This is a genomic window from Rathayibacter sp. AY1C9 (assembly GCF_002932315.1).
GTDB lineage: Bacteria > Actinomycetota > Actinomycetes > Actinomycetales > Microbacteriaceae > Rathayibacter.
The window spans coordinates 1-54,558 of record NZ_PSVZ01000019.1 but is presented as its reverse complement, the minus strand read 5'-3'; the positions used below and the strand labels follow the sequence as shown (position 1 = coordinate 54,558).

The window sequence follows — 54,558 nt, the reverse complement described above, 5'->3', positions numbered from 1 at the left end:
AACGGGCTGATCGCCGCGGTGGCCTACATCGTCGCCGCGCGGGCCGGAGTCGTGCCGGCCGTCGCGGGCGATCGCGGGCCGCTGCTCCCGGCGGTCGTGCTCTGCGCCTGCTTCGGGACGACGGCGGGCGTCCTGTGGGAGTGGGGCGAGTGGGCGGGGCACCGCTTCATCGACTCCTCGATCTTCGTCGGCTACGAGGACACGCTCGGCGACCTCGCCGCCGGCGCGCTGGGCTCGATCCTCGCCGGCGCGCTGATGCGCTTCTGGTCCGCGAAGTCCCGGGTGGTCGGACCGGGCGCCTCGCGCGGCGTCGGAGGTGCGGCGTAGCCTGTCCCGCATGTGCGGCCGCTTCGCGATGGACTCCGAGACCGATGAGCTGATCCGCGAGTTCGTCGCCGCGGGCGGGCGCGCCGAGGACTGGGCGCCCGACTACAGCGTCGCTCCCACCGACGTCGCGCCGATCGTGCGCGAGCGGCTCCACGACGGCGAGCGGGAGCGCGAGCTGGAGCTCGCGTCCTGGGGCTTCACCCCGTCCTGGTCGAAGGGCAGGGGGCCCTCGCCGATCAACGCGCGCCTCGAGTCGGTCGCGACGAACGGCCTGTTCCGCGGGGCGTTCGCCAAGCAGCGCGCGATCGTGCCGATGCGCGGGTACTACGAGTGGGAGGCCCGCGCCGACGGCAAGCAGCCCTGGTTCCTGCAGGGCGAGGAGCCGATCCTCGCCGCGGCCGGCCTCTACACGGCCCGGAAGGAGGGCGACGACTGGCGCGTCTCCTTCACGATCATCACCCGCGAGGCGCGCGACGCCTCCGGCGAGGTGCATGACCGGATGCCCGTGTTCCTCACGCCCGACGTGCGCGACGCCTGGCTCGACCCGGCTCCGCTCGCCTCCGCCGAGGAGATGCTCGCCACCCTCGACCGGGCGTCCGTCGCGATGGCGTCGACCGTCACGGCCTACCCGGTCGACCGCCGCGTGAACAACTCCCGCACGGTCGACCGCCGCGACCCGGGCCTGCTGACGCCGGTCGCCTGACACCGCTCGCCCGACACGCGCGGGACGATCCGCGCGGTCCGCGGAACCTCCGGGCGAGGGCGGACGACGGGTGGTGGGTGGACCGGAGAGCACGAGAGGAGCGGAGCCGCTGCCCCGCCCCTCCCGGGCGTCCTACTTCGTGCCGGCGTGACCCGGGAACGGCTTGCCGTTCAGCGAGACCTCGTCGGGGTCGACCTCGACGTCGCCCACGTCGTCCGGGCCGCCCGTGCCGGGCACGGCCTTCACCTCGGCCGAGCCGGAGACCTCGGTGCGGCTCTCCGCCGGGTCCGAGTCCTGCTTGGCCTCGGTCTCGCGCTCGCTGCCGGGCGACTCCGAGATGTCCTTCTCGATGGTCTCGCTCTCGGAGGAGGTGGCGGGAGCCGCCCCGTCCGGCTTGCCGATGGTCGAGCCCTGGTCGTCCTGCTCCGTGCGGTCCTGGTCCATGTCGTCGCCTTTCGTCGGGACCTCCGACGCTACGTCGGGGCGCGCGCGGGGGCACCCGCTTGACAGCCCGGCCGGGGGAGGGCGGCGTGCAGGGTCGACGTACTACCCTGGGTCGACAGTCGCACCGGGGGGCGCGGCACACCCGCCGCCGACCGCGAGGAGGACTTGTGGCATCCCACCGGACAGGCGACACCCGCATCGTCGGGACGACGGTCGACGGCCGGTACACGATCGAGGAGCTCATCGGCCGCGGCGGCATGGCCACGGTCTACCGGGCGCGAGACGGCGTCCTCGGCCGCTCCGTCGCGCTGAAGATGTTCGCCCCCGGCATCGACGACGCACAGGACCTGCAGCGCAAGGCGTCCGAGATCCGGCTGCTCGCGGCCCTCAACCACCCCGCTCTCGTCACCCTCTACGACGCGCACGACGGCGGCGACGACACCAACGGCCAGGCCTACATGGTGATGGAGCTCGCCGAGGGCCCGAGCCTGTCCGAGCGGCTCGCCGAGGGCCCGGTCGCGCCGAACGACGTCGCCTCGATGGCGGGCGACCTCGGCGAGGCCCTGCACACGGTCCACGCGGCCGGAGTCGTGCACCGCGACGTGAAGCCGTCGAACGTGCTGCTCGTCCCGAGCCCGCTGACCAGCCGCGAGTTCCGCCCGAAGCTGGCCGACTTCGGCATCGCCTCCCTCATCGACGCGACGCGGATCACCGCGCCCGGCACCCTCATCGGCACCGCCGCCTACCTCAGCCCCGAGCAGGCGCACGGCGACCCGGTCACCTCGGCGAGCGACATCTACTCCCTCGGCCTGGTGCTCCTGGAGTCGCTGACCGGCCGCCGCCCGTTCACGGGCTCGGCGATCGAGGTCACGCTCGCCCGCCTGCTCCGCGACCCCGAGGTCTCGGAGTCGCTCGGCAGCGGCTGGACCTCGCTCCTGACCTCGATGACGCGGCGCGAGCCCGGCGAGCGTCCCGCCGCGCTCCAGGTGGCGGAGTCGGCACGCCGCCTGATCGATCCGCGGCGCGACTCCCCGCCGGCGGCCATCGTCGTCCCCGACGTCCCCGCCACCCGGGTGATGTCGACGGAGCCGCTCGCCGAGACCGAGCCGATCACGCGGACGGAGGCGCTCGACCCGACCCGCCGGCTCGCGGCCGACGCCTACCCGGCCACGGAGGCGATCGCTCCGACGCAGCGCTTCACCGCGACCGAGCGGATCGCTCCGGCACCGCGGATCGCTCCGGCACCGCAGACCGCTCCGGCGCCGCGCACGGCTCCGCTCCGCCCCGCGGCCGCCCCTCCGCAGCGCCGCGGCCCGAGCCCGTGGCTGATCGTGCTGGTGCTCGCGCTGGTCGCGGTCGCCGTCGGGCTCGCGATCATCCTGATCGACGGTCCCCAGTCGCCTTTGCCGCAGGTGGACGGCGAGCTGGGCGACCACCTCCGTCAGCTGCGCGAGAGCATCCGCTCGTGAGGGGCCTCAGACTGCGCGCCGCCGGCGCCGTGCTCGCCTCGGTCCTGCTGCTGAGCGGATGCTCCTCCGCGCCGCAGGGCATCGACGAGGGCACCGCCCAGACCCTCGACGACGCGGTGGTGGCCGTCGCCGAGAAGGCATCGGCCGACGACTACCAGGGCGCTCTCACCGAGCTCGCCGCTCTGCAGTCGGCGCTCGACGCCGCGCTCGCCGAGGGCTCGGTCAGCTCCGACCGCGCAGCGACGGTGCAGGCGCAGGCCGACGTCGTCCGCGCCGACCTCGAGGCCCTGATCGCGGGAGCCCCGGAGCCGGCGCCGGCCGAGACGACCGCCCCGGCTCCCGAGGAGACGACCCCGGTCGAGGAGGAGCCGGAGGACACGCCGGCCCCCGTCCAGACCGAGGACGACCCCGCCCCCTCGCCCGAGGAGTCGGAGCCGGAGGAGACGCCGACCGAGCCGGAGGAGCCCGCGGAGGAGACCCCGGCCGCTCCCGGCGAGGACGCTCCGGGGAACAGCGGCGACGCACCCGGGAACAGCGGCGACGCACCCGGGAACAGCGGGAACGCTCCCGGGAACAGCGGGAACGCTCCCGGCAACGGCAACGGCAACGGCAACGGCAACGGCAACGGCAACGGCAACGGCAACGCGGGCGGCAACGGCAACGGCCCCGGCGCTCGCGGTGCGGCGACCGGCGTCGGCGCCCCCGCGGGCAGCGGTGCCGCACCCGGGGCCGCGAAGGGCCCCGGCGGCCGCTAGAGCGCTATTCCTGCGTCGAGAGCACGGCGAACGCGGCGTCGAGCTCGACGTCCACGTCCCTGCCGTCCTCGCGGGTGACCTCCACCTCGAAGGCGTGGTCGGCGTCGTCGCTGCGCTCGGCCTCGGTGACGGTCCCGGAGCCGACGGCGCCCAGCGCCGCCTCACTCGCGCGGGCCAGGTCGTCGCCGGTGAGGTCGTCCGGGTCCACGGCGGCCGCGGTCGGGTCGCCGGCAGGCACGCCGTCGTCGCCCGAGCCGGCCTGGAGGGCGCGGTCGTCGGGGTCCACGGACACGACGGCGAAGGAGTCGTCGAGGCGCACCTCGTACTCGAGGCCGTCGCGGTCGGTCAGGTCCAGCTCGTAGCCGGTGGCGCCGTCGTCGTCGCGCTCGGCCGAGGTGACGGTCCCGCCGCCGATCTCGGCGAGCGCGGCCTCGCTCGCGCGGTCCAGGTCGCTGCCGGTGAGGGAGTCGGATCCCTCGAAGCCGTCGGTCGCGGCGTAGGCGATGCCCGTCCCGGCTCCGATCAGCACGACCGCTCCGGCGATCCCGGCGATGATCTTCGTCTTCTTCTGCACGATGGCTCCGTCCCGGCGCCGCTCGTCGACGCCTCCAGCACTCTCGCGGTCGGGCGCTGAAGCAGGCCTGAAGCGCCCGCTCAGCGGACGAGCGGCACCCGCACCTCGACCCGGGCGCCGCCCAGCGCCGAGTCGCCGACGACGACCCGTCCGCCGTGGGCCCGCGCGATCCCGGCGACGATCGCCAGGCCGAGGCCCGACCCTCCGGCGTCGCGCGTCCGGCCCTCGTCGAGGCGGACGAAGCGCTCGAGCACCCGCTCGCGCTCCGCCGCCGGGATCCCCGGCCCGTCGTCGTCCACCGCGAGCACCGCCTCCGCTCCGTCGATCCGGGTCGAGAGCGCCAGCTGCGAGGAGCGGTGCCGCACCGCGTTGTCGACCAGGTTCCGCAGCGCCCGCGAGAGCAGGGCCTCGTCGGCCACCGCCTGCACGGGCGAGATCCCGCTCGCGTCGACCCGGGCTCCGGAGTCGCGCAGGCGCCGCACCTCGCCGAGGGCGAGATCGTCGAGGTCCACGGGAGCCGCCGCCACGGCCAGGCGCGCCTCGTCCGCCCGGGCGAGCAGCAGCAGGCCCTCGATCAGCCCGCCGAGCCGCACCGACTCCTCCGCGACCGTCCTCGCCAGCCGGGCGGAGTCGAGCCGGTCCGGGTGCGCGAGCGCCACCTCCGCGGTCTGACGCAGCGCCGCGACGGGGGAGCGCAGCTCGTGCGAGGCGTCCGAGACGAAGCGCCGCTGCCGCTCCTGCCCGCTCTGCAGCCGATCGAGCATCCGGTTGAGGGTGTGCGCCAGCCGGTCGACCTCGTCGCCGGAGCCGGGAGCGGCGATCCGGCGGTCCAGGGCGGAGGAGGTGACCGCCTCGGCCTCCGCGCGCATCCGCTCCACGGGGCGCAGCGCCCGGCCGACGACGACGGCGCACACCACCGCCACCAGCGCGATCAGCAGCGGGACGGCGACCGCGAGCAGCCCGATCGTCGTGGACACCGCCTCCTCGCGGCCCTCGTCGGGCACGCCGACCACGACGAGGGAGTCGTCGTCGAGCTCGCGGGCGGCGACCACCACCGCCCCCTCGTCGTCCACGTCGACCGTGACCGGGTCGTCGCTCTCGGCCAGCGCGAGCGGAGGGAGGTCCTCCGCGTCCTCGCCCGCGGCGGTCACCCGCCCGTCGACCACGAGCTGGACCAGTCCCTCCGAGCCGCGGACGGCCTCCGGGCCGCCCTGCTCGACCAGCGCCGCGACCCGCTCCGCCTCGGCGTCGGCGGCGGAGGCGGCGCTCGAGGCGAGCACGGAGGAGAGGACCAGGACGAAGAGCACGCTCCCGAGGAGCGCGGCGGCGGCCACCACGGCGGTCGCGGCCGCGGTGATGCGGGTCCGCAGGCTCCGGCGGCTCACCCGGCCACCAGCGTGTAGCCCGCCCCGCGCCGGGTGCGGAGGGTGTCGCGGCCGAAGGGCCGGTCGATCTTGTTGCGCAGGGTGCGGACGTAGACCTCGACGATGTTCGGGTCGCCGTCGTAGTCGAAGTCCCAGACGGCTCCGAGGACGTCGCGTTTGGAGACGACCTCGCCCGCCCGCGAGACGAAGTACTCGAGGACGCTGAACTCGCGCGCGGTCAGCGGCACGGCGACTCCGCCCCGCTCGACGCTCCGGGACGCCGGATCCAGCACGAGATCGCCGACGACGCGCACCGTGGGCCGCTCGGCGGCTCCGCGGCGGATGAGGGCGCGCAGCCGCGCGACGAGCACCGGGAACGAGAACGGCTTGGTGAGGTAGTCGTCGGCGCCGGTGTCGAGGGCCTCGACCTGGTCGAGGTCGCCGTCCTTCGCGGTGAGCATCAGGATCGGGGTCCAGTCCTCGGCGGCGCGCAGCCGCTCGCAGACGCGGAAGCCACTGACGTCCGGGAGCATCAGGTCGAGGACGATGGCGGCGTAGTCGGCCTCCTGCGCGTACCAGAGGGCGTCGGTGCCGGTGGTGGCGGTGTCCACGGCGAAGCCCTCGGCCTCCAGGCCCGTCTCGAGGGCGCGGAGCAGGTTGATCTCGTCGTCGACGACCAGGATGCGGATGGCGGCCTCCCCGGGCTCGGCGCGCGGGGCCCCGCGCGAGCCCAGGCTAGCCGCGGCTCCGCTGAAGCCCGCCTGAAGGGCCGGCGGACCACCGCGTCCCGCCGAGGCGCCGGCTCCCCGCCGGGACACCGGCCGGAGCGCGGTGTCCCGGCGGGACGCGCGGCGCCCGGGCGCGGGTCACTCGTCGCGGTCGGTGTACTCGCCCTCGCCCTCGGCGGAGGTGCCCGCGGCGCTGGTGTCGACGTAGCTGCCCTTGTCGGCGGTGCTCTGCTCGTTGACCGAGGTGTCGACGTAGCTGCCCTCGGCCTCGCCGGCGGTGTGCGAGACGCCCTCCGTCGAGGTGTACTCGCCGCCCTCGGTGTCCTCGGTGCTCGTGCCCTCGGCGACGTGACGGCCGTGGCCGGCGGTGTGCTCGTCGTGACCCTCGTGGTGGTCGTGGTGCTCGTGACCCTCGTGGTGCTCGTTGTCGTGGTCGTGGTGGGCCATGGCGGCCTCCTCGCTTCGTCGCGTCGGTGCGCGGTCGGATCGGCCGCGCTCGCTCCGAGACTTCTGCATCGGGGGCGGGGGTGCAAGACGTGGCGGCTGCACATCCGTGCCGCGCAACTCCTACCGGTGCCGGATCCGCCCGCCTAGCCTCCGAGGATGAGCAGACCCCCTCGCACCCGCTGGAGCGTCATCGGCCAGCTCGGACCGGCCTTCGACGACGGCGGTCCGATGCTGCTGGTCGAGGCCCGATCGGCGTTCGGGCGCCGCCCGATGCACCGCGCCAAGGCGCAGCTGCTGCTGTCGGCGCTCCGCCACCGCGCCCGCGAGCTCGGGGACCGCGCCGAGTACGTCCGCTCCGAGACCTTCGGCGAGGCCCTCGCCGGGCGCGACGACCTCGAGGTGATCGACCCGCCGACCCGCGGCGGCCGCCGCCTCGCCCGCAGGCTCGGCATGAGCGTCCTGCCCAGCCGCGGCTTCGTCACGGCCGAGGAGGACTTCCGCGAGTGGGCGCTCTCCCGCTCGGGCAAGCGCCTGCTGCTGGAGGACTTCTACCGGTGGAGCCGCGAGCGCACCGGCGTGCTGATGCGCGGCGACCAGCCCGAGGGCGGCCGCTGGAACTACGACCACGACAACCGCCAGCCTCCGCCCAAGGGCGCCTCCCGGCTCGGCCTGCCGGACCCGTGGTGGCCGGAGGAGGACGACATCGACGAGGAGGTGCGCGCCGACCTCGCGCGCTGGGAGGCCGAGGGGACGGTCCGCCTGGTCGGTTCCGACGGTCCGCGCCGCTTCGCCGCGACGCCCGCCGAGGCCGAGGCGGCGCTCGCCGACTTCGTGTCGTCGCGCCTGGGCGACTTCGGGACCCACGAGGACGCGATGCTCTCGGGCGACTGGACGATGGCGCACTCGCTGCTCAGCGCCCCGATGAACCTCGGCGTGCTCGATCCGCGGACGGTCGTCGAGGCGGCCGAGGCGGAGTACGCCGCCGGGGGCGCGCCGATCGCGGCGACGGAGGGGTTCATCCGCCAGATCCTCGGCTGGCGCGACTACGTCTGGAACCTGTTCTGGCACCTCGGGCCGGACTACCGGAACCGCAGCCGTGCGCTCGGCGCCTCCACACCGCTGCCCGCGGAGCTGCTGAACCTCGACCCGAGCGGCATCGAGGCGAACTGCCTGCACGAGACGCTCGACGACGTGCACCGGCACGGCTGGGCGCACCACATCCAGCGCCTGATGGTGCTCGGCAACTGGGGACTGCAGCGGGGGTGGGATCCGGCGGAGCTCAACGACTGGTTCGTGGACGTCTTCGTCGACGGCACGGAGTGGGTGATGCCGGCGAACGTGATCGGGATGTCCCAGCACGCCGACGGCGGCGTCGTCGCGACGAAGCCGTACGCCTCGGGCGGCGCCTACATCAACCGGATGTCCGACTACTGCGGCGGCTGCCGCTTCGACCCGAAGGTGCGCCTGGGCGAGAACGCCTGCCCGGTGACCGCCGGGTACTGGGCCTTCCTCGACCGGGCCGAGCCGGTCCTCCGCGGCAACCACCGGATGGCCCAGCCCCTCGCGGGCCTGCGCCGCCTCGCGGACCGCGAAGCGGTGGTCGACCAGGAGCGCCTGCGCGAGACGTACTGACGCGGGGCCGGCGGCACGCCCGCCGCTACTCCGCGCGCACGAAGCGCGACACGGTGACCGCGACCGTCACCGCGGTCGTCCCCTCCACCGCCGCGAGCCGCGCGTCCAGCGCCTCGGGATCCACGTGGTGGGCACTCGGCCCCATCAGCACCTCGGCGCGCAGCTCGTCGACGCTCATCAGCACCGTCGTGTCCAGCTCGGTGCGCTCCTCGAGCGCGAACCCCGCCAGCTGCTCGTCGAGCCGCTCCGCCTTGCCGGCGTCGATGCCGAGCATCCCGAACCGCTCGCGGATCTCGTGCAGGTGCCTCTCGCGCGGAGTGACGACGACGGCGACGCCGCCCGGACGGAGCACCCGCCGCATCTCCGGGGCGTTCCGCGGCGCGAAGACGGTGAGCAGAGCGTCGGCGGAGGCGTCGGCCAGCGGGAGGGGCTGCCAGAGGTCGGCGGTCGCGATCGCCGCCCGGGGGTGCGCGCGGGCGGCGCGGCGGGCGGCCGGGGCCGAGAGGTCCAGGCCCAGCCCGTCCGCCGCCGGATGCGCCTCGAGCACGGCCGCGAGGTACGCCCCGGTGCCGCAGCCGAGGTCGACCACGAGCCGCGCGCCGGCGGGGACGGCCGCGGCGACCGCGTCCTGGATCACCCGGTAGTGGCCGGAGCCGAGCAGGTCGGCGCGGGCCTGCACCATCGCCGCGGTGTCGCCCGAGGTCGCATGCCTCCCGCGCAGCAGCGAGGCGTAGCCCTGACGCGCGAGGTCGGCGCTGTGCCCGAGGGGGCAGCGGAGCGAGGAGGGGCGGGGGAGCGCGTCGGGGGCGAGCGCGCCGCCGCAGACCGGGCAGGCGAGGGCGGGCAGCACCGTCGATCCGGGTCGGGCGGCCGGATCGAACGCGCTCACTCCGCGCCGGGCGCGCGCGCCCGCATGGCGGTGACCGCCGCGTTCAGCGTCGCGATGGTCGGCACCGCGAACAGCGCTCCGGCGAGCCCGGCCACCTCGAGCCCGGTCGCGACTCCGAGCACCACGGCGAGCGGATGCACCTTCACGGCGGTCCCGAGGATGAGCGGCTGCAGCACGTGCCCCTCGAGCAGGTGCACCAGGATCACGACGCCGACCATCACCAGCGCGGCGACGGGCCCGCTGAACAGCAGCGCGACCAGCGCGGCGAGCGCACCGGTCACGATCGCGCCGAGGATCGGGACGAACGAGCCGAGGAACACCACGATCGCGATCGGCACGACGAGCGGCAGCTGCAGCGCGAGCGCGCCGATGCCGATGCCGACGGCGTTGATCCCGGCGACGCCGAGCTGCGCGATCACGAACTGGCTGAGGGTCCGCCAGCCGGCGGCGCCGCCGCGCTCCATCGCCGGCCGGGCGCGGCGGGGGAGGAGGCGGAGGAACCAGTGCCAGATCCGGCGGCCGTCGAGGAGCAGGAAGATCAGCGAGAACAGGGTGAGGAGGGTTCCGGCGAAGACCTCGGCCAGCTGGGAGCCGACGGCGAGGGCCCCGGATGCGATCGTCGACGCCTGCGCGTCGGCCCAGTCGACCGCGCGCTGCGCCCAGTCCGAGAGCTGGACGTCCGAGAACGACAGCGGCGGGCTCCGCAGCCACGCCTCGACGCCGTCGACCGCGTCGAGAGCGCGCTGCCCCACTCCGCTGAAGCCGGAGCGCGACTGCACGATCACCAGCCCGACGAGGCCGGTCAGCAGGAGGAGCATCAGGACGATCGAGACCAGGACCGCGAGCGGGCGGGGGAGCCGCAGGCGCTCGAGCCGGTTCCGCAGCGGGGTGAGGAGCGCGGTGAGCAGCAGCGCGATCAGCACCGGCACGACGATCACGGGCAGCAGCGAGACGAGGCGCACGAGGAGGTAGAGGAGCCCGGCGACGGCGAGGAAGCGCCACGACCAGGCGGCGGCGATCCGCATCCCGGTCGAGACGTCGCCCGAGGCGTCGTCCGGCGAGTCCGAGGGGGCCGGAGCCGTGACCGCAGCCGGGGGAGCGGCGGCCGCAGGCGGACTCGCCGCCGTGCCGTGCCGCTCGTCGCGCGCTCGCCGTCCCCGCATGACCCCTCCGATCCTCTCGCAGTGTACGGCGGAGCGGCCGTCCGGGACCGGGAGGGAGCCCGGGGGCGCCCCGCCTGGAGGGATCCGGGCGCCGGATGCGCCGGCAGCGGCTCGTCCGGAGGGCGGAACGCGCCGGATCGCGCCGTCTCCGCCCCGTTCCCCGCCTCGGCCGCGGGAGGCCGGTCCGCGCGGTAGCGTCGTGCGGGTCGATGCCGAGCGAGGAGGGCGACGGATGCTGGAGGCGGTTCTCGCGATCGCCGCGTGGTGCGCGGGCGCGGTGCTCGTCGTCAGCGGCGCCCTGAAGCTCGGCCGCACGGAGCGGTTCCGGGCGAGCCTCGAGGCGCTCGGGGTTCCCCTCCTCCTCCGGCGCCGCGGCTGGTTCGCGGCCGCCTTCCCCGTCGTCGAGATCGCGCTGGGCGCCGCGGTGGTGCTGGCGCCCGCTCCGGCGCACCGTGCCGCCCTCGTGCCGGTGGCGCTCCTCGACGCCGTGTTCCTCGTCGTCGCCGTCCGCGCGGTCCGCGCGACGGAGGACGTCGACTGCGAGTGCTTCGGCGGGCTGGGCTCGGCACGGATGACCGGACGCACCGTCGCGAGGAACGCGGTGCTGCTCGCGCTCGCGGTCGCCGGGGCCCTCGGCGGGCTCGCTCCGGCCGCGCTGCTCGGCGGCGGCGGTGCCTCGGCGGCGGCGTCCGGGCTCGCCGCCGCTCTCGCCGCGGTCTCGCTCGTGCTGGTGCGCGACCGCCTTGCGGCGTCGACGGCCGCTCGCGTCCGGGCGGCCGCCCGCCTGTCCGCAGCCGACAGGGAGTCCGCGCCGGGGCGCGCGCCCGAGGGTGACCTCTCGGCCGCCGACCTCGCGTTCGTCACAGTGGCCGGCGAGCTCCTGACGCTCGAGGAGCTGTCCCGCCCGGCGACGCACCTCGTCTTCTTCTCGCCCTCGTGCGCCGCCTGCCACGCGCTCGTCGAGCGCTTCCGCTGGTGGCCCCACGGCCTGCGCCCGGGCGAGGAGCTGCTGCCCGTCCTCCTCGGCAGCCGCGAGGACTTCGCGGTGCACGCCGTCTACGGGCCGCTCGTCGACCACGCCCTCTACGATCCGGAGGGCCGCGTCGCCGCCGCCCTCGGCCGAGCGGGGACGCCGGGCCACGTGCTGCTCACGCCCGAGCGTCCGCTCGGCGACGGCTGGACCTCGGGAGCCGCGTCGATCGAGGCACGCGTGCTCCGGCCCGGATTCCTCGCCGAGCTGCAGGCGGCCGGCCCGGACCCGGCTCCGGCGGCCGGCGGCGCGGTACCGGCGGGGTGACGACGGCCGGCGGGCGGAGCGGTGCCGCCGGGCTGTCGACGACCGACCGACGGCGGCCGGGCTCAGCGGCGCTCGAACTCGCCGGACATCGAGCCGTGCACGGGGTGGGCGGGATCGTCACCCACGGCGCGGGCGGGATCGTCGATCTCCACGGCGCGGGACGGGGGCTCCTCGTCGCTCGCGTCGAGGCCGAAGCCGTCCTCGAGCAGCTCCTGGGCGATGCGGCTCGACAGGCCGCTCCTCTCGCCCGGTCCGGGGTCGCTCTCCGGGTCGACGGGGGCGGCGAACGCCTGCTCGAGTCCGGACGCCGGCATCCCGGCGTCGTCGATCGAGTCGGCTCGCCCGTCGAAGGGTCCTCGTGCAGGTCTCGGCATGCGCCCGAGCGTAGAGGACGGGCCCCCGGAGGTCGACGCTCCGTCGCGCACTGCCGGGCCGCCCGCGCGCCGGGTCAGTCGTGCAGCGACCAGGAGTGGGGAGCGACCTGGACGCCGCCGACGGTCGCCGTCTCGTCGCCGATGTTCAGCGCGAGCCGCGCGGTGCGTCCCTCCGGGCCCTCCGCCACGAGCATCACGGCGGTGTTGGAGAGGTCGACCGTGCGGGTGCTCGCGCCGACCAGCCACGGGTTCCGTCGGCGGAACGCGACGACCTCCTGGTGGGCCCGGTAGGCCTCCCCGCCCGGCCACTCGGCGGGCTCGGCCGGGAACTCCGGGCGGATCGCGTCGTCGCCGCCGATCCGCTCCTCCTTGACGCCGCGCAGGCCCCGCTCGTCGCCGGAGTAGATGCTCGGCACGCCGGCGACGAAGCCGAGGATCGCCGTGGCGTGGCCGTGGTGGCGCTCGTCGCTGACGGCGCTGGCGATCCGGGTCACGTCGTGGTTGCCGACGAAGGTCAGGGGCAGGAACTCGCGGACGAAGTCGTCGTGGCGCTTCAGGGACCAGGCCAGCTCGAAGAGGTTCGCCTCCTCGAGGGAGTTGCGGACGGCCTTCCAGAGCTCGTACTGCGTGACCGAGTCGAGCCCCGACTCCCGCACGTAGCCGGTGTAGTCGCCGTGGATGACCTCGCCGACGAACCACGCGTCGGGGAAGCGCTGCCGCACCGGGTCGATCGCCGCGCGCCAGGCCGCCGGCGCGACCGCGTACGCCGCGTCGAGCCGCCAGCCGTCGATGCCCCGCTCGAGCCAGTGCGCGAGCACGGAGGACACGTGCTCCGCGACCTCGGGGTTCCCGTTGTCGAGCTCGACCAGAGCGTCGTGCCCCTCGAACACGTCGACGCGGAGGCCGTCGACCTCCTGCGACCGCTCGCTGCGGGAGAAGCGCGCCGCCTCGGGGGAGCCCTCGCCGGCCGCGACGGCGGCACGCCACCAGGGGTGCTCCCGTCCCACGTGGTTGAAGACCCCGTCGAGCAGCACCCGGATCCCGCGCTCGCGGCACGCGGCGATCAGCGCGTCGAGGTCTGCCTCGTCGCCGAGGCGGGGATCGATCCGGAAGTGGTCGACCGTGTCGTAGCCGTGGGTGGAGGAGGCGAAGACCGGCCCGAGCAGCAGCCCGTTGCAGCCCAGCGCCAGCAGGTCGTCGAGCCAGGGGAGCAGGGCGCGGAGGCGGTGCTGCGGCTCGTCGTCCGGACCCGGACCCTCCGAGGCGCTCGCCTCGGCGCCCGTGAAGCCGAGCGGGTAGACGTGCCACCAGATCGCCGTCGAGATCCAACCGTCCGTCTGAGCCATCGTGGCCGTCCTCCCGGCCCGCTCGGGCGCGGGCCGCCGTCACTGTAGCGAGGCGGGCTGGACCGGAGCCGCGCCCGCTCACGGGCCGGGCCGCAGGGCGGTGATCCAAGCCAGCACGGCCAGGCCCGCCCGCACGGAGGCGGGTGCCGTGACGGTGCAGACGAGCAGCGCGAGAGCCGCGCAGGCGAGCCCGGCCACCGCGCTCCTCCGCTCGCCCGCCCACCGCAGCGCCCGCACGGACGCGATCACCGCGGCGACCGCCACGGCGACGGCGGGGAGGGCCCAGAGCGGATGCACGGAGGACGCGAGCGCGAGCAGGCCCAGCGCGAGCGCGGCGAGGCCGGGCTCGTACGGCCGGCGAGCGGGAGGGTGCCGCCGGGGCGGCCGGGGGAGGGCCGCGTCGGCCGGAGCGGATGGAGGGAGGAGTGCCGTCGTCGTCATGAGCCGATCCTCGTCAGGCGGCGGACTCTGCGGAGTGGCGATCGGCGGATCGGTGGACGAGAGGCGCCGAGCGCCTCCTGTGGAGGGACCGACCGGCGCGATCGGCGTCGTTCCGGGCGTCTCGAGGCCGGAATCGCCGGAGATCCGGGGCGGGGCTGGTAGGTTACCGACGGTCCGACCGGTTGAGGACGTCCGTCCCCGGCCGAGGACGATCCATCGAAACCAGCTGTTCCGACAGCGAGAACGTCCTGGGAGGACACTCCATGGCTGACAAGTCGCTCAACCGCACCGAGCTCGTCGCGAAGATCGCCGCCGACTCCGGCCAGAGCCAGGCCGCCGTCAACGGCGTCCTCGACTCGCTCTTCACCACCCTCGCCGACTCCGTGTCGAACGACGTGAAGGTCACCATCCCCGGCTGGATCGCCGTCGAGCGCACCTCCCGCGCCGCGCGCACCGGCCGCAACCCGCAGACCGGCGAGACCATCCAGATCGCCGCCGGCCACTCGGTCAAGGTCTCCGCGGGCACCAAGCTCAAGGCCGCCGCGAAGTAGTCGCGCCCTCCGACACGGCCCCGGCACTGCGCCGGGGCCGTCGTCGTCCGCGGACGCGGCTGCCGATCAGCCGCGGAACGTAGGCTGGACCGGTGAATCGAACCGTCCGGATCGTCGGCCCTGCGCTCGTGCTCGTCGCCGCAGCGCTCGTCGCCCTCCTCGCGGCCCTGGCCTTCGGCGGGGGAGCCGCGGCTCCGCTGCTGAACGATCCCGGCCCCGTGGTCCGCTACGGCCTCCCGATCGCCAAGCTGGCCGTCAATCTCGGCGCCGCGGGGATGATCGGCTCGCTCGTGCTGACGCTGTTCGCGCTGAGCCCCCGCGCCGCTGCCGCCCGCGACGCCCGATCCTCGTCCCGCGCCTCGACCGCTCACGCCTCCTCGCGCGCCGGTCAGTCCTCCTCGCGCGGCGACCAGTCCTCCTCCCGCGCCGGATCGACGCGCACCGCGGTCGCCCCCGCGAGCCCCGCGCCCGCCGAGGCCGCGCCCGAGCCGCGCACCGAGTTCTCGATCGCCCTCGACGTCGCCGCCGCCAGCGCCGCCTTCTTCGCCGCGGCCAGCGCGGTGACCGGGTTCCTCACCTTCCTCAACGTCACGCAGACGCCCCTGAGCCTCGACCGCGACTTCGGCACCAAGCTCAGCTACTTCATCGGCAGCATCGAGGTCGGCCAGGCCTGGCTCATCACGACGCTGCTCGCGGCCGTCGTCACCGTCCTCTGCTTCGCCGTCCGCAACCAGACCGCGCTCGTCTTCGTCACGGGCCTGGCCCTGCTCACGCTGCTGCCGATGGCGCAGCAGGGGCACGCGGCGGGAGCGAGCGGGCACGACGCCGCCGTCACAGCGCTGGGCCTGCACCTCGTCTTCGCGGCGATCTGGCTGGGCGGCCTCATCACCGTCATCGCCCTGCGGCCCCTGCTCGGCGGCTCCCGCCTGCTGCCCGTGATCGAGCGCTACTCCAGCCTCGCGCTCGTGAGCTTCGTCGTGGTCGCGGCGTCCGGCTACGTCAGCGCCGAGCTCCGGCTCGCCACCCTCGACAACCTGCTGACCGGCTACGGGATCCTCGTGCTGGTCAAGGTCGCGGCGCTGGTCGCGCTGGGCCTGTTCGGCGTGCTGCAGCGCCGCTATCTCATCGAGCGGATGCGGAAGGCCGGCGGTGTCGGCGGCCGCAGCTTCTGGTGGCTGGTCGGCGCCGAGATCGCCTTCATGGGTATCGCGTCCGGAGTCGCCGCGGCGCTCGCGCGCACCGCGACCCCGGTCGACCAGATCGCCGCGAGCCAGCTCACGGATCCGACCCCGGCCCAGCTGCTGACGGGCGAGCCCCTGCCGCCGCCCGCGAGCGCGATGAACTTCCTCACGCTCTGGAACATCGACCTGGTCTGGCTCCTGGTCTGCTCCTTCGCCATCGCGTTCTACGTCGCCGGAGTGGTGCGCCTGCACCGCCGCGGCGACCGCTGGCCCCTGCACCGCACGATCCTCTGGATCGCGGGCATGCTCCTCCTGGCCTACATCACGAACGGCGGGGTGAACGCGTACGAGAAGTACCTGTTCAGCGCCCACATGCTCTCGCACATGGTCCTCACCATGGCGGTGCCGCTGCTGCTCGTCCCGGCGGCACCGGTCACGCTCATCGCCCGCGCCGCCGCCCGCCGCACCGACGGCTCCCGCGGCGCGCGCGAGTGGGTGCTGCTCGCCGTTCACTCGCGCTTCGCCACCGCGATCTCGCACCCGATCGTCGCCGCCCTGCTGTTCGTCGGGTCGCTCTGGGGCTTCTACTACTCCCCGCTGTTCCGCTGGGCCACCACGGACCACATCGGCCACGAGTGGATGATCGTCCACTTCCTGATCACCGGGTACCTCTTCGTCAGCGTCCTGATCGGAGTGGACCCGAGCGTGCACCGCGTGCCCTACGCGATGCGCCTCCTGCTGCTGCTGGGCACCATGGCGTTCCACGCCTTCTTCGGCCTCGCACTGATGACGGGGGAGGGGCTGCTCCTCGCCGACTGGTACGGAGCGATGGGCTGGGGCACCTCCGCGCTCGCCGATCAGCAGGCGGCCGGCGGCATCGCGTGGAGCATCGGCGAGATCCCCACCCTCGCGCTCGCGATCGTCGTCGCGATGATGTGGAGCCGCTCCGACGCCCGCGAGACCAAGCGCCGCGACCGCCAGGCCGACCGCACCGGAGAGGCCGAGCTCACGGCCTACAACGACCGCCTGGCCGCCCTCCAGAAGCGCGGCTGATCCGCGCCCGGGCCCCGGGGTCCCGGCGGCCCGCGGGTACAGTGGAGCGGTGACTCAGCCGACCCTCTCCGACGAGCAGCAGCGGGTCTTCGACCTCATCGAGAACACGCGCGAGCACCTGTTCGTCACGGGTCGGGCGGGCACGGGCAAGTCCACCCTGCTCAACCACCTGAGCTGGAACACCGACAAGCAGATCGTCATCTGCGCCCCCACCGGCGTCGCGGCGCTGAACGTCGGCGGCCAGACCATCCACTCGCTCTTCCGACTGCCGATCGGCGTCATCGCCGACTCCGACCTCGACCAGCCGCCCGAGCTGCGCAAGCTCCTCAACACCATCGACACGCTCGTCATCGACGAGATCTCCATGGTCAACGCGGACCTGCTCGACGGGATCGACCGCAGCCTCCGGCAGGCGCGGCAGCGGCGCTCCGAGCCGTTCGGGGGCGTGCAGGTCGTCCTCTTCGGCGACCCGTTCCAGCTCGCACCCGTTCCCGGCGATCCGGAGGAGCGCGCCTACTTCGCCGACCGCTACCGCTCGCTGTGGTTCTTCGACGCCCTCGTCTGGCAGGAGGCGCCGCTGCGGATCGTCGAGCTCGGCCGGATCCACCGGCAGAGCGACGAGCGCTTCAAGTGGATGCTCAACGCGGTCCGCTTCGGCATGGTGACGAAGGAGATCGCCGACGTGCTGAACGCGGCGGGCGCGCGGACGCCTCCGGCCGACGACGCGATCACGCTCGCGACCCGCAATGACACGGTCAACCGCATCAACCAGGCGGCGCTCGCGCGGCTGAAGGGCCCGCTGAAGACCGCGTCGGCCGAGATCAGCGGCGACTTCGGCGGGCGCGCCTATCCAGCGGACCAGAACCTCGAGCTCAAGATCGGCGCGCACGTGATGTTCCTGCGCAACGACTCCGAGCAGCGCTGGGTGAACGGCACCATCGGCCGGGTGACGAAGGTCGTGGGGACGGTGTGGGTCGAGGTGGACGGCGAGGTCCACGAGGTCGAGCCCGCGACCTGGGAGCGCTACCGCTACTCCTACTCCGCCGCGACGAAGAAGCTCACCCGCGAGATCGTCGCCGAGTTCGCGCAGTTCCCGCTCCGCCTGGCGTGGGCGGTCACGATCCACAAGTCGCAGGGCAAGACCTACGACTCCGCCGTGGTCGACCTCGGGCAGCGCGCCTTCGCCCCCGGGCAGACCTACGTGGCGCTCAGCCGCATCACGAGCCTCGAGGGGCTCTACCTGACGCGGCCGCTCCGGCCGAGCGACATCATCGTCGACAAGGACGTGCTGCGCTTCATGTCCGAACGGCGAGCCGAGCCGGCCGCCGTCGCGGAGGCGTCCGCGGACTGACGCCCCGCGGAGGAGGTCGGAGCAGGCCCTCAGGCCGCCGCGCAGGTCCGGGCGAGATCGCGGAACAGCTCCGTCGTCAGCCGGTACGCCTCCGCGACCTCCGCGATGACCCGCTCGCGCTCCTCCTCGTCCCAGCCCGCGGCGTCGAGCTGCTCGCGGTAGGTGGCGCGGAAGGCCGACGGTGCGGCGATCTCGCCGAAGAGGAAGAAGCCGACGCCGTTGGTCTCGAAGCCGAACCGCCGCTGCAGCAGCCCGCGGACGATCGCGCAGCCGGAGAGGTCGCCGAGGTAGCGCGTGTAGTGGTGGGCGACGAAGCCGCCGCTCCAACCCGCGGCCACGATGCGGATCCGGTCGACGTAGGCGCTGGTCGAGGGCAGCGGGCGGATGCGCTCCCGCCAGTCCTCGCCGACGAGGAAGCGCAGGTCCTCCGCGATCGCGGGGAGCCGGGTGAGCTTGGCCGAGAGGAAGGGCTCCGCGACCGGATCGCCGGCCATGTCCTCCGCCACGGCCTCGAGGGCCTCGTAGACGAAGTAGTGCTGCGAGATGAGCGCGATGTAGTCGTCGCGGCTGCCGGAGCCGGTCATCAGCGAGGTCATGAAGGCGGCGCCCTCGTCGTCCGCGCCGGACTGCCCGATGCGCAGGCGCAGGGCCTCGGAGAACGGGATGACGTTCGACACGGTGGCCTCCCTCGGCGACTGAGGTCCGCCTTACCTTAGCCGAGCGGGGCCGCCGGGACCAGAGGGCGTCAGTGCCCGTGTCCGCCGTCGACGACGGAGTGCATCATCCCGCCCATGTCGCCCGAGCCGCCCGAGGAGGCGGCCATGGCGGGGGTGGCGAGGGCGGAGACGGTGAGCGCGCCGGCCAGGAGTCCGACGAGAGCTCGCGACGGCGAGACGGCCTTCTCCTCTACGCGCGGAGAGCGGAGCGAGACGGCCACCACGGCGACCGCGATCAGCTGGAGGACCGCGGCGGCCAGCGCGGGGAGGGGCTCGGCGAGTGCGCCGAGGGCCAGAGCGAGGGCGAACGCCGCCAGGGAGGCGACCGCGACGACCAGCGCGGAGCGCGGCACGACGATCCGGCCGCGCGCCAGGACGAGGACCGCCCAGAGGATCTCGACGGCACCGAGCACCCCGATCACCGGGGCCTGCGCGCCCTCGCCGCCGGCGGCGAGCGAGAGGTGGATGAGCCCGGCGCCGAGTCCGGCGAAAGCGGCGTTGCAGCGGGCCACGGTGGTCATGGCGGCTCCTTCGCTGGATCGGGGAAGAAGAGGAGGCCCCGGATCGACACACCGCATCGTGTCGTCCGGGGCCGTTCAGTCCGTCCGCCGCGGAAAACGGCGGGCCCACGGCGGACGGAGTAGAGGGGGGCGGCGGGTGCCGCCCGGGTCAGGCGGTCGCGGCGGTGCGCGTCCTCGCCGTCTTCTCGGTGCCGAGTCCGACTCCCAGGAGCACCAGCGCGCTGGCCAGGTGCAGGAAGTGGTCGGCGGTGTTCAGCGCCAGCACGTTCAGGGCGGTGTCGACCAGGAAGAAGCCGACGATGCCGAGCAGCAGGTACACCGCTCCGACGGTCACGTTGACGGTCTTCGCCGCGGCGACGGTCGACAAACCCGCGATCAGCAGCGCGCCTCCGATGAGCAGGTGGGCGATGTTGTGCAACGGGTTCACCTCGAAGACGCCGAGCAGGAGCCCGCCTTCGGTAGAGAGGAACTGCACGCCTCCGGTCACGACGAAGCCGAGGAGCCCGACGACGACGTAGACGGCTCCGAAGAGAGTCGCCAGCAGTCGATTGGGGGATCTGCGCATGGTCTCTTACCTCCTTCGAGCAGCGCCTCTGCGCTGTACTCCCTCTCTTCGTAACCCGGCGCCTGCCGGTTTGGGAACGGGGTGGACTCCGCCGGTCACGGTCAGGACACGAATCGCGATCGCGCGCTCAGCGGCCCTCTCCGGCCCGACGGAGCCCCCGTACAGTGGTGCCGTTCGCAGACGACGGGGGAGTCGCACGGCATGGGATCTCGCAGACGGACGCGGACGGGGCTGCTCGTCGTCCCGGTCCTCGTGCTCGCACTGGCCGGCTGCACGCCCGCCGCCGCCTCGCGCGTGGCGGAGGCTCCCGCGCAGGCGGCGTCGGAGGAGCTCGCCTCCGCCCTGTCGGGGTTCCTCGACGAGACGGTCGGCGTCGCCGGCGCGACCGGAGCGGTCGCCGGGGTCTGGTCGCCGTGGGGCGGCAGCTGGGAGGGCGCGGTCGGCTGGGAGTCGGACGAGCGCACCACCGCCCTCACCACCGACGCGCACCTGCGGCTCGGCACCGGCGGCACCGAGGCGATGACCTGCGACGTGGTCCTCGCCCTCGCCGACTCCGGCCGGGTCGACCTCGACGCCGACGTCGGCGAGACGCTGCGCTCCCTGCCCGGCATCGACGGCCTCACGCTGCGCGAGCTCTGCGCGCACACCTCCGGCCTGGCCGACTTCCGCTCGGCGCTCTGGCCGACCGTGCTCCAGAACCCCCCGCGGCAGTGGCCGACGCTCGAGCTGCTCGCCGCGGCCCAGGTGCGCGGCGCCTCGGCCGAGCCCGGAGCGGCGTGGTCCGACTCCGCCACCGGTCCGCTGCTCGCCGGCATCGTCGCCGCGCAGGTGACCGGTCGGAGCATCGGGGAGCTCTACGACCAGTACGTGGTGCCGCGGTACGGGCTGCGGAGCACGGAGCTGCCCGGCGCCTCCGAGGTCGACCTGCCCGCTCCGTCCCCCCGCGGCTATGCGGTCGCGCTCGACCCGGCGACCGGGGAGAAGCGCTGCGACGTGCGCCTCGACGTCACCGCCGCGTCCCCGTCCGCCCTCGGCGCCGCCGGCGGAGCACTGACCGATCTGGAGGACCTCCGGCGGCTGGCGACGGGTCTCGCGGCCGATCCCGCGGACGACGCCATGTGGCGGGACCCGGTCGTCCAGGGCCAGGGCCGCGCCGACTACCTCCGCGCCGGGCTCGGCGGGCACGAGGCGGGACCCCTCCGCGGCTTCTCGGGCCTCGCGCCCGGCTTCGTCACCGCGGCGTACTCCGACCCGGTCTCGGGCCTGACCGTGGCCGTCTCGATCAACAGCTCGACGCCCGGCGGGGACTTCGCCGCGACGGTCGCCCGCACCCTGGCCGCCATCGCGGTCGAGCAGGGAGCCGCGGCGGGAGCCGAGGGCCTGCCCCAGCTCCCGTGGACGGCCGACGGCGAGCGCGGCGCCGTGCAGGGGACCCCGACGCGCTGCTGATCCGGCGGCGCCCTACTCTGGTGCCATGCCGATCACTCCCGACACCAAGGACTGGACCTGGGTCCTCGAGCGCCCGTGCCTCGAATGCGGTTTCGACGCCTCGCTCGTCGACGCCGACGAGGTCGCCGAGCTCATCCGCGAGAACGCCGCCGCCTGGCCCTACGTGCTCGACCGCGACGACGCGGCGGGCCGGCCCGACGACGAGACCTGGTCGCCGCTCGAGTACGCCGCGCACGTGCGCGACGTGCACCGCATCTACCGCACCCGTGTGCAGCTGATGCTCGCCGGCGACGACCCGCTCTACCCCAACTGGGACCAGGACGTCACCGCCGTGGAGGAGCGCTACGACCAGCAGGACCCCGCGACGGTCGGCCGCGAGCTGGTCGAGGCGGCTGAGCGCATCGCCGAGGTGTTCGACTCCGTCGCCGGTGCCCAGTGGCAGCGCCGAGGCCGCCGCAGCGACGGCGCGGCGTTCACGGTCAACACGATCGCCCGCTACTACCTGCACGACGTCCAGCACCACCTGCACGACGTGCAGGGCTGAGCTCAGGTGTCGATGAGCTGGGGATTGAGGAACGAGAGCGTCCGCGCGTAGGCGAGCGCCGCGGAGGCGGGGCTGACCGCGTCGCGCAGGTTGCCGTTCGCGAAGTGACGCTGCGTGTCCGGGTAGGTGTGCGCCGTGACCGGCGTCCCCGACTCCTTCAGCCGCCCGACGAACGACTCCGGGTCGTCGCCCGCGGGCCACTCGTCGCTCTGCGCGTAGTGCAGGAGGGTGGGGCACGGGACCAGCACGTGCTCCTCCCCACCGATGGTGGCGTAGTACGCGACCACCGCGTCCACGAGCCCGGTGCCCGCGGCGAGCAGCCCGAGGCGGCCGCCGAAGCCGAAGCCGATGACGGCGCTGCGCGGCGCCCCGGCCGCGACTCCGGTGCCGACCGCCTCGGCGACGGCGGCGAGGGTGCGGTCCTGCGCGGCCATCGCGGCGAGGTCGCGCGCGTCCTCCGGGGCGAGCGTGGCCCAGCCGTCGTAGAGGTCGGGCACGAGCACGTGGTAGCCGTGCTTCGCCACGGCCTCGGCGAACGGCTCCAGCCACGGCAGGCGCCCGAACACGTCGTGCAGCACGACCACCACGGGCCGGCCGGGGTGCCCGTACTCGAGGGCGACGCCCGGCGACGGGATCTGGACGAGCTCTGTCACCCCTCCACCCTGCCCTCTGCGTCCCGCGATCCCGCGCGCTGCCGCGGATCCGCCCGGCGTGTCGCGTCGAAACGCCGCGCGGGCGCCTCACCGCTCCGCGCGACCGTGCGGCTCCAGCGGCAGGACCACCTGCTCGCGCAAGTGCTCGTAGACGACCGAGGTGCGCACGTCGGCGACCTCGCGGCGCTGCGTCAGCTCGTCGATGACGAAGGCGTAGAGGTCCTGGTTGTCGCGGACGGCGACGTGGATGATGAAGTCCTCCGAGCCGGAGGTGACGAACACGCCGACCGTCTCGTCGAGGCCGGCGACCCAGTCGCGGAAGGCCTCGATGATCTCGCGCGACGGCGGACGGATGCGGACCGCGATCAGCGCCTGCACGCCGCGCCCGAGGGCCGCGAAGTCGAGAGTGAGCGTCGCGCCGGTGATCACGCCGCGGCGCCGGAGGCTCCTCGTGCGGTCGAGGGCGGTGGTCGGCGAGACGTGCACGGCGGCTGCGAGGTCACGGTTCGTGATCCGTGCATCCGACTGCAGGACCTGCAGGATCCGGACGTCGAGTTCGTCGAGTGCCGCTCCTGGGCCGTTCTGCTGGTCGTTCATACGGAGATCCTGCCGAAGGGGAGCCCTCCTGCCTACTGTTCGTGACGTCACTGCGCACGAACCGAGGAGCATCATGACCATCCCCGCCCCCGACGCCGTCGGCTTCCACCCCGACGAGATCGACACCGCCGCGCCCACCCGCTCGGCCCGCCTCAAGTGGGTGGTCGTCGTCGACGAGTCCCTCCCCGCCGGCCGCGCCGTGAACGCCGCGATCTGCGTGGGCGCCGCGACGGCCGCGCACGTCGCGGGGCTGCTCGGACCGAGCCCCGCCGACGCGTCCGGATCGCTGCATCCCGGTCTGCCGTGGGCCGGCTGCACGGTCCTCGCCGCCGACGCGGCGACCCTGCTCGCGATCCGCGCGAAGGCCGAGGCGCACGACGGGACGTTCGTCGCCGACATGCCCGCGTCGGCGCAGGCCACCCGGGTGTACGACGAGTACCGGGAGGCGGTGGCGGCGAGCGGCTCCGACGAGCTGCAGTACCTCGCGGTCAGCCTGGTGGGGCCGAGGAACCGGATCGACAGGATCGTCGGGCGGCTGCCGCTGCTGGGCTGACGGACACCGCGGGGCTGCCGGACGCCGCTGCGCTGACGGACGCCGCTGCAGCGCCGGAGGAGGAGCCGCTCGCGTCGGGCCGGAGGAGGAGCCGCTCGCGTCGGGCCGGAGGACCGGCCGCAGACGAGGGGGGGGAGGAGAGCGAGTGACGGGAATCGAACCCGCGCCATCTGCTTGGGAAGCAGAAGTTCTACCATTGAACTACACTCGCGCGGCGCCGCTCGGGCGCACCAGGACATCGTAGCAAGGCCCGGAGCCGGCCCATGCCCCGGGTCGCGCCACGCCCTAGGATCGCAGCGTGCTCCTCTCCGACCGCGACATCTCGCTCGAACTCGCCTCCGGCCGCGTGGGGCTCGCCCCGCACGATCCGTCGATGCTGCAGCCGTCGTCCGTCGATGTGCGCCTCGACCGCTTCTTCCGGCTGTTCGACAACCACCGCTACCCGTACATCGATCCGGCCGAGGACCAGCCCGAGCTGACCCGCCTGGTCGAGACGCCGCAGGGCGAGCCGTTCATCCTCCACCCGGGAGAGTTCGTGCTCGGCTCGACCTACGAGGAGGTGTCGCTGCCGGACGACATCGCGGCGCGCCTCGAGGGCAAGAGCTCGCTCGGACGGCTCGGACTGCTGACCCACTCGACCGCCGGGTTCATCGATCCGGGCTTCACCGGCCACGTCACCCTCGAGCTCAGCAACGTCGCGACGCTCCCCATCACGCTCTGGCCGGGGATGAAGATCGGCCAGATGTGCTTCTTCCGCCTCAGCTCGCCCGCCGAGAAGCCCTACGGCTCGGCGGAGTACAGCTCGCGGTACCAGGGCCAGCGCGGTCCGACCGCGTCGCGGTCGGCGCTCAACTTCCACCGCACGGACGTCTACACCGACTGACTCCGGCGCAGGGATCAGGGCGCGGGGGTCAGCCCAGCAGGCGGGGGAGCTGCAGCACGAGCCAGGGGGAGAACGCCCAGGGGGTCGAGCGGACAGCGGCGAGCGTCGCCTCGGCGTCGACCCACTCGTAGTCCATGACCTCGTCGAGGCGCGGATCGAGGGCGTCGCGGCTCGACAGCGTCGCCGTATAGACGGGGCAGATCTCGTTCTCGACGACGCCGGACGCGTCGACCGCGCGGTAGCGGAAGTCCGGCAGGGCGACCTCCAGCGTGGCCAGCCGGGCGCCGAGCTCGCGCTCGGCCCGGCGGACGACGGCGTCCTCGATCCGCTCGCCCGGGGCGGGGTGCCCGCAGAAGGAGTTGGTCCAGACGCCCGGCCAGGTGCGCTTCTCGAGGGCGCGGCGGGTCACCAGGAGCGCGCCGTCCGGGGAGAAGACGTGGCAGGAGAACGCGAGGTGCAGGGGAGTGGCCGTGTCGTGCACGGTCGCCTTGTCGGCGACCCCCACGGCGTTCCCGGCCTCGTCGAGGAGGACCACCTGCTCGATCCGGTCCGTCTGCACAGTGGCGGCTGGCGAAGTCATACCCGCAAGTCAAGCACGCCGCAACACATCAGCCGGCTTATCGTCCTGGTTCTCCCCTTTGTTAGCCTTCCCACGTGGATACGCGCGACCCCGTGGTTCTGTCCCGGTTGAGGCAGGAGCACGTCGATGCCGTCCTGGACAGGTTCTTCTCGTTGGCGAGGTCCCGGGCGGTGCGTCTCGGACCCCGCTACCTGACCCTCTGGCAGACGCTGGAGGCCAACACCCGCGGCGGCAAGCGCTTCCGCCCGCTGATGGTGATCTCGGCGTACGAGGCCCACGGCGGCCAGGATCCGGAGGCCGCCGCCCATCTCGGCGCGGCGTTCGAGCTGCTGCACACCGCGCTGATCGTGCACGACGACGTGATCGACCGCGACTTCGTGCGCCGCGGCGGCCCGAACGTCTCGGGCAGCTACCGCGACGAGGCGACGACCGCGGGCCTCTCCATCCCGATCGCCGAGCACCGGGGCACCTCGGTGGCCGTGATCGCCGGGGACCTCGCCCTCACCGGCGCCCACCGCCTCGTCGAGGGCGTCGGCGCCTCCGACGGCGTGCGGGCCCGCCTGCTCACCCTGCTCGACGAGGCCGTCTTCGCCTCCGCCGCGGGTGAGCTGGCCGATGTGGACTTCTCTCTCATGCCGGGCATGCCCTCGGTCGACGAGGTGCTCGAGATGGAGCGCCTCAAGACGGCCGTCTACTCCTTCGAGGCGCCGCTGCAGGCCGGAGCGATCCTCGCCGGGGCCTCGGACGCCGCGGTGGACGCGCTCGGCGAGTTCGGCCGCTGGATCGGCATCGCCTACCAGATCGTCGACGACCTGCTCGGCGTCTTCGGCTCGGAGGGGCAGACCGGCAAGACCACGCTGGGCGACCTCCGCGAGGGCAAGCGCACCGTCCTCATCGCCCACGCGGCCGGCACGGACTGCTGGCCCGACATCGAGGCGCTGATCGGCGACGAGCACCTCGCGCCCGAGACCGCGGAGAAGGTGCGCGGCATCCTCGAGGAGTGCGGCGCCCGCAGCTACGCCGAGGGGCTCGCGAACCAGTTCGCCGATCGCGCCTGGGCGGCTCTGGAGACGCCCGCGGTGTCGGAGGCCTTCCGCAACGAGGTCCGCCCGCTCGTGGCCAGCGTGGTCGGGCGCACCCGATGAGCGCTGTCCGCCACGCGCGGATGCGCGCGACGATGCGCTCCGCCCGGCCGAGCCCCCGTACGGTGGCACGATGAGCCGCCAGAGCGAACTGTACGACCGCGTCGCGCACGAGTCGTCCGCGCAGGTGATCCGCCGCTACTCCACCTCCTTCGGGCTGGCCACGCGCCTGCTCGCCCCGGGCGTCCGCGAGCGGGTGGAGGACGTCTACGCCCTCGTGCGCGTCGCCGACGAGATCGTCGACGGCGTCGCCGAGGAGGCCCGTCTCGACCGGGCCGCGGTGGAGGAGTCCCTCGACGCCTTCGAGGCCGAGACCGAGCGCGCGCTCGCCTCCGGCTACAGCTCCAACCTCGTGATCCACGCCTTCGCGCGGACCGCGCGGGCGACCGGATTCGGCACCGAGCTCACCCGGCCGTTCTTCGCGTCGATGCGCGCCGACCTCCGCGAGACCGAGCACACCCCCGAGTCCTTCGAGGCCTACGTCTACGGCTCCGCCGAGGTCGTCGGGCTGATGTGCCTGCACGTGTTCCTCGCGGCGCCGGACGCGGGGCTCGTCTCCGAGGCCGCCCGCGCGCGGCTCGTGGCCGGAGCGCGCCGCCTGGGCGCCGCGTTCCAGAAGGTCAACTTCCTCCGCGATCTCGCCGCCGACGTCGACGGCCTCGGCCGCAGCTACTTCCCCGGAGTCGACCCGCGGGCGTTCTCCGAGCGCGACAAGGCCTCGCTGCTCGCCGACCTCGACGACGATCTCGCCGAAGCCGCCGCCATCGTGCCCGAGCTCCCGCGCTCCAGCCGGCGCGCGGTCCTGCTGGCCCACTCCCTCTTCGCCGCCCTGGCCGACCGGATCCGCGCGACGCCCGCCGAGGAGCTCCTCCGCGCCCGCGTCAGCGTGCCCACGGCCGCCAAGGCGGCGCTCGCGGCCAAGGCGGCCGTGTCGACGCTCGGCCCGCGCCTGGGCCCCGGCCCCGTCCGCGCGACCCGCTCGAGGACCGGCCCGCACCGCGCCGTCGTCATCGGCGGGGGGATCGGCGGACTCGCCTCCGCCGCGCTGCTCGCGCGCGACGGCTACGACGTGACCCTCCTGGAGGCGCGCGAGGCCGTCGGCGGCCGCGCCGGCTCGTGGGAGCACGAGGGCTTCCGCTTCGACACCGGTCCCTCCTGGTACCTGATGCCCGAGGTGTTCGACCACTTCTTCCGCCTCATGGGCACCAGCGCCGAGGAGCGCCTCGACCTCGTCACGCTCGACCCCGGCTACCGGGTCTACAGCGAGGGCGTCGACGAGCCGATCGACGTGCTCGCCGACCTCGAGTCGAACCTCGCGCTCTTCGAGAGCATCGAGCCCGGAGCGGGCGAGCGGATGCGCGCCTACCTCGACTCCGCGCGCGACACCTACGAGATGGCCAAGCGCCGCTTCCTCTACACGAGCTTCTCGTCCTTCCTCCCGCTGCTGCGCCGCGACGTGCTCAGCCGGACCGGGAGGCTCGGCCGCCTGCTGCTCACTCCGCTCGACACGTTCGCGGCGACGGCGGTCACCGACAACCGGCTGCGCCAGATCCTCGGCTACCCGGCCGTCTTCCTCGGCTCCTCGCCGTTCGCCGCGCCGAGCATGTACCACCTGATGAGCCACCTCGACCTCGCCGACGGCGTGCTCTATCCGATGGGCGGATTCACGAAGCTGATCGAGGCGGTCGCCGACGTCGCCGAGGAGGCCGGCGTCACCGTCCGCACGTCCTCGCCCGCGACGCGGATCCTCACCGCCCGCTCGCCCCGCGGCCGACGCCGCGGCGCCGAGGTCGTCGGAGTCGAGTTCACGGGCCCCGACGGCACGGAGCGGATCCCCGCCGACCTGGTCGTCAACGCCTCCGACCTCTTCACCACCGAGCAGTCGCTCCTCCCCGAGGAGCTGCGGACCTACCCGCCCGCCTACTGGGAGAAGCGCGAGCCCGGCCCGAGCGCCGTCCTCGTCCTCCTGGGCGTGCGCGGGGAGCTGCCCGAGCTCGAGCACCACACCCTGCTCTTCACGAAGGACTGGCGCGACAACTTCGACAAGATCTTCGGCGAGCACCCGACCGTCCCCGATCCCGCGTCGATCTACGTCTGCCGCCCGAGCGCGACCGACGCGAGCACGGCTCCGGAGGGGCACGAGAACCTGTTCGTGCTCGTGCCGATCCCCGCTGACACCTCGATCGGCCACGGCGGAGTCGACGGCGCGGGCGACGCGCGCGTCGAGGCCATCGCCGACCAGGCCATCGCGCAGATCGCGTCCTGGACCGGCGCGACCGACCTGGCCGAGCGGATCGTCGTCCGCCGCACCATCGGCCCGGCCGACTTCGAGAGCGACCTCGGCGCCTGGCGCGGCTCGATGCTCGGACCGGCCCACGTCCTCTCGCAGAGCGCCTTCTTCCGCGCCGGGAACGTCAGCCGGCACGTCGACGGCCTGCTCTTCGCCGGCAGCTCCACGATCCCCGGCATCGGCCTGCCGATGTGCATCATCAGCGCCGAGGTCATGCTCAAGCGCGTGCGCGGCGACGTGTCGACCGAGCCGCTGCCCGTGCGGGAGGCGCCGTCCGCTCCGGTCGCGCCCGTCGCCGTGGGGGAGTAGGCGTGGGGATCCTCTACCTGCTCGCGCTCCTCGTCTCGATCACCGGGATGATCGTGCTCGACCGCCGCTTCCGGCTGTTCTTCTGGGCGGACGCGCGACGCGCGGCGATCGTGCTGCCCGGGGGAGTCGCGTTCTTCCTGGTCTGGGACCTCGTGGGGATCGGCCTGGGCGTCTTCTTCCGCGGCGAGACCTCCTACATGACCGGCCTGCAGATCGCGCCGGAGCTCCCGGTCGAGGAGGTCCTCTTCCTCACCCTGCTCTGCTACCTGACGATGGACGTGCACGGCTTCCTCTCGCAGCGCGTCTCCCGGCGGGCGGAGGCGCGCGCGTGACCTACCTCCTCCTCAACGCCGTGTTCCTCGCGGTGGTGCTGGTGCTGCTGCTGCTCGCGCTGCGCCGACGCGTCCTGCGCCTGCCCGCCGTCCTCGGCACGCTCGCCGTGCTGCTGGTGATGACCGCCGTCTTCGACAACATCATGATCGGAGTGGGCCTGCTGGTCGCCTACGACGACGACCTGATCTCGGGGATCCGGATCGGCGTCGCTCCGATCGAGGACTTCGCCTACGCGATCGCCGCGGCCCTCGCCCTCCCGGCGCTCTGGGTGCTCCTGCCCTCGCGTCGTCGGAGCGAGCCGTGAACCGGCTGCGCGCGCTGTTCGTCTCGAGCCGCCCGCTGAGCTGGGTCAACACCGCCTACCCGTTCGCGGCGGCGTACCTGCTGACCACCCGCGAGATCGACCTCGCCTTCGTGCTCGGCACGATCTACTTCCTCATCCCCTACAACCTCGCGATGTACGGGATCAACGACGTCTTCGACTACGAGTCCGACCTGCGGAACCCCCGCAAGGGCGGCGTCGAGGGCGCCGTGCTCGACCGGAGCGAGCACCGCGCGACGCTGATCGCGGCGGTGGCCACGAACGTGCCGTTCCTGGTGGCGCTCGTGCTGCTCGGGTCACCGGTCTCGTGGCTGGTCCTCGCGATCAGCGTCTTCGCCGTGATCGCCTACAGTGCGCCGGGGCTCCGCTTCAAGGAGCGCCCGTTCGTCGACTCGCTGACCTCGGCGACCCACTTCGTCAGCCCGGCCGTCTACGGGATCGCCCTCGCGGGCACCGTGGTCACCGGACCTCTCGTGGCGCTGCTCGTGGCGTTCTTCCTCTGGGGGATCGCGAGCCACGCCTTCGGCGCGGTGCAGGACATCCTGGCCGACCGCGCGGGCGGCATCGGCTCGATCGCGACCGTGATCGGAGCGAAGGCGACCACGCGCTTCGCCATCGCCGCCTACGTCGCGAGCGGCCTGCTCCTGCTCCTGCTGCCCTGGCCGGGGACCCTCGCGGCGATCCTCGCGGTGCCGTACGCGGTGAGCATCTGGCCGTACCGGTCGCTCGAGGACGCCGAGGCGGAGCGGGCGAATGCGGGCTGGAAGCGCTTCCTCGCGCTGAACTTCCTGACCGGCTTCCTCGTCACGCTCCTGCTGATCGTGTTCTGGATCGCCACGGTCTGATCCGCGGCCGGCGGCGCGCGGGGAGGGGCCTCGCCCGCGTCTCCCGCGGGACGGGCCTCGTCAGTCCCGGCGGGCGGGCGGAGCGAGCCGCGGCTCCGGCACGACGGGGGCGGTGGCCGGCGGGCGGCGCACCGGCAGGAGCAGCACCAGCCCCACGGCGAGGACGAGGACGAGCCCGAGGATGCCCCAGTACTGCACGTTCGCCTCGCCGCTGCCCGAGACGGCCGCGGCGATCGAGACGGCGGCTGCGAAGGCGGCGGGCGCGAGGAACGAGGCCGCCCGCCCGGTGGTCGCGTAGAGGCCGAAGATCTCGCCCTCGCGTCCCTCCGGGATGAGGCGGGCGAGGTAGCTGCGGCTCGCCGACTGCGCCGGGCCGACGAACAGGCACAGCAGCAGGCCGAAGATCCAGAACACCGTGCTCCCCCCGTCGTGCAGGACGAAGACGGCGGTGCCGCAGACGACCAGGCCGATGAGCGAGGCGACGATCACGGCCTTGGGGCCGATGCGGTCGTCGAGCGCGCCGACCGAGATGGTCGCCACTCCGGCCACGACGTTCGCGGCGATGGCGAAGAGGATCACCTCGCCGGCGTCGAAGCCGAAGGTGCCCTGCGCCAGCACGCCGCCGAAGGTGAAGACCCCGGTGAGCCCGTCGCGGAACACCGCGCTGGCGATGAGGAAGGCCACGGTGCTGCGGCTCTCGCGCCAGAGGCCGGCGACCTGCGCGAAGAGCGCGCGGTAGGAGGCGATCACGCCGACGCGCTCCGCCCGGCTCGCGCGCGCCGGCGTCTCCGGCACCGCGACCAGCACCGGGAGGGCGAAGACGGCGAACCACACGCCGGCGACCAGGATCGAGACGCGCACGTCGAGGCCGTCGTCCCCCGTCACTCCGAAGAGCCCGACCTCGGGCGAGATGAAGCCGAAGTACACGATCAGCAGCAGGACGATCCCGCCGACGTAGCCCATGCCCCACCCGAAGCCGGAGACGCGGCCGATGGTCGCCCGGGTCGAGACCTGGAGGAGCATCGCGTTGTAGTTGACGCTCGCGAACTCGAAGAAGACCGTGCCGACCGCGAGCAGTCCGAGTCCCAGCCAGAGGAGGGCCGGGTCGGGGCGCACGAGGAACATCAGCAGGATGCAGAGGACGACGACGGCGGAGTGGATCCCGAGCCAGAGCCGGCGGCGCCCGCCGAGGTCGGCCCGGCGGCCGGTGATCGGCGCGATGACGGCGACGACCGCGCCGGCGGCGGCGAGGGACCAGCCGAGCGCGGCCGAGACTCCGCTCGAGGTGCCGAAGAGCCCGTCGGTGGTCAGGTAGACGGTGAAGACGAAGGTGGTCACCACCGCGTTGAAGGCCGATCCGCCCCAGTCCCACAGGCCCCAGGCGAGGACGGGCCAGCGGCCGGTGCGCGTCGTCATGGGCCCACCGTAGGGGGAGGAGGTGAACGGCCGGAAGCGGCGGGACCCGTGAGTCCGAGAGTTGAGCCGATGCGACTCAACTTCTCGCCTCCGGACTTGACGCGAGACGACGGATGCGTAAACTTGAGCGTGCGGGGCTCAACTCCCGCAGAGGATTCCGCACCACCCGTCAACTGACCGGCAGCCGCCCGCGCGACGCCGATCGCGAAGGAGAACAACGCATATGTCCCGTGCCGTAGGCATCGACCTGGGAACCACCAACTCTGTCGTGGCCGTCCTCGAGGGAGGCGAGCCCACCGTCATCGCCAACGCCGAGGGCTTCCGCACCACGCCGTCCGTCGTGGCGTTCACCAAGGACGGGGAGGTGCTCGTCGGCGAGACCGCGAAGCGCCAGGCCGTCACCAACGTCGACCGCACCATCGCGTCGGTCAAGCGCCACATGGGCACCGACTGGACCTTCGGCGTCGAGGACAAGAAGTACACCCCGCAGGAGATCTCGGCCCGCATCCTGGGCAAGCTCAAGCGCGACGCGGAGCAGTACCTGGGCGACAAGGTGACCGACGCGGTCATCACCGTCCCGGCCTACTTCAACGACGCCGAGCGCCAGGCGACCAAGGACGCCGGCGAGATCGCCGGACTCAACGTCCTGCGCATCATCAACGAGCCCACCGCGGCCGCGCTGGCCTACGGCCTCGACAAGGGCAAGGAGGACGAGCTCATCCTCGTCTTCGACCTCGGCGGCGGAACGTTCGACGTCTCCCTCCTCGAGGTGGGCAAGGACGACGACTTCTCGACCATCCAGGTCCGCGCGACCTCGGGCGACAACCGCCTCGGCGGCGACGACTGGGACCAGCGCGTCGTCGACCACCTGGTCAAGCGCTTCAAGGACTCGACCGGCGTCGACGTCTCGAAGGACAAGATCGCTCGCCAGCGCCTCAAGGAGGCCGCGGAGCAGGCGAAGAAGGAGCTCTCCTCGAGCACCTCGACCAGCATCCAGCTGCCCTACCTCTCGCTCACCGAGAACGGTCCGGCGAACCTCGACGAGACGCTCACCCGCGCCAAGTTCGAGGAGCTCACCAGCGACCTGATCGAGCGCACCCGCAAGCCCTTCACCGACGTCATCGCCGAGGCGGGCGTCAAGGTCGAGGACATCGCTCACGTGGTCCTCGTCGGCGGCTCGACCCGCATGCCGGCCGTGGCCGAGCTCGTCAAGAAGCTCACCGGCGGCAAGGAGCCCAACAAGGGCGTCAACCCGGACGAGGTCGTCGCCGTCGGCGCCGCGCTGCAGGCCGGCGTCCTCAAGGGCGAGCGCAAGGACGTCCTCCTGATCGACGTGACCCCGCTCTCGCTGGGCATCGAGACCAAGGGCGGGATCATGACGAAGCTCATCGAGCGCAACACCGCGATCCCGACCAAGAGGTCCGAGACCTTCACCACGGCCGACGACAACCAGCCGTCCGTCGCGATCCAGGTCTTCCAGGGCGAGCGCGAGTTCACCCGCGACAACAAGAACCTGGGCACGTTCGAGCTGACCGGCATCGCGCCGGCCCCGCGCGGCATCCCGCAGGTCGAGGTCACCTTCGACATCGACGCCAACGGCATCGTCCACGTGTCCGCGAAGGACAAGGGCACCGGCAAGGAGCAGTCGATGACGATCACGGGCGGCTCGTCGCTGCCCAAGGACGACATCGACCGCATGGTCCGCGAGGCCGAGGAGCACGCCGCCGAGGACAAGGCCCGCCGCGAGGCCGCCGAGATCCGCAACAACGCCGAGACCCTGGCGTACTCGATCGACAAGCTGATCAAGGACAACGAGGACAAGCTGCCCGAGGACGTCAAGTCCGAGGTGCAGGGAGACGTCGACGCGCTGAAGACCGCGCTCGCCGGCGACGACGACGCGGCCGTCAAGACCGCGTTCGACGCCCTCAACGCCTCGCAGACCAAGATCGGCCAGGCGATCTACTCCCAGGACCAGGCCGCGCAGAGCGCCCCCGCGGACGCTCCGGCCGACGGTGACAAGAAGGACGACGAGGACATCGTCGACGCCGAGGTCATCGACGAGGACGAGCCGAAGGACACGAAGTAGCCATGGCAGCCGAGAACGAGCCCCAGGACTTCCCCGAGGAGCAGCCGGCCACCGGCGGCGAGGCGGGAGCCGAGGCGGCCCAGGACGCCCAGGACCAGGAGGGCCTCATCGAGGCCGAGGGGCCCGACGTCGAGACCAGCCTCTCGGACGCCGACCTCTCGTTCCTCTCGGGACAGTCCAGCGCCGAGACGCTCGCGGCCGAGCACCTCGCCGACCTCCAGCGGGTGACCGCGGAGTACGCGAACTACCGCAAGCGCACCGAGGCCAACCGCCAGGTCGACAAGGAGCGGGCGATCGGCGACGCGGTGAAGGTCATCCTCCCCGTGCTCGACGACCTCGACCGCGCCGAGAAGCACGGCGACCTCGCCGAGGGCGGGCCCTTCACGGCCATCGCGCAGAAGCTGCGCGGCGGAGTGGAGAAGCTCGGCCTGGTGAAGACCGGCGCCGTGGGCGACCTGTTCGACCCGAACATCCACGAGGCGATCTTCCAGCAGCCCACCCCCGGCGCCGAGACCTCCACGGTCGCGGACGTCGTCGAGGCGGGCTACTACCTCGGAGGCTCGCTGCTGCGGGCCGCCAAGGTGGTCGTGGCAGTCCCCGCCGACTGACCCCGCCACCGGCACCACCACCGCGGAGGACCCCGCCCCGCTCGGCAGCACGCTGCCGGACCGGGGCGGGGTCCCTCGCCGCATTCGACACAGGAAGAGGCACATGGCCAGCCAGGATTGGTTCGACAAGGACTTCTACAAGGTCCTCGGCGTGTCCAAGGACGTCTCCGCCGCGGACCTGAAGAAGACCTACCGCAAGCTCGCCCGCCAGTTCCACCCCGACTCCAACCCGGGGGACGCGAAGGCCGAGGCGCGCTTCAAGGAGATCAGCGAGGCGTACACCGTGCTCTCGGACGCCGAGCAGCGCAAGGAGTACGACCAGATCCGCGCCATGGGGGGCGGAGCGCGCTTCACCGCGGGCGGCCAGCCCGGAGGGTTCGACGACGTCTTCGGCGGCATGTTCGGCCAGGGCGGGCGCACCTCCTACAGCACCCAGCAGGGCCCGCCGCCCGGCTTCGAGGACATCCTCGGCGGCATGTTCGGCGGCGGAGGCAGCCGCTTCGGCCAGCCCAGCGGCGGCTACCGCGGCTTCGGCGGCCCGCAGAAGGGCGCCGACGTCACCGCCAGCACCACCATCGACTTCCGCACCGCGACCCGGGGCGACACCGTCCAGCTGCAGACCGGCGACGGGCGCACCCTCTCGGTGCGCATCCCCGCCGGCGTGGCCGACGACCAGAAGATCCGCGTCCGCGGCAAGGGCCGCCCCAGCCCGGACGGCGGCGATCCCGGCGACCTGGTGCTCACCGTCTCGGTCCGCAAGCATCCGGTGTTCGAGCGCGACGGGCTGAACCTGCGCGTGTCGGTCCCCGTGACCTTCGTCGAGGCGGTCTTCGGCGCGACGATCGAGGTGCCGACCCTCGGCGGCGAGCCCGTCAAGCTCCGGGTCGCCGCAGGCACCCCGAGCGGCCGCGTCCTGCGCGTCAAGGGCCGCGGCGTCACGACTCCCAAGGGCACGGGCGACCTGCTCGCCGTCCTGCAGGTCGCCGTCCCGAGCCACCTGTCCGCCGCCGCCCGTGAGGCCCTCGAGGCCTACGCCGCCGCCGAGCCGGACGAGGACCCGCGCGAGGACATCCTGGAGAAGGCCCGCTACTAGCACCGGATCGGCGCGACCGGTCGGAGGAGGAGACATGGACGAGAACACGCCCGTCTTCGCGATCGCCGTCGCCGCCGAGCTGGCGGGGATGCACCCGCAGACCCTGCGGCAGTACGACCGGCTCGGGCTCGTGAGCCCGACCCGCACCGCGGGCAAGTCGCGCCGCTACTCGATGCGCGACGTGGTGCAGCTGCGCGAGGTCGCCCGGCTCTCCTCCGAGGGCGTCTCGCTCGAGGGCATCGCGCGCATCCTGCAGCTCGAGAATCAGGTGCAGTCGCTCTCGCAGCGGGTGCGCGAGCTGGAGTCGGCCCTCGCCGACGAGCTCCTCAACCGGCCGGGCCGCCGCGTGTTCGCCGCCGGACTCGAGGGGGACGTGGTCACTCTGCGCCACGGCACGCGCGCGCAGCGCCGGACCGAGCTGGTCGTCTGGCGCCCCGCGCCACGATCAGGGGCCGCCGACGACGCCACACCCTGAACGAGGGGTAGCCTGACCGGGCGCCGCCCCGTCATCGCGGCGCCCGTCCCTCCGCTCGGGGCGGAGAGCAGGAGGACCGCCGTGGACCACGACAGCAGCACCCCGCGCGACGAGCGCGACGCCCGCCGGGAGCAGGCCGCCCAGGAGCAGGCGTCGGACGCCTCGCGACAGGAGCAGGCCCCGGACGCCACGCGCGCGTCCCGCAGGACGCCCGTCGTCCCCGACAACGGGTTCTCCCGCGAGTCCTACGCGATCCACGCCACCCGCAGCGACCTCCCCCTCTTCTCGGATGCGCTGAACGCCGGCCGCGACGACTCCGGCTGGCTGTCGTCGCTCTCGAGCACCCTCGCCGGTCCCACCGGGCCGGTCGGCTCCCCGGACTCGGCCGCCGAGACGGCGCAGGCCGCGCTCGACCGCCGCACTCGCCGTCGGAGCGACGAGTCCGACTCCTGAGCCGCGGCTCCGGCTAGTCGCGCAGGCGCGTCGCGGCCATCCGGGCGTCGACCAGGCGGCCGCCGCTGAGGCGGGCGAGGATCACGGAGCCGAACGGCAGCGCGAGCACGAGGGGCAGGCCCTCGACCCGCTCCTCGTCCGTGTAGCCGAGGAGGACGTACATCCCGACCACGGCGATCGCGGCGATCGTCGCGACCCGCGCCGGGATCTGGTCCATCGTGCCGCCTCCGCCGTCGATCGGCTCGGCGAGCGTGACGCACATGAGGAAGATCGACGCGTAGACGGCCAGGTGCACGTGGGAGCGGCTCCACGGGCGCGCGAGCGCGGCGATCGGCAGGATCCAGAGGGCGTACCAGGGGTGGATGGCGGTCGACGCCGTCACGAACGCGAGCAGCGCACCGGACAGGCGGGCGAGCGGATCGATGGAGCGCCGCGACAGCATGAGGCGCGCAGCGATCAGGCCGGCGAGCCCGAGCGCGAGGATCTTGACCACGGCGATCGCCGCGGCGGGGTCGTGACCGGTGAACTCGACGGCGCGGGAGACCGAAACCGTGACGAACGACATCGGCGCGTACCAGTGCAGGATCGAGCCGGGCACGACCATCGCCGCGACCCAGCCGACCCCGACGCCCGCGAGCAGCCCGACGGCGACCACGAGGCCGAGCGCTCCGGCGCCCGTCCAGAGCCAGCCGCGGGTGCGCTCGCGCCACGTCGCGTCGTGGCGCAGCCACAGGAGCGCGAGCACGGGGAGCGCGATCACGGCGATCGGCTTGATCGCGATCGCTCCGGCCATCAGCACGACGGCGGCGATGCGCCGGTCGGTCTGGGCGTAGTAGAGCGACGCGAGGATGAGCGCCAGCATCACGGAGTCGTTGTGGCCGGCGACGACGAAGAGCACGAGGGTCAGCGGGTTGGCGACGATCGTCCAGGCGGTGAGCGGGACCGAGAGGCCGCGCAGGCGCGCCAGGCGGAGCGCGTAGACGGCCATGACGGCCACGCCCGCGACCGACACGGCGCGGAGCATCGCGATCGAGAGCTCCGGTGCGCCGTAGCCCGCGAACTGCACGGCGGTGCGCTCGATCAGGAGGTAGAGGGGCCCGTAGGGCGTGGGCGTGTCGGCCCAGAGCGGGTCGACGCCGAGGTCGAACCAGCCCGGGAGCGTCGCGACGCCGTGGGTGTAGGGGTCGATGCCCTGGGTCATCAGGCGACCCTGCGCCACGTAGGAGAACATGTCGTGGCTGAACAGCGGCACCGTCACGAGGAGCGGAGCGGTCCAGGCGAGGGCCGCCACCACGATGGTGCGGACGGAGCCGGGGCCCGCCGCGAGCGCGACCGTGCGCAGGCGGAGCCACGCGATCAGCAGCAGCATCCCGCCGCCCACGACGAGGGCGCCGCTGGACTCGGTGAGCCAGCCCGTGGCGCGGATCGAGGCGACGAGAGGCCAGTCGCGGATGGGCGAGCCGGCGGGCAGGTAGCCCACGCCGAGCGAGCCGAGGAGGATCGCGATCGAGCCCAGCAGGCCCGTCGCCAGCGGTGCGGCCTCCATGAAGCGGAGCCGCGGTCGGCGCTGCCGTCCCGTTGCCCGGGCCGTGTCCGGCCGCTCGATCGTCCCCCGTGAAGCCATCGGAGCCACGCTAAAGGATGGGACTCCGAAGTGCATGGACGGCCGGTGAACGGTTGATCAGTCGGCGCTCAGGTTGTACAAGCACCCGCACGCGCACCGATCAGGGCAGGCGCGGCACCGGGGCCGGCTCCGCGAAGCGCAGCTGGTTGCCGAACGGATCGATCACGTCGAGCGCGAAGCCGAACGGCGTGCGGGTGATCCGCGGGTTGAGGTAGGGGTACGCCTTCGCGTCGAGCTCGGCGTGCAGCTCGCGGACACCTCGGAGGGCGACGTGCACCGCGGCGCCGGGACTGCCGTCGCGGTGGTGCTCGCTGAGGTGCAGGCGGAGCCCCGAGCGCGACACCTGCAGGTAGAGGGGGTCGTCGAGCGCGGCGCGGTGCTCCCAGTCCACCTCGAAGCCGAGGTAGTCGACGTAGAACTCGCCCGCCTTGGCGACCGAGAAGATCCGCAGGATCGGCACGGCCGCCTCCAGTCGCACCGGCTCGAGCCGGTCCGGCTCCTCCGCGCTCGACCGGTCCCGTGCACGCCGTCTCGTCTCCACGCCACGAGGCTAGCCGCCCCGCGGCCGGCCCGGTGCCGGAGGGTCAGTCGACGAGATCGAGACCGCGCAGCAGCCGGAGGGTCTCGACCCCGGCGGGCGGGCAGCGGCCCGCATCGGAGCCGTCGACCCAGTGCAGCGAGTCGATCTCGCCGCTCGGGCGCGCCTCCCGGTCGAGCTCGGCGGCGAAGACGCTCATGTGGACCTCCCGCCCCTCCGGCTCGCCGTGCGCCTGGGTCCGGACGGTGAACAGGGGCACGAGGCCGAGCGCGACGGCGCCGAGCTCCTCGCGGGCCTCGCGGGCCGCCGCCTCGATCCCGCTCTCGCCCTCGTCGACCTTGCCGCCGGGGAGGTAGAGGACGTCGCGGCCCCGCGCCGTGACCATCAGGACCTGCCGGTCGCGGAGGACGGCGACGGCGGACACGACGATCGGCGGGAGGGTGCTCATCCGCTCATCATGCCCGCCGCGGGCGGACCGTCGCGGCGCCCCCGCGGCTACCATGGGGGCACACCAGAACGACGCGCGCAGCCGGCGCGCGCCGGGGCCCCGTGCGCCCGAACAGCTGAGGAGCAACCCGTGGCAGAACCCACCACCCTCGACAAAGTCATCACCCTCGCGCAGCACAGGGGATTCGTCTTCCCCTCGGGTGAGATCTACGGGGGCACCCGCTCCGCGTGGGACTACGGGCCGCTCGGCGTGGAGTTCAAGGAGAACATCAAGCGCCAGTGGTGGAAGACCTTCGTGCAGGGCCGGGGCGACGTCGTCGGCCTGGACTCCGCGGTCATCCTGCCCACGGCGATCTGGCACGCCTCGGGACACGTCGGCGTCTTCTCGGACCCGCTGACCGAGTCGCTGATCACCCACAAGCGCTACCGCGCCGACCACCTCTTCGAGAAGTACGAGGAGGTCAACGGCCACCCGCCCGTGAACGGCCTCGCCGACATCCCGGACCCGGAGCACCCCGACAAGGTCGGCCAGTGGACCGAGATCAAGCAGTTCTCGGGCCTGATGAAGACCTACCTCGGCGTCGTCGACGACGAGTCGGGGCTGCACTACCTGCGTCCCGAGACCGCCCAGGGCATCTTCACCAACTTCGCGAACGTGCTGCAGAGCGCCCGTCGCAAGCCGCCCTTCGGCATCGGCCAGATCGGCAAGGCGTTCCGCAACGAGATCACCCCCGGCAACTTCATCTTCCGCACCCGCGAGTTCGAGCAGATGGAGCTCGAGTTCTTCGTCGAGCCCGGCACGGACGAGGAGTGGCAGGAGACCTGGATGCAGCTCGCCTGGGACTGGTTCGTCGGGCTCGGGATGAACCCCGAGAACATCCGGCAGTACGAGCACCCGAAGGACAAGCTCTCCCACTACTCGAAGCGCACCGTCGACATCGAGTACCGCTTCAGCTTCGCCTCGGGCGAGTGGGGCGAGCTGATGGGAGTCGCGAACCGCACCGACTACGACCTCAAGACGCACATCGAGCACTCGGGCAAGGACCTCTCGTTCTTCGACCAGAACAAGAACGAGCGCTACGTGCCGTTCGTGATCGAGCCGTCGTTCGGTCTCACCCGCGCGCTCATGGCGTTCCTCGTCGACGCCTACGAGGAGCAGGAGCTGCCGCCGAACGCCAAGGGCAAGGTCGAGACGCGGACCGTGCTGCACCTCGACCCGCGCCTGGCGCCGGTGAAGGTGGCCGTGCTGCCGCTCTCGCGCAACGAGGCACTCTCGCCGCTCGCGCGCCGCGTCGCCGACCAGCTGCGCCAGCTCTGGAACGTCGACTTCGACGACTCCGGAGCGATCGGCCGCCGCTACCGCCGCCAGGACGAGATCGGCACCCCGTACTGCGTGACCGTCGACTTCGACTCGCTCGAGGACGACGCCGTGACCGTCCGCGACCGCGACACGATGAAGCAGGAGCGCATCCCGCTCGAGCAGCTCGAGTCGTACCTCTTCACCGGGCTCCGCGGGGCCTGACGCTCCTCCGGGACGCCGCCGACCGGACGGGCCGGCGGCGTCCCGCCGAACGCGGTCCAGCCGGCCCTGCGGTCAGCGCTCGCGGGCGAGCAGGGCGAAGACGAGGGTCGAGGTCCACTCGCCCTTGCAGAACTCGTCCTCCCGGTGGTGCGCCTCGAGGCGCATCCCGAGGCGCTCGCAGAGGCGGGCGGACGCGGTGTTCCGAGCGTCGAGCTGCGCGATCACGCGGTGCGCGCCGAGGGTGTCGAACGCGAGGTCGAGCAGCGCTCGGGCGGCCTCGGTCGCGTAGCCGCGCCCCTGCGCCTCCGGGTGCAGCACCCAGCCGATCTCGACCGCCACCTGCTCGACGGACGTCGCGATGAGCGTGAGGTCGCCGATCATCCGCCCGGCGAGGACGCCCTCCCGGGGGACGATCGCCAGCACGGCCACGTCGCCGTCGGCGGCGAGCCGTGTCGAGGGGAGGCGGCGCTGCAGGTGCGCCCGCGACTCCTCGGGGGTGCGGACCGGCCAGCGGAGGAACCGGACGGCGTCGGCGTCGCCCTGGTAGCGCGCGTGGTCCTCGGCGTCCTCCGGTCCGAGGGGACGCAGGAGCAGGCGCTCGGTGAGCAGCGGCGCGGAGCGCAGCGGCTCCGCGTCGAAGGGGAGCCGGAGGCTCACGCGGTGGCGGCGTCCGCGTCGGGGCGGGCGGCGGCGGCGGGCTCGGCCGGGACCTCGATGCCGAAGAGCGCCTCGAGCCCGGTGAGGTAGGCCCCCTGGGCTCCGGCGCGCGCGTAGTCGCGGGCGCGGACGCTCGGAGTGTGCAGCAGCACGCCGGCGAGGTGGCGGAGCGCCTGCTCGGTGCGGCCGTCCTCGTCGCCGCGCGAGCGGGCCCGCTCGATCTCGGCGTCGAGCGCGTCGAACACGTGGGCGCGCAGGGCGACGACGGCCGGAGTGAGGCTCTTCTCGTCGGCGACGTCCGAGAACTTCCGGGCCGCCTTGTCGACGAGCGCGCGCGCCTGCTGCGACGCGTCGAGCACGTCGAGAGGCGCGTGCAGGCTGATCGTCTCGAGGTCGAGGAGCTCGACGCCGGCGACCGAGGTGACGTCGGAGGCGACGTTGCGCGGCAGGCCCAGGTCGATCACGAGCTGGCGCTCGCGGGAGAAGCCCTGGAGGCGCCCGGCGGCGAGCAGGGCGGCGTCGAGCACCGGCTCCTGGGTCGTGGTGCAGGTGATGACGATGTCGGCCGAGACCGCCTCGAGCGCGAGATCGGCGGCGGCGATGGGCCGGAGCGAGCGGCGGGCGGCGAAGCCCTCGGCGCGGCCGGAGGGGGAGTGCACGGCGATGTCCACCACTCCGCGGTCGCGCAGGGCCGCGACGGTCGCCCGCGCGTAGCTGCCGGTGCCGACGAGGAGGACGCGGGCGGCCCGCCAGTCGGTGACGCGGCTTGCGGCCAGGTCGAGCGCGAGGCGCACGATCGAGCGGCCGGCGCTGCCGAGGCCGGTGCGGTTCTTGATGCCGCGCGAGGTCTGCGAGGCGCGCTGGAACAGCCGCTCGAGCTCGGAGGAGGTGGTGCCGAGGCGGCGCGCCTCCTCGAGGGACCGGCGGACCTGGCCCGCGATCTCGCCCTCGCCGACCACGACGGACTCGAGCCCGCTGGAGACGGCGAAGAGGTGCTCGGCCACCCGGTCGCCCGAGACGACGTCGACGCTCCCGCGCAGCTCGTCCTGCTCGACGCCGGTCGCGGCGCTGACGGCGGCGGTGGCGGCCTCGACGGCGACGGCCTGCGCGGCGGTCAGCGGCTCCTCGATGTCGAGGTAGGCCTCGAAGCGGTTGCAGGTCGCGACGACGACGGCTCCGGAGACGAAGTCGATCCCCTCGGAGAGGGCCGCGGTCACGGCGGAGGAGTCGACGGAGAGCTTCTCGAGGAGATCGAAGCTGGCGTTCTTGTGCGACGCCGTCAGACACAGAAGCACCACGTCAGTCTACCCGCGCTCTGCGGGGCGGGGTCCCCGGACTGGGGAGGAATGCACGGATGCGCCTGGAATAATGCCGCGGTGACCTCCCCCACCGACGGCCTGCTCGATCCGCTGCACCCCCTCTCCGCCGGCCGCACGGCCGACTCGCTGCTCCTGCGCGCCTACCGCTCCGAGCGGGGCGAGAGGACGCCCGTCTGGTTCATGCGCCAGGCCGGCCGCAGCCTCCCGGAGTACCGGGCCCTGCGCACCGACACGAAGATGCTCGACGCCTGCCTCGACCCGGCGCTGGCGAGCGAGATCACCCTGCAGCCGGTGCGGCGCCACGGAGTGGACGCGGCCATCTTCTTCAGCGACATCGTGATCCCGCTGCGGCTCGCGGGCGTCGGCGTCGACATCGTCCCCGGGCGCGGTCCGGTGCTCGAGAAGCCGGTGCGCACGGCCGCCGACGTCGCCGGGCTCGCCTCGATCGACCCGTCCGTCCTCGACGAGACGCTCGAGCCCATCCGCGAGGGCGTGCGCCGCACCGTCGCGGGCCTCGGCGACACACCGCTCATCGGCTTCGCCGGCGCTCCCTTCACCCTGGCCGCCTACCTGGTGGAGGGCGGCCCGTCCAAGGACCACCTGCGCGCGCGGACGATGATGCACGCCGACCCCGCCGCCTGGGCCCAGCTGATGGAGTGGACCGCCGAGGTCACCGGCCGCTTCCTCCGCGCGCAGGTGCTCGCCGGGGCCAGCGCCGCGCAGCTCTTCGACTCCTGGGCCGGGGCGCTCTCGCTCTCGGACTACACGACCCACGTCGCTCCCGCCTCCGCGCGCGCCCTCGTCCACGTGCGCGACCTGGCGTTCGACCACGGGGAGACGCGCCGCAACGTCCCGATCGTGCACTTCGGCGTCGGCACCGGCGAGCTGCTCGGAGCGATGCACGGCATCGGCGCCGACGTGGTGGGCGTCGACTATCGGATCCCGCTCGACGAGGCCAACCACCGCCTCGGCGGCTTCGTGCCGGTGCAGGGCAACGTCGACCCGGCGCTGCTGACCGCGCCGTGGGAGGTCCTCGAGGCCCACGTCGACGACGTGCTCCGCCGGGGCCTGAGCGCCCCCGCGCACGTGCTCAACCTCGGCCACGGCGTGCCGCCCGAGACCGACCCCGACGTGCTCACGCGCCTCGTCGCGTTCGTGCACGCCTGGCGGCCGTGAGCGAGGAGCGCCCCCGCGACGCGGCGTCGTACGACGTCGCGGTCGTCGGCGGCGGAGTGGCGGGGCTCGCCGCCGCCGCGGAATGCCTGCGCATCGGCCTGCGCGTCGTGGTGCTCGAGGCGGGGGAGCGGGTCGGGGGCTCGGTCTCCCCGCTCGCGCTGGCCGGCGCCTTGCTCGACGCGGGCGCCGAGAGCTTCGCCACGCGGGGCGGCCACGTCGAGCGGGCGCTCGCCGCGCTGACCCTCGACGGCGTCCCGCTCGCCGAGTCGATCGTCGAGCCGCGGACGCACGGCTCGTGGCTGCACCTCTCGGGCGGCCGCTCCGTGCCGTCGCCCCGGGCCGGCATCCTCGGCATCCCCGGCACGCCGCTCGCCCCCGACGTCGTGCGGGCGATCGGCCGCCGCGGCGCCTGGCGCGCCTGGCTCGACACCCTGATGCCGGTGCTGCGCATCGGCCGCGCCCACTCCCTCGCCGAGCTGGTGCGCACCCGGATGGGCGAGCGCGTGCTCGAGGACCTGGTCGCGCCGGTCGTCTCCGGCGTCTACTCGAGCCGGCCGGACGACATCGACGTCGACCTCGCCGCACCCGGACTGAACGGCGCGCTCACCCGCGCGGGCTCCCTCGCCCGGGCAGTGGCCGCCCTCCGCGCGAACCTCCCGGCCGGAGTCGCGGTCCGCGGGATCGAGGGCGGGATGCACCGCCTGGTCGCCGCGCTGGTCCAGCGGATCGACTACCTCTCCGGCGAGATCCGCACCGGCGCCTCCGTGCAGCGGCTCGAGGGCTCCGACGGGGACTTCGTCCTGACCCTCGCCGACGGCACTCTGAGCGCCCGAGCGGTGATCGTCTCGACGCCGGAGCGCGACGCCCGGGCGCTGCTGGCCGGCCTCGCCCCCGCCGTCGCGGAGCGCGCCGACGAGGCGCCCCACGACTCCGTCGAGCTGGTGACCCTCGTCCTCGACGACGCCCGCCTGGACGCAGCCCCCCGCGGCTCCGGTGTGCTCGTGGCGCCCACCGCCACCGACGTCACGGCCAAGGCGATCACGCACGCGACCGCGAAGTGGGACTGGCTGGCCGCCTCCCTCCCTCCCGGGCGCCACGTGCTTCGCCTCTCCTACGGGCGCCCGGGCGAGCGCCCGCCGCTCGAGGGGCGCACCGATGCCGAGGCGGCGGCGATCGCCCTGCTCGACGCCTCGACGCTGCTCGGACTCGCCCTCGATCCGGCGTCGCTCGTCGACTCCGCCCGGGTGAGCTGGGCCAACGTCCGGCCCGCCGCGGCGCTGGGCCGCCGCGCGCACCTGGAGGCGTTCCGCGAGGCGCTCCTCCCGATCGAGGGAGTCGCCGTGACCGGCACCTGGATCGCGGGCACGGGCCTCGCCTCGGTGCTCCCGCACGCCGCCGAGACGGCCGCCCTTATCCGGCGCCGACTGGTGCGTCAAGGAGTCGGGCTGCCGAGCGACGCCCGCGACGCCGACGGCTACTCTTAGGCCCAGGCATCCGCGCGAGCGCGCGGCGTGCCCCGGCACGAGTGGTCACCGACCGCGTGGACGATCGCGAGAGCGACCCAGGACGAGGAGTAGGCGTGAAGGGCAAGATTCTTTTCGTGGCAGGAGCCGCAGCCGGGTACGTGCTGGGAGCACGCGCCGGCCGCAAGCGGTACGAGCAGATCGCCTCGGCGGCAGGCCGCTTCTGGCGGACCCAGCCGGTGCAGGACGTCGCGGGCGCCGTCGGCGGTGCCGCGAAGACCCAGCTGAGCAGCGTCTCGGACAAGGCGTACGAGGTCGTGCGCTCGGTGGTCGTCAAGGCCGTGTCCGGCGGCAGGAAGGCCCAGGGAGCGAGCGACGCGGAGGCGTCGGCCGCCGCCCGCAAGGCGGCCTCGAAGGTCGACGAGGCCGCGGCGTCGGCCGGCTCCGGCGGGTCGACGACGTCCACCTCCACCAGCAGGGCCTAGTGCTCATCCCCCCGGCCGTGCCAGGCGCGCGCCGGCCGGCACGTCCCACCCTCGAGGAGCTCCCGTGGTGAACGAACGCAATCCCAAGAACGCCCGATCACTGGGAGAGCTGGTCAGCGACCTGCCCGGCCTCGTGATCGAGCTCGTCAAGGCCGAGGTCGCCTCGCTGAAGAACGAGCTGGCGGGCAAGGCGAAGAGCGCGGGTCTGGCCGTCGGCCTGTTCGCGGTCGCGGCCTTCCTCCTCCTGACCGCGTGGGCGACGCTGGTCGCCTTCGCGATCATCGGCATCGCCTCCTGGCTTCCGGCCTGGCTGTCGGCGCTGATCGTGACGGTCTTCTTCCTCCTGGTGGCCGTGATCCTCGCCCTCGTCGGCGTGCGCACCATCAAGAAGGCCGTGCCGCCGGTGCCGCAGGACTCGATCAACAGCATCAAGAAGGACGTCCAGGCGTTCAAGGGAGTGGGCAGCTATGACAACTGAGCGATCCGTCAGCAGCACCACGCCCCGCTTCGTCGACCCGGCGGAGCTGAAGCCCGGCCAGCTGAAGGCCGACATCGAGCGCGCTCGCTCCGAGCTGGCCGCGACCCTCGACGCGATCGAGTACAAGGTCAACGTGCCGCGCAAGGTGCGCACGGCCCAGCGGACGATCGAGCGCAAGCTCCAGGTGGTGCGCCGCCAGAACCCCTCCGCGCTGATCGCCGGAGCGGTCGGCGCCGCCGCCGCCGTGGGCCTCGTCGTCTGGGGCGTCGCGAAGCAGATCATCGAGGACTGAGCGCCGGAGGGCCCGGGGTGCTAGCGTCCCGGGCCCTCCGGCGCCAGAGCCCCCGCCGCTTTTGTGCATCGGCACGAGCGGAGGGATGATGGATCAATGACCGATCAGACCGCCGGCACGGCGGGTCCCGTTCAGTCCGCCCCCGACACGAGCGCCGCCGCTCCGGCGCCGCAGCCCCCTGCCGATCAGGATCACTCCGATCAGGCCCTGGGATACACGCTCTGGGCGGTTCTCCGCAGGGATCCCGCACGTCCGTTCACCCTCTCCAGCGACGCCGTGGATCCCGCGGTGAAGCAGTACGAGCACCTCGTCGCCCAGCTCGAGGGCGAGGGCGTGACCGTCCGCGGCACCTACGACGTCTCGGCCCTGCGCGCCGACGCCGACATCATGCTGTGGCTCACGGGCCCGGCGCCCGAGGAGCTGCAGCGGGCCTACCGCGAGCTGCGGCGCACGGAGCTGCTGGTCGGCCTCCTGCCGACGTGGAACGCGATGGGCGTGCACCGCGACGCCGAGTTCAGCTCGAACCACCTCCCCGCCTACATGCGCGGGAAGGCGCCGGCCCGCTGGCTCACGGTCTACCCCTTCGTCCGCTCCTACGAGTGGTACATCCTCCCCGAGGAGGAGCGCCGCGCGATGCTCGCCCAGCACGGGCGCCAGGGCTCGCGGTTCCGCTCCGTCCTGACCAACACGGTCGCCTCGTTCTCACTCGGCGACTACGAGTGGATCCTCGCCCTCGAGGACGAGGAGCTCGTCAACCTCGTCGACCTCATGCGCGACCTGCGCGCCACCGAGGCCCGCCGCCACGTGCGCGAGGAAGTCCCCTTCTACACAGGACGGCGCATCGACGCCGACCAGATCGCCGAGGTGCTCCGATGAGCGACACGACCAGCGAGCCGATCCTCGTCCGCGGGGCCACCCCCGCGGCGGCGTCCGGCCCCGAGCACGTCGAGGTCCCCGTGGCGTACGACGCGATCCTCCTCGCCGGCTTCGGCGGGCCCGAGGGTCAGGACGACGTCATCCCGTTCCTCCGCAACGTCACCCGCGGCCGCGGCATCCCGGAGGAGCGCCTCGAGGAGGTCGCCCACCACTACCGCCACTTCGGCGGCGTCAGCCCGATCAACGCGCAGAACCGTGCGCTGAAGAAGGCGCTCGAGGCCGAGCTCGCGAACCGCGGCATCGACCTCCCCGTGCTCTGGGGCAACCGCAACTGGGCGCCCTACATGAGCGAGGCCGTCGCCGAGGCGAAGGAGCGCGGGTTCACCAACCTGCTCGCCATCGCCACCAGCGCGTACTCCTCCTTCTCGTCCTGCAGGCAGTACCGCGAGGACTACGCGGCGGCGCTCGACGCGACCGGCCTCGAGGGCGAGCTGCGGATCGACAAGGTGCGCCAGTTCTTCGACCACCCCGGCTTCGTGATGCCGTTCATCAAGGCCGTCCACGACGGGCTCGACGAGCTGCGCGAGCGGATGCCCGACCTCGATGTCACGTCCGAGGTGGAGGTGCTGTTCTCGACGCACTCGATCCCCATGGCCGACGCCGAGCGCAGCGGACCCCACGAGCGCCACGACGACGGCACCGTCGTCGACGTGCACGAGTTCGGACCGGGCGGTGCCTACGAGGCGCAGCACCTCGCCGTCGCCGAGGTCGTCATGGCCGCCGCCACGGACGAGGACGTGCCCTGGCAGCTGGTCTACCAGTCGCGCTCCGGCCCGCCCACCCAGCCCTGGCTCGAGCCGGACATCAACGACGCCATCGCGGAGCTGCCGGCCCGCGGCCGCCGCGCGCTGCTGATCGTCCCGCTCGGCTTCGTGTCCGACCACATGGAGGTCATGTGGGACCTCGACAACGAGGCCCTCGAGACCTCGGAGGAGCACGGACTCGTCGCGCTCCGCGTCGCGACCCCCGGCACGGACCCGGTCTACGTCTCCGGCCTGATCGACCTGGTCCTCGAGCGCGTCAACGGCGTGCCGACCGAGGACCGGCCCTCGATGACGGCGCTCGGCCCCTGGTATGACGTCTGCCGCCCCGGCTGCTGCGAGAACGTGCGAGCGGGGTTCAAGCCCGCCCTGGCGGGAGTCGCACCGTGATGAGGAGTCGTCTGTCGTGAGCATCAGAGTCGGCACCCGCGCGAGCGCGCTCGCGGTGGCGCAGACCCGGATGACGGCCGATCTGATGTCGGCCGCCGCGGGGGTCCCCGTGGAGCTGGTGCGCATCGAGTCGGACGGCGACCGCATGCGCGGCTCGCTCGCCTCCCTCGGCGGCACCGGCGTGTTCGTCAGCGCCCTGCGCGACGCGCTGCTCGCCGGGCGCTGCGATGCGATCGTGCACTCGCTGAAGGACCTGCCCACCGCTCCGGTGGAGGGCCTGCTGCTCGGAGCGGTCCCCGAGCGGGAGGACCCGCGCGACGCGCTCTGCGCCCGCGACGGGCTCACCCTGGCGACCCTGCCGGTCGGAGCCCGCGTGGGCACGGGCTCGCCCCGCCGGCGCGCGGCGCTGCTGGCCGCCCGTCCGGACCTCGAGATCGTGGACATCCGCGGCAACATCGACACCCGGCTCCGGAGGGTGCTGCCCGGCAGCGACTCGCCGCTGGACGCGATCGTGCTCGCCCTGTCCGGCCTGCGCCGCCTCGGCCGGGTCGACTCGATCACCGAGGTGCTCGGCTTCGACGTCTCCCCGCACGCCCCCGGTCAGGGAGCGCTGGCCATCGAGGTGCGCGACGAGGAGCCGTCGGAGGAGCTTCGCGCCGCTCTCGCAGCGGTCGAGCACGTGCCGACCCGCGCGGCGATCACGGCCGAGCGGTCGCTCCTCGCCTCCCTCGAGGCCGGGTGCGCCGCTCCGATCGGGGCCTCCGCGGTCGTCGAGGAGGACCGCGTCGTCCTGCACGGCGTGGTCTTCGCCGTCGACGGCGCGGCGTCCCTCGCACGGGAGGTCGCGGAGCCGGTCGATAACGGTTCGGTCGGCGGTGGTCGACACCGGGCGGATCCGCAGTATGGTGGTCGCGAACTGCCCGTCGTCGAAGCCGCGTTCCGTTGCGGCTCTCTGCTCGCTGACGCGCTTCTCGGTGCGGGTGCCGCCGAACTCGCACCCCTGGGAGCCCCTTCGTGATCGTCCCCGCCGCCTACTCCCAGTGGGAGAAGCCGTTGCAGGGGTGGCGCATCCTCGTCCCCCGCGGAGGCCCGTGGGGGGACGGTGTCGCCGCCGCTCTCCGAGCCAAGGGAGCCTCGCCCGTCGTCGCTCCGATGATCAACTTCGCGCCGACCGACGACTTCCCCACGCTCGAGCAGGCCCTCGCCGACCTCGAGGCCGGCGCCTTCGACTGGATGACCGTCACGAGCGCCACCACGGTCGATGTCCTCTCCCTCCTGCGCACCACCGTGCCCGCGAGCACCAAGGTGGCGGCGGTCGGCGAGACCACGGCGGCCGCGCTCGTCGCCGCCGGGTACTCCGTCGACCTCGTCCCCTCCGAGGACAACTCCGCCCGCGGCCTCCTGGCCGAGTGGGAGGAGGCCACCGACGGCCGACACCCCCTGCGCGTGCTGACGCTGCGGTCCGAGATCGCCAAGCCGCTGCTCACCGAGGGCCTCACCCGCATCGGGCACGACGTGCGCTCCGTGGTCGCCTACCGCACGGTCGGCGTCCCGGTGGAGGAGCGCGTCGTGGCGGATGTCGCCGGCGGAGCCGTGCACGCGATCCTCGTCACCTCGGGCAGCGTGGCGGAGCAGGTCCAGAAGCAGCTCGGCCCGGTGCCCGAGTCGATCCTCGTCGCCGCGATCGGCCCGCAGACCGCGAAGGACGCCCGCGCTTTCGGCCTGCGCGTCGACGTCGTCGCCGACGAGCGCTCGGCCTCCTCCCTCATCGACGCGGTCGCCGCCGTCGCCACGGAGCGCGCTCCCCGCTGAGCCGCCTCCCCGGCGCGACGTCGGCCGGGAGGGGCGGGCCTCGCCCCGCAGGCCAGGGATCCGCCTCTCGGCTGATGTCGTGCGTCCGGAGCACCTCCACGGGGTGAGGCGTCCGCGCTCCCGGGAGGTGCTCGGCGGGGCGGGATTACGCTGGAGGACATGACTGCCATCCGCCCGCGCCGCCTCCGCACGACCCCCGCACTCCGCCGTCTCGTCCAGGAGACGCGCATCCACCCGGCGCAGCTGATCCTGCCCCTCTTCGTGGCCGAGGGGACCACCGAGGCCCGGCCGATCGGGTCGATGCCGGGGGTGATGCACCACTCGCTGGACAGCGTCCGCGGAGCGGTGACGGAGGCGGCCGAGGCGGGGATCGGCGGTGTGATGCTGTTCGGCGTGCCGACCACGCGCGACGCGGTCGGCTCCGGTGCGACCGACCCCGACGGCGTGCTCAACGCCGCGACGCGGGTCGTCTTGGAGGAGGTCGGCGACGCGCTGGTCGTGCAGACCGACCTGTGCCTGGACGAGTTCACCGACCACGGCCACTGCGGTGTCCTCGACGACCGCGGGCGCGTCGACAACGACGCCACGCTCCTCCGCTACGAGGAGATGGCGCTCGCCCAGGCCGAGGCCGGCTCCCACCTGCTCGGGCTCTCGGGGATGATGGACGGCCAGGTCGGAGCGATCCGCGCCGCTCTCGACGGCGCCGGGCACCTGGACACCGCGATCCTCGCGTACTCGGCGAAGTACGCCTCCAGCTTCTACGGTCCGTTCCGCGAGGCCGTGCAGTCCACGCTCGAGGGCGATCGCCGCACCTACCAGCAGGACCCGGCGAACCGCCGCGAGGGCCTGCGCGAGGCGACCCTCGACCTCGCCGAGGGCGCCGACGTGGTGATGGTGAAGCCGGCCATGAGCTACCTCGACGTGCTCTCGGACGTCGCCTCCGTCTCGGACGTGCCGGTCTGGGCGTACCAGGTGTCGGGGGAGTACGCGATGATCGAGGCCGCCGCCGCGAACGGCTGGATCTCGCGCGAGCCGGCGATCCTGGAGTCGGTCACGGGGATCCTCCGCGCGGGGGCCGACGCGGTTCTCACCTACTGGGCCGTCGAGATCGCTCGCGACCTGCTGAGATAACCGCCTCCTCCTCCCGGGAGCGAGCCTCGACATCTCGTCCGAAAGCGCCTCTCCGGCGCGAGGGCGCCGGGCGGCGCGCGTACCCTGGAGGGGTGACCACCTCGGCGAACGACACCCTGTACGAGCGTGCCCGGCACGCGATCCCCGGAGGCGTCAACTCGCCCGTCAGAGCGTTCCGCTCGGTCGGCGGGACCCCGCGCTTCATGGTCTCGGCCGCCGGCCCGTACATCACGGACGCGGACGGGCGCGAGTACGTCGACCTCGTCTGCTCCTGGGGCCCCGCCGTCCTCGGGCACGCGCACCCCGAGGTCGTCGCGGCCGTGCAGGAGGCGGCCGCCCGCGGTCTCTCGTTCGGCGCGTCCACTCCCGCCGAGACGGATCTCGCCGAGCTGGTCGAGGCGCGGATCACGGCCGGGGGAGTCTCGCCGATCGAGAAGCTCCGCTTGGTCTCCACTGGCACCGAGGCGACGATGACGGCGATCCGCCTCGCCCGCGGCGTCACCGGCCGCGACCTGCTGATCAAGTTCTCCGGCCACTACCACGGCCACTCCGACGGGCTGCTCGCCGATGCCGGCTCCGGTCTCGCGACCCTCTCGCTGCCCGCCTCCGCCGGCGTCACGGCCGCGACCGCGGCCCAGACGATCGTGCTGCCGTACAACGATCTCGAGGCGGTGCGCGCGGTCCTGGCCGAGCGCGGCGCCGACATCGCGGCGGTCATCACCGAGGCCGCGGCCGCCAACATGGGCGTGGTCGCTCCGGACCCGGGCTTCAACGCGGCCCTCGCCGAGCTCGTGCACGCGAACGGATCGCTGCTGATCATGGACGAGGTGCTGACCGGCTTCCGCGTGAGCGCCGGCGGCTGGTGGGGGCTCGAGAACCGCGGCGCCGAGGCTCCGTACCGGGCCGACCTCTACACCTTCGGCAAGGTCATCGGCGGAGGGATGCCGGTCGCGGCTCTCGGCGGCCGTGCGGACGTCATGGACCACCTGGCGCCGCTCGGGCCGGTGTACCAGGCGGGCACCCTCTCCGGGAACCCGGTCGCGGTGGCCGCGGGCATCCGGACGCTGCAGCTGGCCGACGACGCGGTCTACGCCTCGCTGGACGCCACGGCGCTGACGCTCCAGCGCGAGGTGTCGGCGGCGCTGACGGCCGAGGGCGTCGCGCACACGGTGCAGACGGCCGGGAGCCTCTTCAGCTTCATGTTCACGGACCTGGGCCGGCCGGTGCGGGACTACGCCGAGGTCCAGGCGCAGGAGTCGTTCCGCTACCCGGCGTTCTTCCACGCGATGCTCGATGCGGGCGTCTCGCTGCCGCCGTCGGTGTACGAGGCCTGGTTCGTCTCGGCCGCGCACGACGACGCGGCGATCGGGCGCATCGTGGACGCGCTGCCGGCGGCGGCGAAGGCCGCGGCGGCCGCTCGGGCGTAGGCTCCCGGGCCGCCCGCGGATCAGGCGGGGCCCGCCGCGCCGGAGCTCCGGGCGGCGTACGTTCCGCGCGCCCGGCCGCCGGCGTGCGGCGACCGGGCAGGGGCACTCAGCCCCGGCGCGAGACCGACTTCGGCAGCACGAACACCAGCGCGAAGGCGGCGACCGCCATCAGGGTGCTGAGGAGCATCGCGGGAGCCGCGGCGTCGAGGAAGCCCGAGGCGACCGTGTCCGGACCCGTGATGACGAGGCTCCCGAACAGCACGCTGCCGATGACCGCGATGCCCACGGCCGAGCCGATGCGCTGGATCGCCGAGATCACGCCGCTCGCCGCGCCCGCGTCCTGCGGGTCGACGGTCGAGACGATGAACTGCACGTTCGGGGCGATGAAGAAGCCGTTGCCGAGGCCCGCGATCAGCAGCGGCGGCAAGAGCTGCCAGTTGCTGATCGAGTCCGGGGTCGCGGTCAGCAGCACCAGCCAGACCCAGCCGAGCCCGACGGCGAGGAGTCCGCTGCCCATCACCAGGACGTTGCGGCCCAGGCGCGCGGTCATCCGGTTGCTCTGCGAGGAGCTGATGATGCTGCCGATCGCGAAGGGGATCGACACCAGGCCCGACTCGAGCGCGGTGTGGCCGAGGCCCGACTGCCAGAGCAGCGAGATGGTGAAGAAGATGCTCGTGAAGGCCGCGAAGTAGACCAGCGCGAGGATCACGCCTCCGGTGAAGGCCGGGTGGCGGAACAGCGACGGCGGCACCAGGGGAGCGCGGCCGCGGCGGACGTGGAGGACCTCCCAGGCGCCGAACGCGGCGAGGAGCAGGACACCGCCGGCGATCGAGAGGAAGGTCCACAGCGGCCAGCCCTCGTCCTCGCCCTGGATGAGCGGGACGAGCAGGGCGACCAGGCCGCCGGAGACGAGCACGAGGCCGAGCCAGTCGACGCCTCCGCTCGGGGCGCGGTCGCCGGCCTCGAGGTCGCGGCGGGCGGGGAGGAGGACCGCGGCGGCGATCAGGGTCGCGACGCCGATGGGCAGGTTCACCCAGAAGACCAGGCGCCAGCCGTTCTCGTCGCCGAAGGCCTGGATGATCAGGCCGCCGATGATCGGGCCGAGCGCCGACGAGACGCCGAGGACCGCGCCCATCACCGCGAAGGCCTTGCCGCGCGAGGGGCCGCGGAAGAGGAGCTGGATGTAGGCGTTGACCGCCGGGACGAAGACGCCGCCCGCCAGGCCCTGCACGATGCGGGCGATGACGAGCTGGGTGTCGTCCGCGGCCAGTCCGCACGCGAAGCTGGCGACGGTGAAGAGGGCGATGCCGCTGACGAAGACCCACTTGTGCCCGAAGCGGTCGCCGAGGCGGCCGGCGGGGATGAGGGCGAGGCCGAACGCGAGGGCGTAGCCGGAGATGATCCAGGAGAGCGTCGACTCGGAGGCGTCGAGCGTGGTGCGGATGGTGGGCAGCGCCACGTTCACGATCGTCGTGTCGAGCAGGGCGATGAACATGCCCGCGAGCAGGACGATCAGCGAGCGCCAGGCGCGCTTGTCGGGGGTGGGAGGGGCGCCGGTCGATCGGGCGGTCGACGTCT

The 54,558-nt window shown here is 73.5% G+C and carries 58 protein-coding genes and 1 tRNA gene (1 of these 59 only partly in view); 35 read left to right on the top strand and 24 right to left on the bottom strand.

Features of this window, described 5'->3' with window-relative positions:
* On the top strand, positions 1-327 hold the 3' portion of the coding sequence (locus tag C5D09_RS12810) for a hypothetical protein (RefSeq protein ID WP_104226114.1). It extends 303 nt beyond the left edge of the window; only the last 327 of its 630 coding nucleotides appear in the window; its start codon lies beyond the left edge, outside the window; the stop codon is at positions 325-327.
* 10 nt (positions 328-337) lie between these two features.
* On the top strand, positions 338-1,030 hold the full coding sequence (locus C5D09_RS12805; protein ID WP_104269457.1) for an SOS response-associated peptidase: 693 nt from the start codon (positions 338-340) through the stop codon (positions 1,028-1,030).
* Positions 1,031-1,162: 132 nt separating this feature from the next.
* Here the strand turns inward: C5D09_RS12805 and C5D09_RS12800 are convergent, their stop codons facing one another.
* Positions 1,163-1,474, bottom strand: a complete 312-nt coding sequence (locus tag C5D09_RS12800; RefSeq protein ID WP_104222919.1) for a hypothetical protein — start codon at positions 1,472-1,474, stop codon at positions 1,163-1,165.
* Between the two features lie 167 nt (positions 1,475-1,641).
* Here C5D09_RS12800 and C5D09_RS12795 point away from each other — a divergent pair, with 167 nt between their 5' ends.
* Positions 1,642-2,943: a serine/threonine-protein kinase gene (locus tag C5D09_RS12795; RefSeq protein ID WP_104226116.1), complete on the top strand. Its 1,302-nt coding sequence runs from the start codon at positions 1,642-1,644 to the stop codon at positions 2,941-2,943.
* Positions 2,940-3,698 (top strand): hypothetical protein, encoded by a 759-nt coding sequence (locus C5D09_RS17175; protein ID WP_146085637.1) that lies wholly within the window; start codon positions 2,940-2,942, stop codon positions 3,696-3,698. The genes C5D09_RS12795 and C5D09_RS17175 overlap by 4 nt, the downstream gene beginning before the upstream one ends.
* A 4-nt stretch (positions 3,699-3,702) precedes the next feature.
* Here the strand turns inward: C5D09_RS17175 and C5D09_RS17550 are convergent, their stop codons facing one another.
* The 4 genes from C5D09_RS17550 to C5D09_RS17545 all read right to left on the bottom strand — a co-directional run bounded on the left by C5D09_RS17550 (position 3,703) and on the right by C5D09_RS17545 (position 6,811).
* A complete protein-coding gene (locus C5D09_RS17550) occupies positions 3,703-4,272 on the bottom strand; it encodes a PepSY domain-containing protein (RefSeq protein WP_104269456.1) in 570 nt (189 codons plus the stop codon).
* Between the two features lie 80 nt (positions 4,273-4,352).
* Positions 4,353-5,657 carry a cell wall metabolism sensor histidine kinase WalK gene (locus C5D09_RS12780; protein WP_104269455.1) on the bottom strand — a complete coding sequence of 435 codons (1,305 nt, stop codon included), beginning with the start codon at positions 5,655-5,657 and terminating at the stop codon, positions 4,353-4,355.
* Positions 5,654-6,325, bottom strand: a complete 672-nt coding sequence (locus C5D09_RS12775) for a response regulator transcription factor (protein ID WP_104222956.1) — start codon at positions 6,323-6,325, stop codon at positions 5,654-5,656. The genes C5D09_RS12780 and C5D09_RS12775 overlap by 4 nt, the downstream gene beginning before the upstream one ends.
* A 177-nt stretch (positions 6,326-6,502) precedes the next feature.
* Positions 6,503-6,811 (bottom strand): hypothetical protein, encoded by a 309-nt coding sequence (locus C5D09_RS17545; RefSeq protein WP_181027115.1) that lies wholly within the window; start codon positions 6,809-6,811, stop codon positions 6,503-6,505.
* 156 nt (positions 6,812-6,967) lie between these two features.
* On the opposite strand from C5D09_RS17545, the gene C5D09_RS12765 reads away from it, so the two are divergent.
* Positions 6,968-8,443 carry a cryptochrome/photolyase family protein gene (locus tag C5D09_RS12765; RefSeq protein WP_104269454.1) on the top strand — a complete coding sequence of 492 codons (1,476 nt, stop codon included), beginning with the start codon at positions 6,968-6,970 and terminating at the stop codon, positions 8,441-8,443.
* Between the two features lie 25 nt (positions 8,444-8,468).
* Here C5D09_RS12765 and C5D09_RS12760 read toward each other — a convergent pair whose 3' ends face one another.
* Positions 8,469-9,332 carry a methyltransferase domain-containing protein gene (locus C5D09_RS12760; protein WP_104269453.1) on the bottom strand — a complete coding sequence of 288 codons (864 nt, stop codon included), beginning with the start codon at positions 9,330-9,332 and terminating at the stop codon, positions 8,469-8,471.
* A complete protein-coding gene (locus tag C5D09_RS12755; protein WP_104226121.1) occupies positions 9,329-10,495 on the bottom strand; it encodes an AI-2E family transporter in 1,167 nt (388 codons plus the stop codon). Before C5D09_RS12755 ends, C5D09_RS12760 begins: the two co-directional genes overlap by 4 nt.
* A gap of 232 nt (positions 10,496-10,727) precedes the next feature.
* Here C5D09_RS12755 and C5D09_RS17870 point away from each other — a divergent pair, with 232 nt between their 5' ends.
* Positions 10,728-11,792, top strand: a complete 1,065-nt coding sequence (locus C5D09_RS17870; RefSeq protein ID WP_104269452.1) for a MauE/DoxX family redox-associated membrane protein — start codon at positions 10,728-10,730, stop codon at positions 11,790-11,792.
* Positions 11,793-11,854: 62 nt separating this feature from the next.
* On the opposite strand, the gene C5D09_RS17865 is transcribed toward C5D09_RS17870, so the two are convergent.
* From C5D09_RS17865 to C5D09_RS12735, 3 genes are all read right to left on the bottom strand, one after another.
* A complete protein-coding gene (locus C5D09_RS17865) occupies positions 11,855-12,166 on the bottom strand; it encodes a hypothetical protein (protein WP_146076888.1) in 312 nt (103 codons plus the stop codon).
* Positions 12,167-12,240: 74 nt separating this feature from the next.
* A complete protein-coding gene (locus tag C5D09_RS12740) occupies positions 12,241-13,512 on the bottom strand; it encodes an alpha-amylase family glycosyl hydrolase (RefSeq protein ID WP_104269451.1) in 1,272 nt (423 codons plus the stop codon).
* A 78-nt stretch (positions 13,513-13,590) separates the two neighbouring features.
* The gene (locus tag C5D09_RS12735; protein ID WP_104269450.1) at positions 13,591-13,953 is read right to left on the bottom strand and encodes a hypothetical protein; all 363 of its coding nucleotides are present in this window, start codon (positions 13,951-13,953) and stop codon (positions 13,591-13,593) included.
* Positions 13,954-14,216: 263 nt separating this feature from the next.
* Between C5D09_RS12735 and C5D09_RS12730 the strand changes: the two genes are divergently transcribed.
* The 3 genes from C5D09_RS12730 (at position 14,217) to C5D09_RS12720 (ending at position 18,089) form a co-directional block, all read left to right on the top strand.
* A complete protein-coding gene (locus C5D09_RS12730; protein ID WP_056037903.1) occupies positions 14,217-14,504 on the top strand; it encodes an HU family DNA-binding protein in 288 nt (95 codons plus the stop codon).
* 92 nt (positions 14,505-14,596) lie between these two features.
* Positions 14,597-16,738, top strand: a complete 2,142-nt coding sequence (locus C5D09_RS12725) for a bifunctional copper resistance protein CopD/cytochrome c oxidase assembly protein (protein WP_258067000.1) — start codon at positions 14,597-14,599, stop codon at positions 16,736-16,738.
* A 49-nt stretch (positions 16,739-16,787) separates the two neighbouring features.
* Entirely contained in the window at positions 16,788-18,089 is a 1,302-nt protein-coding gene (locus tag C5D09_RS12720) for an ATP-dependent RecD-like DNA helicase (protein ID WP_104269449.1), read from the top strand.
* A 29-nt stretch (positions 18,090-18,118) separates the two neighbouring features.
* Here the strand turns inward: C5D09_RS12720 and C5D09_RS12715 are convergent, their stop codons facing one another.
* From C5D09_RS12715 to C5D09_RS12705, 3 genes are all read right to left on the bottom strand, one after another.
* Positions 18,119-18,766 carry a heme oxygenase (biliverdin-producing) gene (locus C5D09_RS12715; protein WP_104269448.1) on the bottom strand — a complete coding sequence of 216 codons (648 nt, stop codon included), beginning with the start codon at positions 18,764-18,766 and terminating at the stop codon, positions 18,119-18,121.
* 68 nt (positions 18,767-18,834) lie between these two features.
* Positions 18,835-19,326 carry a hypothetical protein gene (locus C5D09_RS12710; RefSeq protein WP_104269447.1) on the bottom strand — a complete coding sequence of 164 codons (492 nt, stop codon included), beginning with the start codon at positions 19,324-19,326 and terminating at the stop codon, positions 18,835-18,837.
* A 148-nt stretch (positions 19,327-19,474) separates the two neighbouring features.
* Positions 19,475-19,891, bottom strand: a complete 417-nt coding sequence (locus tag C5D09_RS12705; RefSeq protein ID WP_104222905.1) for a DUF4383 domain-containing protein — start codon at positions 19,889-19,891, stop codon at positions 19,475-19,477.
* A 201-nt stretch (positions 19,892-20,092) separates the two neighbouring features.
* Here C5D09_RS12705 and C5D09_RS12700 point away from each other — a divergent pair, with 201 nt between their 5' ends.
* Both C5D09_RS12700 and C5D09_RS12695 read left to right on the top strand, forming a co-directional pair.
* Positions 20,093-21,340: a serine hydrolase gene (locus C5D09_RS12700; RefSeq protein ID WP_104233075.1), complete on the top strand. Its 1,248-nt coding sequence runs from the start codon at positions 20,093-20,095 to the stop codon at positions 21,338-21,340.
* Positions 21,341-21,365: 25 nt separating this feature from the next.
* Positions 21,366-21,884: a DinB family protein gene (locus C5D09_RS12695; protein ID WP_104269446.1), complete on the top strand. Its 519-nt coding sequence runs from the start codon at positions 21,366-21,368 to the stop codon at positions 21,882-21,884.
* Between the two features lie 2 nt (positions 21,885-21,886).
* Here the strand turns inward: C5D09_RS12695 and C5D09_RS12690 are convergent, their stop codons facing one another.
* Complete coding sequence (locus tag C5D09_RS12690; RefSeq protein ID WP_104269445.1) at positions 21,887-22,537, bottom strand: dienelactone hydrolase family protein; 651 nt, start codon at positions 22,535-22,537, stop codon at positions 21,887-21,889.
* A gap of 87 nt (positions 22,538-22,624) precedes the next feature.
* The gene (locus C5D09_RS12685; protein ID WP_104255349.1) at positions 22,625-23,134 is read right to left on the bottom strand and encodes an Lrp/AsnC family transcriptional regulator; all 510 of its coding nucleotides are present in this window, start codon (positions 23,132-23,134) and stop codon (positions 22,625-22,627) included.
* A 73-nt stretch (positions 23,135-23,207) separates the two neighbouring features.
* Here C5D09_RS12685 and C5D09_RS12680 point away from each other — a divergent pair, with 73 nt between their 5' ends.
* The gene (locus C5D09_RS12680; RefSeq protein ID WP_104222899.1) at positions 23,208-23,687 is read left to right on the top strand and encodes a DUF2000 domain-containing protein; all 480 of its coding nucleotides are present in this window, start codon (positions 23,208-23,210) and stop codon (positions 23,685-23,687) included.
* A 140-nt stretch (positions 23,688-23,827) separates the two neighbouring features.
* Here the strand turns inward: C5D09_RS12680 and C5D09_RS12675 are convergent.
* A tRNA-Gly gene (locus C5D09_RS12675) sits at positions 23,828-23,898 on the bottom strand.
* An 87-nt stretch (positions 23,899-23,985) separates the two neighbouring features.
* Between C5D09_RS12675 and dcd the strand changes: the two genes are divergently transcribed.
* Positions 23,986-24,570: a dCTP deaminase gene (gene dcd, locus C5D09_RS12670; RefSeq protein WP_104222898.1), complete on the top strand. Its 585-nt coding sequence runs from the start codon at positions 23,986-23,988 to the stop codon at positions 24,568-24,570.
* 28 nt (positions 24,571-24,598) lie between these two features.
* On the opposite strand, the gene idi is transcribed toward dcd, so the two are convergent.
* Positions 24,599-25,150: an isopentenyl-diphosphate Delta-isomerase gene (gene idi, locus C5D09_RS12665; RefSeq protein WP_104222897.1), complete on the bottom strand. Its 552-nt coding sequence runs from the start codon at positions 25,148-25,150 to the stop codon at positions 24,599-24,601.
* A 170-nt stretch (positions 25,151-25,320) separates the two neighbouring features.
* Between idi and C5D09_RS12660 the strand changes: the two genes are divergently transcribed.
* From C5D09_RS12660 to C5D09_RS12640, 5 genes are all read left to right on the top strand, one after another.
* Positions 25,321-26,295 (top strand): polyprenyl synthetase family protein, encoded by a 975-nt coding sequence (locus tag C5D09_RS12660; protein ID WP_244229492.1) that lies wholly within the window; start codon positions 25,321-25,323, stop codon positions 26,293-26,295.
* A gap of 70 nt (positions 26,296-26,365) precedes the next feature.
* Positions 26,366-28,891, top strand: a complete 2,526-nt coding sequence (gene crtI, locus C5D09_RS12655) for a phytoene desaturase family protein (protein ID WP_104222895.1) — start codon at positions 26,366-26,368, stop codon at positions 28,889-28,891.
* Between the two features lie 2 nt (positions 28,892-28,893).
* On the top strand, positions 28,894-29,223 hold the full coding sequence (locus C5D09_RS12650) for a lycopene cyclase domain-containing protein (protein ID WP_104269444.1): 330 nt from the start codon (positions 28,894-28,896) through the stop codon (positions 29,221-29,223).
* Positions 29,220-29,528 carry a lycopene cyclase domain-containing protein gene (locus tag C5D09_RS12645; protein ID WP_104222893.1) on the top strand — a complete coding sequence of 103 codons (309 nt, stop codon included), beginning with the start codon at positions 29,220-29,222 and terminating at the stop codon, positions 29,526-29,528. Before C5D09_RS12650 ends, C5D09_RS12645 begins: the two co-directional genes overlap by 4 nt.
* Complete coding sequence (locus C5D09_RS12640) at positions 29,525-30,391, top strand: prenyltransferase (protein ID WP_104222892.1); 867 nt, start codon at positions 29,525-29,527, stop codon at positions 30,389-30,391. Before C5D09_RS12645 ends, C5D09_RS12640 begins: the two co-directional genes overlap by 4 nt.
* A 60-nt stretch (positions 30,392-30,451) precedes the next feature.
* On the opposite strand, the gene C5D09_RS12635 is transcribed toward C5D09_RS12640, so the two are convergent.
* A complete protein-coding gene (locus C5D09_RS12635) occupies positions 30,452-31,807 on the bottom strand; it encodes an MFS transporter (protein ID WP_104269443.1) in 1,356 nt (451 codons plus the stop codon).
* A 223-nt stretch (positions 31,808-32,030) separates the two neighbouring features.
* On the opposite strand from C5D09_RS12635, the gene dnaK reads away from it, so the two are divergent.
* From dnaK to C5D09_RS12610, 5 genes are all read left to right on the top strand, one after another.
* Positions 32,031-33,893, top strand: a complete 1,863-nt coding sequence (gene dnaK / locus C5D09_RS12630; RefSeq protein WP_104222890.1) for a molecular chaperone DnaK — start codon at positions 32,031-32,033, stop codon at positions 33,891-33,893.
* 2 nt (positions 33,894-33,895) lie between these two features.
* Complete coding sequence (locus tag C5D09_RS12625) at positions 33,896-34,501, top strand: nucleotide exchange factor GrpE (RefSeq protein ID WP_104269442.1); 606 nt, start codon at positions 33,896-33,898, stop codon at positions 34,499-34,501.
* A gap of 103 nt (positions 34,502-34,604) precedes the next feature.
* Positions 34,605-35,594: a DnaJ C-terminal domain-containing protein gene (locus C5D09_RS12620; protein WP_104269441.1), complete on the top strand. Its 990-nt coding sequence runs from the start codon at positions 34,605-34,607 to the stop codon at positions 35,592-35,594.
* A gap of 34 nt (positions 35,595-35,628) precedes the next feature.
* Complete coding sequence (locus C5D09_RS12615; protein WP_104226135.1) at positions 35,629-36,069, top strand: heat shock protein transcriptional repressor HspR; 441 nt, start codon at positions 35,629-35,631, stop codon at positions 36,067-36,069.
* Between the two features lie 81 nt (positions 36,070-36,150).
* Positions 36,151-36,522, top strand: a complete 372-nt coding sequence (locus tag C5D09_RS12610; RefSeq protein ID WP_104269440.1) for a hypothetical protein — start codon at positions 36,151-36,153, stop codon at positions 36,520-36,522.
* A 13-nt stretch (positions 36,523-36,535) separates the two neighbouring features.
* Here the strand turns inward: C5D09_RS12610 and mptB are convergent, their stop codons facing one another.
* The 3 genes from mptB to C5D09_RS12595 all read right to left on the bottom strand — a co-directional run bounded on the left by mptB (position 36,536) and on the right by C5D09_RS12595 (position 39,132).
* Complete coding sequence (gene mptB / locus C5D09_RS12605; RefSeq protein WP_146085636.1) at positions 36,536-38,146, bottom strand: polyprenol phosphomannose-dependent alpha 1,6 mannosyltransferase MptB; 1,611 nt, start codon at positions 38,144-38,146, stop codon at positions 36,536-36,538.
* 100 nt (positions 38,147-38,246) lie between these two features.
* Positions 38,247-38,687, bottom strand: a complete 441-nt coding sequence (locus C5D09_RS12600) for a glyoxalase superfamily protein (RefSeq protein WP_219813073.1) — start codon at positions 38,685-38,687, stop codon at positions 38,247-38,249.
* A 43-nt stretch (positions 38,688-38,730) separates the two neighbouring features.
* On the bottom strand, positions 38,731-39,132 hold the full coding sequence (locus tag C5D09_RS12595; RefSeq protein WP_104269437.1) for an NUDIX domain-containing protein: 402 nt from the start codon (positions 39,130-39,132) through the stop codon (positions 38,731-38,733).
* A gap of 129 nt (positions 39,133-39,261) precedes the next feature.
* Here C5D09_RS12595 and C5D09_RS12590 point away from each other — a divergent pair, with 129 nt between their 5' ends.
* Positions 39,262-40,653 (top strand): glycine--tRNA ligase, encoded by a 1,392-nt coding sequence (locus tag C5D09_RS12590; protein WP_104226140.1) that lies wholly within the window; start codon positions 39,262-39,264, stop codon positions 40,651-40,653.
* Positions 40,654-40,725: 72 nt separating this feature from the next.
* On the opposite strand, the gene C5D09_RS12585 is transcribed toward C5D09_RS12590, so the two are convergent.
* Both C5D09_RS12585 and C5D09_RS12580 read right to left on the bottom strand, forming a co-directional pair.
* Positions 40,726-41,310: a GNAT family N-acetyltransferase gene (locus C5D09_RS12585; protein WP_258066997.1), complete on the bottom strand. Its 585-nt coding sequence runs from the start codon at positions 41,308-41,310 to the stop codon at positions 40,726-40,728.
* Positions 41,307-42,605 (bottom strand): glutamyl-tRNA reductase, encoded by a 1,299-nt coding sequence (locus tag C5D09_RS12580; protein ID WP_104269469.1) that lies wholly within the window; start codon positions 42,603-42,605, stop codon positions 41,307-41,309. The genes C5D09_RS12585 and C5D09_RS12580 overlap by 4 nt, the downstream gene beginning before the upstream one ends.
* A 51-nt stretch (positions 42,606-42,656) precedes the next feature.
* On the opposite strand from C5D09_RS12580, the gene hemE reads away from it, so the two are divergent.
* The 11 genes from hemE (at position 42,657) to hemL (ending at position 52,980) form a co-directional block, all read left to right on the top strand.
* Entirely contained in the window at positions 42,657-43,805 is a 1,149-nt protein-coding gene (gene hemE, locus C5D09_RS12575; protein WP_104269436.1) for a uroporphyrinogen decarboxylase, read from the top strand.
* Positions 43,802-45,289 carry an NAD(P)/FAD-dependent oxidoreductase gene (locus C5D09_RS12570; RefSeq protein WP_258063212.1) on the top strand — a complete coding sequence of 496 codons (1,488 nt, stop codon included), beginning with the start codon at positions 43,802-43,804 and terminating at the stop codon, positions 45,287-45,289. Before hemE ends, C5D09_RS12570 begins: the two co-directional genes overlap by 4 nt.
* 116 nt (positions 45,290-45,405) lie before the next feature.
* Positions 45,406-45,753 carry a YtxH domain-containing protein gene (locus tag C5D09_RS12565; protein WP_146076886.1) on the top strand — a complete coding sequence of 116 codons (348 nt, stop codon included), beginning with the start codon at positions 45,406-45,408 and terminating at the stop codon, positions 45,751-45,753.
* Positions 45,754-45,820: 67 nt separating this feature from the next.
* Positions 45,821-46,231 (top strand): phage holin family protein, encoded by a 411-nt coding sequence (locus tag C5D09_RS12560; RefSeq protein WP_258062864.1) that lies wholly within the window; start codon positions 45,821-45,823, stop codon positions 46,229-46,231.
* The gene (locus tag C5D09_RS12555; protein WP_104222879.1) at positions 46,221-46,523 is read left to right on the top strand and encodes a DUF3618 domain-containing protein; all 303 of its coding nucleotides are present in this window, start codon (positions 46,221-46,223) and stop codon (positions 46,521-46,523) included. The genes C5D09_RS12560 and C5D09_RS12555 overlap by 11 nt, the downstream gene beginning before the upstream one ends.
* Positions 46,524-46,619: 96 nt before the next feature.
* Positions 46,620-47,399 (top strand): hydrogen peroxide-dependent heme synthase, encoded by a 780-nt coding sequence (hemQ, locus tag C5D09_RS12550; RefSeq protein WP_104233087.1) that lies wholly within the window; start codon positions 46,620-46,622, stop codon positions 47,397-47,399.
* Complete coding sequence (locus C5D09_RS12545; RefSeq protein ID WP_104269435.1) at positions 47,396-48,610, top strand: ferrochelatase; 1,215 nt, start codon at positions 47,396-47,398, stop codon at positions 48,608-48,610. The genes hemQ and C5D09_RS12545 overlap by 4 nt, the downstream gene beginning before the upstream one ends.
* A 16-nt stretch (positions 48,611-48,626) precedes the next feature.
* On the top strand, positions 48,627-49,628 hold the full coding sequence (gene hemC / locus C5D09_RS12540) for a hydroxymethylbilane synthase (protein ID WP_104246922.1): 1,002 nt from the start codon (positions 48,627-48,629) through the stop codon (positions 49,626-49,628).
* Positions 49,628-50,422, top strand: a complete 795-nt coding sequence (locus C5D09_RS12535; RefSeq protein ID WP_104269467.1) for a uroporphyrinogen-III synthase — start codon at positions 49,628-49,630, stop codon at positions 50,420-50,422. Before hemC ends, C5D09_RS12535 begins: the two co-directional genes overlap by 1 nt.
* Before the next feature lie 159 nt (positions 50,423-50,581).
* Positions 50,582-51,553, top strand: coding sequence for a porphobilinogen synthase (gene hemB, locus C5D09_RS12530; protein ID WP_104269433.1), 972 nt, complete (start codon positions 50,582-50,584; stop codon positions 51,551-51,553).
* Positions 51,554-51,645: 92 nt separating this feature from the next.
* Positions 51,646-52,980, top strand: coding sequence for a glutamate-1-semialdehyde 2,1-aminomutase (hemL, locus tag C5D09_RS12525; protein ID WP_104246920.1), 1,335 nt, complete (start codon positions 51,646-51,648; stop codon positions 52,978-52,980).
* A 106-nt stretch (positions 52,981-53,086) separates the two neighbouring features.
* Here hemL and C5D09_RS12520 read toward each other — a convergent pair.
* A partial coding sequence (locus C5D09_RS12520) for an MFS transporter (protein WP_308471888.1) occupies positions 53,087-54,558 on the bottom strand: 1,472 nt, incomplete at its 5' end.

Excerpts from the sequence above, each read along its gene's own strand:
- C5D09_RS12680 (WP_104222899.1), top strand. The coding sequence starts at position 23,208 with ATGACCATCCCCGCCCCCGACGCCGTCGGCTTCCACCCCGACGAGATC.
- C5D09_RS12620 (WP_104269441.1), top strand. The coding sequence starts at position 34,605 with ATGGCCAGCCAGGATTGGTTCGACAAGGACTTCTACAAGGTCCTCGGC.
- crtI (WP_104222895.1), top strand. The coding sequence starts at position 26,366 with ATGAGCCGCCAGAGCGAACTGTACGACCGCGTCGCGCACGAGTCGTCC.
- C5D09_RS17870 (WP_104269452.1), top strand. The coding sequence starts at position 10,728 with ATGCTGGAGGCGGTTCTCGCGATCGCCGCGTGGTGCGCGGGCGCGGTG.
- C5D09_RS12615 (WP_104226135.1), top strand. The coding sequence starts at position 35,629 with ATGGACGAGAACACGCCCGTCTTCGCGATCGCCGTCGCCGCCGAGCTG.
- C5D09_RS12805 (WP_104269457.1), top strand. The coding sequence starts at position 338 with ATGTGCGGCCGCTTCGCGATGGACTCCGAGACCGATGAGCTGATCCGC.
- C5D09_RS12765 (WP_104269454.1), top strand. The coding sequence starts at position 6,968 with ATGAGCAGACCCCCTCGCACCCGCTGGAGCGTCATCGGCCAGCTCGGA.
- idi (WP_104222897.1), bottom strand. The coding sequence starts at position 25,150 with ATGACTTCGCCAGCCGCCACTGTGCAGACGGACCGGATCGAGCAGGTG.
- C5D09_RS12595 (WP_104269437.1), bottom strand. The coding sequence starts at position 39,132 with ATGAGCACCCTCCCGCCGATCGTCGTGTCCGCCGTCGCCGTCCTCCGC.
- C5D09_RS12710 (WP_104269447.1), bottom strand. The coding sequence starts at position 19,326 with ATGACCACCGTGGCCCGCTGCAACGCCGCTTTCGCCGGACTCGGCGCC.
- mptB (WP_146085636.1), bottom strand. The coding sequence starts at position 38,146 with ATGGCTTCACGGGGGACGATCGAGCGGCCGGACACGGCCCGGGCAACG.
- C5D09_RS12685 (WP_104255349.1), bottom strand. The coding sequence starts at position 23,134 with ATGAACGACCAGCAGAACGGCCCAGGAGCGGCACTCGACGAACTCGAC.
- hemQ (WP_104233087.1), top strand. The coding sequence starts at position 46,620 with ATGACCGATCAGACCGCCGGCACGGCGGGTCCCGTTCAGTCCGCCCCC.
- C5D09_RS12635 (WP_104269443.1), bottom strand. The coding sequence starts at position 31,807 with ATGACGACGCGCACCGGCCGCTGGCCCGTCCTCGCCTGGGGCCTGTGG.
- C5D09_RS17865 (WP_146076888.1), bottom strand. The coding sequence starts at position 12,166 with ATGCCGAGACCTGCACGAGGACCCTTCGACGGGCGAGCCGACTCGATC.
- C5D09_RS12700 (WP_104233075.1), top strand. The coding sequence starts at position 20,093 with ATGGGATCTCGCAGACGGACGCGGACGGGGCTGCTCGTCGTCCCGGTC.
- C5D09_RS12625 (WP_104269442.1), top strand. The coding sequence starts at position 33,896 with ATGGCAGCCGAGAACGAGCCCCAGGACTTCCCCGAGGAGCAGCCGGCC.
- C5D09_RS12695 (WP_104269446.1), top strand. The coding sequence starts at position 21,366 with ATGCCGATCACTCCCGACACCAAGGACTGGACCTGGGTCCTCGAGCGC.
- C5D09_RS12545 (WP_104269435.1), top strand. The coding sequence starts at position 47,396 with ATGAGCGACACGACCAGCGAGCCGATCCTCGTCCGCGGGGCCACCCCC.
- C5D09_RS12730 (WP_056037903.1), top strand. The coding sequence starts at position 14,217 with ATGGCTGACAAGTCGCTCAACCGCACCGAGCTCGTCGCGAAGATCGCC.
- C5D09_RS12555 (WP_104222879.1), top strand. The coding sequence starts at position 46,221 with ATGACAACTGAGCGATCCGTCAGCAGCACCACGCCCCGCTTCGTCGAC.
- C5D09_RS12800 (WP_104222919.1), bottom strand. The coding sequence starts at position 1,474 with ATGGACCAGGACCGCACGGAGCAGGACGACCAGGGCTCGACCATCGGC.
- C5D09_RS12735 (WP_104269450.1), bottom strand. The coding sequence starts at position 13,953 with ATGACGACGACGGCACTCCTCCCTCCATCCGCTCCGGCCGACGCGGCC.
- hemE (WP_104269436.1), top strand. The coding sequence starts at position 42,657 with ATGCACGGATGCGCCTGGAATAATGCCGCGGTGACCTCCCCCACCGAC.
- C5D09_RS17545 (WP_181027115.1), bottom strand. The coding sequence starts at position 6,811 with ATGGCCCACCACGACCACGACAACGAGCACCACGAGGGTCACGAGCAC.
- hemB (WP_104269433.1), top strand. The coding sequence starts at position 50,582 with ATGACTGCCATCCGCCCGCGCCGCCTCCGCACGACCCCCGCACTCCGC.
- C5D09_RS12705 (WP_104222905.1), bottom strand. The coding sequence starts at position 19,891 with ATGCGCAGATCCCCCAATCGACTGCTGGCGACTCTCTTCGGAGCCGTC.
- dnaK (WP_104222890.1), top strand. The coding sequence starts at position 32,031 with ATGTCCCGTGCCGTAGGCATCGACCTGGGAACCACCAACTCTGTCGTG.
- C5D09_RS12740 (WP_104269451.1), bottom strand. The coding sequence starts at position 13,512 with ATGGCTCAGACGGACGGTTGGATCTCGACGGCGATCTGGTGGCACGTC.
- C5D09_RS12755 (WP_104226121.1), bottom strand. The coding sequence starts at position 10,495 with ATGCGGGGACGGCGAGCGCGCGACGAGCGGCACGGCACGGCGGCGAGT.